Source organism: Streptomyces lucensis JCM 4490 (assembly GCF_014650035.1).
Classification (GTDB): domain Bacteria; phylum Actinomycetota; class Actinomycetes; order Streptomycetales; family Streptomycetaceae; genus Streptomyces; species Streptomyces lucensis.
In genome coordinates, this window is the sequence record NZ_BMUE01000014.1 from 1 (window position 1) to 57,671 (window position 57,671).

Consider the following 57,671-nt stretch of genomic DNA (forward strand, 5'->3'; position numbering starts at 1 on the left):
CCCCGAACAACTCCACACCGTCCTCCAACCCAAAATCGACGCAGCCTGGCACCTCCACAAACAAACCCAGCACCACGACCTCGCCGCATTCGTCCTCTACTCCTCCGCAGCCGGCACCCTCGGCAACCCCGGACAAGCCAACTACGCCGCCGCCAACACCTTCCTCGACGCCCTCGCCCACCACCGCCACACCCAAGGCCTCCCCGCCACCAGCCTCGCCTGGGGACCCTGGGCCGACACCAGCACCATCACCGCCACCCTCGACACCACCAACCGCGCCCGCATCACCCGCAGCGGCATGGTCCCGCTGGAGAGCGGTGAGGGATGTGCGCACCTCGACGCCGGGTGGGCCGGTGTCGAGGCGGTGGTGGTCGCGGCGCGGATCGACACCGCGGCGCTTCGTGGCATGGCTGAGGCGCAGGCGTTGCCGCCGATGGCGCGTGGCCTGCTGCGTGCGGCGCCGAGGCGGGCGCGGTCCGGTGCGGCGGGCGGTACTTCGCAGTTGCGGGCGAGGCTCGCCGGGCGGGACGAGGCGGAGCAGCGCCGGGTGCTGCTCGATCTGGTGCTCGGGCATGTCGGTGTCGTACTCGGGCACGGTGACGCCGGTTCGCTCGATCCCGAACTGCCGTTCCAGAGTCTGGGCTTCGACTCGCTGACCGCGGTCGAGCTGCGCAACCGGCTGAATGTGGCGACGGGTCTGCGACTGCCGGCGACGTTGATCTTCGACCATCCGACGGCGTCCGCCCTGGTCTCGCACCTGCACGAGCAGGTGGCGGTGACGGAGCCGGATTCCGGGCAGGTGTCGCGGAGGCCGGGGGCGGAGGCCGGCAGCGGGGTGGCGGACGAGCCGATCGCGATCGTGGGAATGGCGTGCCGGTATCCCGGTGGTGTGCGTTCCGCCGACGATCTGTGGCGGCTCGTCGCGGAGGCGCGGCACGGCATCCGCGGGCTGCCGACGGACCGCGGCTGGGATCTGGAACGGCTGGTCGACCCGGATCCCGAGCGGTCGGGGACGACGTACGTCGACAAGGGCGGATTCCTGGACGACGCTGACCTGTTCGACGCGGAGTTCTTCGGGATGAGTCCGCGGGAGGCGCTGGCCACGGATCCGCAGCAGCGGCTGCTGCTGGAGACCGCGTGGGAGACACTGGAGCAGGCCGGCCTGGCGCCCGCGCGGTTGCGGGGCAGCCGCACCGGGGTGTTCGTGGGCATGGCGTCCCAGCACTACGCGGTGGGGGCGGAACAGTCGTCGGGTGGGCTGGACGGTTATCTGCTGACGGGCACGACCACGAGTGTGGCCTCGGGCCGGGTGGCGTACACGCTGGGGTTCGAGGGTCCGGCGATCACGGTGGACACGGCGTGCTCCTCGTCGCTGGTGGCGCTGCATCTCGCGGCGCGCGCACTGCGCGACGGCGAGTGCGACCTGGCGCTGGCCGGGGGCGTCGCGGTGATGGCGCAGCCGGGCATCTTCATCGAGTTCAGCCGGCAGCGCGGGCTGGCGCCCGACGGGTTGTGCAAGCCGTTCGCGGCCTGTGCGGACGGGACCGGCTGGGGTGAGGGGGTCGGTCTGCTGCTGGTGGAGCGGCTGTCCGACGCGCGGCGCAACGGGCATCAGGTCCTGGCCGTGCTGCGGGGCAGCGCCGTCAACCAGGACGGTGCGAGCAACGGGCTGACGGCGCCGAACGGGCCGTCGCAGCAGCGGGTGATCCGCGCCGCGCTCGCCGACGCCCGGCTCACCGCGGACCAGGTGGACGCCGTGGAGGCGCACGGCACCGGGACGACGCTCGGTGATCCGATCGAGGCGCAGGCCGTGCTCGCCACGTACGGCCGGGACCGGGATCCGGAGCGGCCTGTGTGGCTGGGCTCGGTCAAGTCGAACATCGGCCACACGCAGGCCGCCGCCGGTGTCGCCGGTGTGATCAAGATGGTGGAGGCGATGCGGCACGGTGTGCTGCCGCGGACGCTCCATGTGGACGAGCCGACGCCGCACGTCGACTGGGGCGCCGGGGAGGTGGAGCTGCTCGCGGAGCAGCGGGCCTGGCCCGAGACCGGGCGGCCCCGGCGTGCCGCGGTGTCGTCCTTCGGTATCAGCGGCACCAACGCCCACGTCATTCTCGAGCAGGCTCCGGGCGGGGAGGGCGAAGCGATCCCCGAAGAGCGGGAGTCGCCGGGTGCGGGTGGCGGCGTCCTGGCGCTGCCGGTGTCGGGGGCCGGGGAGCGGGCCCTGCGTGCGCAGGCGCTGCGGCTGCGGGAACATGTGGAGGCGCGGCCGCGGCTCGCGCCCGCCGAGGTGGCGCACGCGCTGGTGACGACCCGGTCGGTGTTCGCGCACCGGGCCGTGGTGGTCGGCCGGGACCGTGCGGAGCTGCTGGACGGGCTGGCGGCGCTCGCCGCGGGTGAGGCTCGTGCGGGCCTGGTGCAGGGCGTGGCCCCACCCTCGCCGGGCAAGACGGTGTTCGTCTTCCCCGGGCAGGGCTCGCAGTGGACGGGCATGGCGCTGGACCTGCTGGCCGGTTCCGAGGTGTTCGGGCGGCGGCTGCGGGAGTGCGCCGACGCGGTGGGCCGGTACGTGGACTGGGACGTGGTGGAGGTGCTGCGGGGGGCGCCGGGCGCGCCGGATCCGGAGCGGGTCGACGTGGTGCAGCCGGTGCTGTTCGCGGTGATGGTGTCGCTGGCCGAGCTGTGGCGGTCCGCGGGTGTCGAGCCGGACGCGGTGATCGGGCACTCGCAGGGTGAGATCGCCGCGGCCCATGTGGCGGGCGCGCTGTCGCTCGACGACGCGGCGCGCGTGGTGACGCTGCGCAGCAGGGCCCTGCTGGCGCTCGCCGGGACGGGGGCGATGGCCGCGGTGCCGTTGCCCGCCGCCGACGTGGAGCGGGAGCTGGAGCGGTGGGGTGGCCGGGTGGGTGTCGCGACGGTCAACGGGCCGGCGGCGACGGTGGTCGCGGGTGATCCGGACGCGGTGCACGCGCTGGTCGACGCGTTGCGGGAGCGGGGTGTGCGGGCGCGTACCGTCCCGGTGGACTACGCCTCGCACTCGCCGCACGTCGAGGCGTTGCGGGCGGAGTTGCTGGACGTACTCGCCCCGATCGAGCCGCGCGTGTCGCGGGTGCCGTTCTATTCGACCGTCACGGGTGACCTGCTGGACACCACCGCGCTCGACGCGGAGTACTGGTACCGGAACCTGCGGCGGACGGTGCGGTTCGGGGAGACGGTCCAGGCGCTGCTGGGCAGTGGTCACCGGCTGTTCGTGGAGGCGAGTCCGCACCCGATCCTGACGGTGGGCGTGCAGCAGGGGGTGGACGAGGCGGGGGTCGCGGCGAGCGTGGTCGGCAGCCTGCGCCGGGAGCAGGACGGGCCGCGGGAGTTCCTCGCGGCGCTGGCCGCCGCGCATGTGCACGGCGCCCCGGTGGAGTGGTCGCGGGTGCTGCCCGCGGTGTCGGGGCGGCGGGTGCCGGTGCCGACGTACGCCTTCCAGCGCGAGCGGTACTGGCTGGAGCCCTCACCGGCCGCCGGCGACGTGGCGGCCGCGGGGCTGGTGGAGGGCGGGCACGCACTGCTGGGCGCGGCCGTCGAGCTGGCCGGTGACGACGGCTGGGTGCTGACCGGGCGGGTGTCTTCGCGGACGCATCCGTGGCTGGCCGATCACGCGGTGCTCGGTACGGTGCTGCTGCCCGGCACGGCCCTGGCGGATCTGGTGCTGCACGCCGGCCGGCACGCGGGCTGCGACCTGGTGGAGGATCTGACGCTGCTGGCGCCGCTGGTCCTCGGCGAGCAGGACGGGGTGCGGCTCCAGGTGGTGGTCGGGGCCGCCGACGAGGCCGGCCGGCGCCCGGTGGCCGTGCACTCGCGGTCCGGGTCCGCCGGTCGGCACGACGGGTGGACGCGGCACGCCACGGGCGTCCTGGGCGCTCCGGGGGCTTCCGTCCCGGGGTCGGGGCAACTGCGTGTGTGGCCGCCGGCGGGTGCGGAGCCGGTGCCGGTCGGCGAGGTGTACGACCGGTTCGCCGCCGTCGGGCTCGACTACGGTCCGGCGTTCCAGGGGCTGCGGGCCGCGTGGCGGCGGGGTGCCGAGGTCTTCGCCGAGGTGGATCTGCCCGCCGACGTGGACATCGAGGGGTTCGCGGTCCATCCGGCGCTGCTGGACGGTGCGTTGCACGCGATGCTGTTCGGCGCCGGTGAGGACGTGGCGCCGGAGGTGCGGCTGCCGTTCTCCTGGTCGGGTCTGTCGCTGCACGCGGTCGCGGCGCGGGCGCTACGGGTGCGTCTGGCACCCGCGGGCCCCGGGAGCCCCGAGGGCGCCGTGTCGGTGGAGGCGGCCGACGAGGCGGGCGAACCGGTCGTCTCCGTCGCGTCGCTGGGGTTGCGTCCGGTGACCGGCGAGCAGCTGGCGGCGCTGCGGACCGCGGCGCCCGGGGGTTCGCTGTTCCGGGTGGAGTGGCTGCCGCGGCCGCTGGGCGGTGCGGAGACCACCGGGTGGGTGGCGCTCGACGACGGCACGGGCGTGAGCAGGGACTGCGGGTACGCCTCCGTCACGCACGAGGGGATGGCCGCGCTGTGTGAGGCCCTGGACGCGGGCGGGGACGTCCCGCCGCTGGTGGTGGCGCCGTCCTGGCCGGACGGCACGGTCGGTCCGGCGGAGGCGGCGCACGCGGCGGCCGAGTACTACCTGCGGCTCGCGCAGGACTGGCTGGCCGACGAGCGGCTGGCCGGGAGCCGGCTGGTGGTTCTCACGCACGGCGCGATCGCCGTACCCGACGGCGAGGACACCGCGGCGCTGGCGGCGTCCGCGGTGTGGGGGCTCGTACGCAGTCTGCAGGCGGAGCATCCGGGGCAGTTCGGGCTTCTCGACATCGACGACGACGAGGCGTCGCAGGCCGTGCTGGGCCGGGCGATGGCTCTCGGTGAACCCCAGGGTGCGCTGCGCCGCGGGGAGTTGCTGGTGCCGTCGGTGAGCCGGGGGGCGCGGGGGCCCGGGGAGGCGGGGTCCGCGCCGGTGTTCGCGGCCGGCGGGACGGTGCTGATCACCGGCGGCACGGGCACGCTGGGCGCGGTCGTGGCCCGGCATCTGGCCGTCGAGCACGGCGTGCGGCATCTGCTGCTGCTCAGCAGGCGCGGTGAAGGCGCGGAAGGAGCACGGGAACTGCGGGCGGAACTCGCCGGGGCGGGGGCCGAGGTGACGTTCGCCGCCTGTGACGCGGCGGACCGGGAGCAGCTGGCCGAGGTGCTCGGCGCGATCCCCGCGGACCGGCCGCTGACCGGTGTGGTGCACGCGGCCGGCGTCATCGGCGACGCGACGATCGCCTCGCTGACCCCGCGGCTGCTGCACTCGGTGCTGCGTCCGAAGGCGGACGCGGCCTGGAACCTGCACGAGCTGACCCGGGAGCTGGATCTGGCCGCGTTCGTGCTGTTCTCGTCCACCACGGGCGTCCTGGGCAGCCCGGGCCAGGGCAACTACGCGGCCGCCAACGCCTTCCTGGACGCGCTGGCCGAGCACCGGCACGCGCTGGGCCTGCCCGCGACGGGCCTCGGGTGGGGTCTGTGGGCGGAGGCCAGCGGCATGACCGGGCACCTGGACGAGGCGGACCTGGGCCGGATGGCGCGCGGCGGTCTCGTGCCGCTGGCGACCGGTGAGGCGCTCGCCCTGTTCGACGCGGCGCTGGGCGCGAGCGGGGAGTATCCGGTGCTGCTGCCCGTCCGCCTCGATGTGCGGGGGTTGCGGGAGCGGGCGGCGGCGGGGCTGCTGCCGCCGGTGCTGCGCGGTCTCGTCCGGGCGCCGGCCCGGCGGGTCGACGCGTCGGGGCCGTCGCTGGCGCAGCGGCTCGCCGGGCTGGACGAGCAGGAGCAGTACCGCCTGGTGCTGGAGACGGTCCTCGGTCATGTCGCCGCGGTGCTCGGGCACGCCTCGCCCCGGCAGATCGACGCCGGGCGCCCCTTCCAGGAGCTGGGCTTCGACTCGCTGACCGCGGTCGAGTTGCGCAACCGGCTGGGGCTGGTCGCCGGGGTACGGCTGCCCGCCACGGTGGTTTTCGACCACCCGACCGCCGGTGCGCTGGCCGGTCATGTGCGCGAGCTGCTCGCCCCCGCCGAGGAGGGCTCCGTCCAGCGGCTGCTGGCGGAACTGGACCGGCTGGAGGAGGCCCTGGCGGCCCGGCCGGCGCAGGACGGCGACGGCGACGGTGACGCGGTCGTCGCGCAGCGGCTGCGCGCCCTGGCGGCGAAGTACGGCGCGAGCCCCGGGGCCGACGCGGTCACCGAGCGGTTCGAGGAGGCGTCCGCGGAGGAGGTCCTGGACTTCATCGACCGAGAGCTGCGGCGCTGAGCGGCGCCCGCGGCGGCAGACGGCGGTTCCCCGGGCAGCGGGGCGCAAGAGCTGATGACCGAGTTAGGGCTGATGCAGGCATGACGGACCAACAGAAACTGGTCGACTACCTGAAATGGGTCACCGCCGACCTCCACCGGACGCGGCTCCGTCTGGAGGAGCTGGAGTCCGGTGTGCGGGAACCCATCGCGATCGTGGGCATGAGCTGCCGCTACCCCGGCGGCGTGCGCAGCCCCGGCGACCTGTGGCGGCTGCTGGCCGAGGGCACCGACGCGGTGTCCTCCTTCCCCTCGGACCGTGGCTGGGACACCGCGCGGCTGTACCACCCCGACCCCGGGCACCCGGGCACCTCGTATGCGCGCGAGGGCGGATTCCTGTACGACGCCGCCGAGTTCGACGCCGATTTTTTCGGGATCAGCCCGCGTGAGGCGATGGCCGTCGATCCGCAGCAGCGGCTGCTGCTGGAGGCGTCCTGGGAGGTGCTGGAGGGGGCGCGGATCGATCCGGGCACGCTGCGCGGCAGCCGCACCGGTGTGTTCACGGGCGTGATGTACGGCGACTACGGGGCCCGGCTGATGGGCAGCGACGCCCAGGAGTACGAGGGCCTGGTCGGCAACGGCAGCGCGGGCAGCGTCGCCTCGGGCCGGGTGTCGTACACCTTCGGGTTCGAGGGGCCCGCCGTGACGGTGGACACCGCCTGTTCGTCGTCCCTGGTGGCGCTGCACCTGGCGTGCCAGGCGCTGGAGCGCGGCGAGTGCTCCCTGGCGCTGGCCGGGGGCGTGACGGTGATGGCCACGCCCATGCTGTTCGTGGAGTTCAGCCGGCAGCGCGCGATGGCCCCGGACGGGCGCTGCAAGTCGTTCGCGGCCTCCGCGGACGGTGCGGGCTGGGCCGAGGGGGTGGGCATGCTCGCCCTGGAACGGCTGTCGGACGCCCGGCGCAACGGACGTACCGTGCTGGCGGTGGTGCGTGGCAGCGCGGTCAACCAGGACGGCGCGAGCAACGGTCTGACGGCGCCCAACGGGCCCGCGCAGCAGCGGCTCATCCAGCAGGCCCTGGCCCGGGCGGGTCTGTCGGCCGCCGACGTCGACGTGGTGGAGGGACACGGCACCGGTACCACCCTCGGTGATCCGATCGAGGCGCAGGCGCTGCTGGCGACGTACGGGAGGAACCGGCCCGGGGGACGGCCGCTGTGGCTGGGCTCGGTGAAGTCCAACATCGGGCACACGCAGGCGGCCGCCGGAGTGGCGGGCGTCATCAAGATGGTCGAGGCCATGGGGCACGAGGAGCTGCCGCGGACCCTGCACGTGGACGCGCCGTCGCCGCACGTGGACTGGGAGGCGGGCGGTGTCCGGCTGCTGACCGAGCCGGTCGCGTGGCCGCGCGGCGATCGTCCCCGGCGGGCCGGGGTGTCCTCGTTCGGGATCGGCGGCACCAACGCGCACGTGATCCTGGAGGAGGCGCCCCGCGCGGAGGAGCGGGGGGAGCCGGAGGGCCGGGAGGGGCCCGTGCCCGCGCGGCGCGGGGGTGCCGTCCCCTGGATCCTGTCCGCGAGGAGCGCCGCCGCCCTGCGGGCCCAGGCCGGCCGGTTGCGGGCCTTCGTCGCCGGTGCGCCCGGCCTCTGCGTCACGGAGGTGGGGCGCTCCCTGGCCACCACCCGCGCCCTGCTCGACCACCGCGCGGTCGTGGTCGCCGAGGACCGTGAGGAGTTCGTGCGGCGTCTGGGCTTCCTCGCCGAGGGCGAACCCGCCGGCAACGTCGTCGAGGGCGTGGCCGCGGCGGGCGGCATCGGGTTCCTGTTCTCCGGGCAGGGCTCGCAGCGCCTCGGCATGGGGCGTCAGCTGCACCAGGCGTTCCCGGTGTTCGCCGACGCCCTCGACGAGGTGTGCCAGCGCCTGGAGCCGCTGCTGGGGCGGTCGTTGAAGCAGGTGATGTGGGCGGCCCGGGGAAGCGCGGAGGCCACGCTGCTGGACCAGACGGCGCACACCCAGGCCGCGTTGTTCGCGGTGGAGGTGGCGCTGTTCCGGCTGCTTCACCACTACGGGCTGCGGCCCGATGTGGTGATGGGTCACTCCGTCGGCGAGGTGGCGGCGGCGCACGTCGCCGGGGTGCTGTCGCTGACCGACGCGTGCACGCTGGTGGCGGCCCGCGGCCGGCTGATGCAGGAACTGCCCCCGGGCGGGGCCATGGTCGCGGTGGAGGCGGAGGAGGGCGAGGTCGCCGAGGCGCTCGACGGGCTCGGCGGCGGCGTGTCCGTCGCGGCGGTGAACGGGCCGCGGGCGGTCGTCGTCTCCGGTGACGAGGACGCTGTCCTGTCGGTGGCGGACGGGTTCTCCTCGCGGGGGCGCCGTACGAGCAGGCTGCGGGTGTCGCACGCCTTCCACTCGCCGCGCATGGACCCTGCGCTGCACGAGTTCGGGCAGGTGGCCCGGTCGCTGACCTATCACGCGCCGCGCATCCCCGTGGTGTCGAACGTGACCGGGGACCTCGCCACCGACGGCCAGTTGTGCGACCCCGGGTACTGGGTGGCGCACGCGCGGCATGCGGTGCGGTTCGCCGACGGCGTCGCCACCTTGTACGCCCAGGGGGTGAGCGTGTGCCTGGAGCTGGGCCCGGACTCGGTGCTCGCGCCGCTCGCCGCCGGATGCCTTGCGCCGGGCACGCCGGCTCCCGTGGCGGTGCTGAACGCGCGGCGGCCCGAACCGCAGACCCTGCTGGCCGCGCTGGGGCACGCCCATGTGCGCGGCGCGGACGTGGACTGGGCCGCCCACTACGCGGAGTACGGCACGGGCACGGTCGCCCTTCCCACGTACGCCTTCCAGCACCGGCGCCACTGGATCGACGCGGCCCCGCGCGGGGCGGGAGCGGGCTCCGGTACGGCGCCGGAGGCACGGTTCTGGACCGCCGTGGAGCGGCAGGACCTGGACGCGCTCGGTGCGGACCTGCACATCGGTGAGGACGGGCTCGCCGCGCTCAAGACCCTGCTGCCCGCCCTCGCGGGGTGGCGGCGCAGGCAGCGGCGCCACCTCAGGCTGGACTGGGAGCCGGTGGCCGATCCGGACGGCTCCGCCCGGGCGGGCACCTGGCTGGTCGCGGTGCCGGACGGCGCGGAGGCGGAACGTGTGGTGGGCGCGCTGAACGGTCCGTCCTTCCAGGCGGTGCCCGTGCCCGTCGACGTCGCCTCCGCCCGCGTAACGGATCTGGTGCGGTCCCTGGGCAGTGCGCTGGCGCAGGGGGAGGTGGACGGTGTGCTGTGCCTGTTCCCGCCGGCCGGCGGCGGGCGGGACGGCACTCCGGCGGCGGCGCTGGCCGCCACGCGGGCACTGGCGGACGCCCTGGACGAGCTGGGGCTGACGGTTCCCCTGTGGATCGGCACCCGGGGCGCGATGGCGGCGCACGAGCGGGATCCGGCGCCCGACCCCGCGCAGGCGATGTTCTGGGGTCTGGGCCAGACGCTGGCCGCCGAACGGGTGCAGCGCCGCTTCGGGCTGGTGGACCTGCCGGGCGGGGCGGGCGCGGCGGACGGTGACGTCCTGGCCGGGTCGGCTCCCCGGCTGGCCCGGCTGCTGGCGGCCGGTACGGAACACGACCAGGTGGCACTGCGCCCCTCGGGCACGCGGGTGCGGCGGCTCGTGCCGGGCGGGCACCAGGGCGGGCGGGACGCCGACGGCCGGCGGTGGCAGCCGGCCGGCACGGTGCTCGTGTGCGGGTCGCTGCGGTCGGGGCCGGGCGCGGAGGTCGCGCGCTGGGTGGCCGGGCACGAGGGCGCCCGCGTCCTGGCCGTCCCGCCCCCCGGGCAGGCCGCGGATCCCGTGCCGGCCGGACTGCGGGACGAGCTGGGCGACCGGCTGGTCGTCGCCGACGCCGACCTCACCGACCGGCCGGCCGTCGCCGCGCTGCTGGCCTCGGTCCCCGAAGAGCTGCCCGTGACGGCGGTGATCCACCTCGCCGCACCGCTGCCGGACGCGGAGCCGCGGCCTTCGCGGCCGCCGTCCCCGACCCAGGTGCCGGCCGACGTCGTGGCCGCGGTCCATCTGGACGAGCTCACCCGCGGCCTGGAGCTGACCGCGTTCGTCACGGTCTCTTCCCTGACCGGTGCCTTCGGGCTCCCCGGCTTCGGCGGCGAGGGTCCCGCCCACGCGGCGCTCGACGCCCTCGCCGCCGGCCGCAGGGCCCGGGCACTGCCCGCGCTGTCCCTGCTCGTGGCTCCCTGGGACGAGACCGTCACCGCGGGCGCGGGCGGCCCCGGCGTCACTGGCGCCGCCCCCGAGGACGTCACCGCGCTGCTGGCCCGCGCCCCGCAGCTGGGAGAACACACGCAGGTGGTGGCCGACTTCGACTGGGAGCGCCTCGTCCCACGCCTGGCGGGCGGTCGCGCCGGCGGACTGCTGCTCGGGGTGCCGGAGGCGCGCCGGGCCCTGGACGCCACCCCGCACGCGGACGGCCCGGTGCCGCGCGGGCTCGCCGACGTGCCCGCGCCGGAACGCCTCGGCTTCCTCCTGGACCTGATCCGCCGTCAGGTCGCCTCGGTGCTCGGCCACGCCGACCCCGGGGCGATCGCGGACGACAGCGACTTCATCGGTCTCGGCCTGTCGTCGTTCACCGCCCTGGAACTGAGCACCCGGCTGCGCACGGCGGGCATCGACGTGTCCACCGCCGACGTATACGACCACCCGAGCCCGGGCGCCCTCGCCGGGCACCTGCACGCCCGCATCGGTGACGCCGGCACCCCGTCGGCGTCCGCCCCTGTCCTGGAGGCCACATGAATCACCCCGTCGTCGTCGCAGGAGCGGGCCCCGTGGGCCTCATGCTCGCCGCCGAGCTGGCCCTGGCGGGCGTGCCGGCGCTGGTGCTGGAGCGGCAGACCGGGGCCGGGGAGGAGGCGCCCGGCATGGCGATCAACTCCGCCGTCGTCGAACTGCTCGCCCAGCGCGGGATCATGGACGGCCTGCTCGGCGACGGCATGGAGTTCCCCCGGGCGCACTTCGCCCACATCTGGCTCGACCCGGCGACGCTGGCCGGGGCCCACCCGTACACCTTCCTGGTGCCCCACCAGCGGGTGCGGCAGCGACTGGAGGAGCACGCGACCAAGGCGGGGGCGCGGGTGCGGCGCGGCGCCGAGGTGGTGGGCCTGCGCCAGGACGCCGGGGGCGTCGAGCTCGACGTGCGCCAGGGGGGCGGGACCGAGGTGATCCGTGCCGCGTACGTGGTGGGCTGCGACGGCGCGCACAGCGCGGTGCGGGACCTGGCCGGCATCGGCTTCCCCGGTGCCGACGAGGTCTTCCACGGGCTCGTCGGCGACCTGGACGTCGAGCCGGGCGACCCGCTGTGCGACCAGCTGGGCGTACACCAGCACGACGACGGGTTCTTCACGGTCGGCCCGGTGTCGCAGAGCGTCCTGCGGGTGACGACCGGAGAGTTCGACGCGGCGCCGGACGACCCCGCGGCCCCGGTGACGCGGGCGGAACTCGCCGCACACGTGAGGCGCCTGACCGGTGCGGAACTCGCCACCCGAGGTGCGCCGCGGTGGCTGTCGCGCTGGACCGCCGCCACCCGGCAGGCCGAACGTTACCGGCAGGGCCGGGTGTTCCTCGCCGGCGACGCGGCGCACGTCCACTTCCCGTTGGGCGGGCAGGCGCTGAGCACCGGCATCGAGGACGCCGTCGACCTCGGCTGGAAGCTGGCCGCCCGCGTCCGGGGGCGGGCCCGTGACGAACTCCTCGACACCTACCACCAGGAACGGCACCCGGTCGGCGCCCGTGCCTGTGCCACGACGCGGGCCCAGATGGCGCTGCTGCGCCCGGGCGGCGGCACCGGGCCCCTGCGACAGCTGCTGACCGAACTGGTGCGGCTCGGCGAGGTCAACGATCACCTCGTGGCGCTGGTGGGCGGCCTCGACATCCGCTACCCGTCGCTCGCCGGCGAGGACGGTCACGCCCTGGTGGGGCGCAGGCTGCCCCGCACCGAGCTGGTGACGGGCCGTGGACCGGTGACCGTCGGCGAGCTGCTGCACTCCGGGCACGGTGTCCTGCTCGACCTGTCGCCGGGCGGTGGGCTCCGGGAGCCGGTGGCCGGCCGGTGCGAGTGGATCGACGTCGTGGCCGCGGAACCCGTAGAGGGCCTGCCGGAGGGGGTCCTGCTGCGGCCGGACGGCCGGGTGGCATGGGCGGGAGCGGCCTCCGACCGGGCGGGGCTCACCGCGGCCGCCGCCCGCTGGTTCGGCCCGGAGTGCGACTGAACGTCCCGGCCCCGCGCACCGCACGGTGGCCCGTGACCAGGAGGTTCCTGGTCACGGGCCACCGTGCTGTCACCGCGCCGCCGCGGCCGCGTGGCCCGGCCGGCACGTTCACGCCATGGCGAACGACGTGCGGTAGCGGGGCGGCCGCTGCGTCGGGTCGTCGATGGTCAGCGTCATGAAGCCCACCTTCCCGCTGAACCTGCCGGACGTCCCGGTGAGCTGGAAGATCTGCGTGTAGCCGTGCAGGATCGCGGTGCCGTCGACGACTCCGTGCGTCTCGAAGGTGCCGCCGTCGAACTCCGTTCGGCTGCGGTGGTACTGCCACATGTGCGGCGCCATGGACAGGACGCGCGCGGAACCGGTCACCGTGCCGACCCGGTTGCCGTCGGCGTCGAAGAAGCCGTCCTGGTACTCGGCGAGCGCCGCGGCACCGTGGGTGCCCTCGTCGTGGATGGCCATCTTCTCGATCACCTCGGTCAGGTTCTCGACGATGATGCACCGTTCGAGGGCCTCTTCCGCCGAGTCGCGGGCGGGGTCGTAGACACCGGCCGCCGCCGCGGCGGCCAGTGCCAGGTCGCGGGGCTCGACCAGGCTGGACGCGGGCATCCGCCCCTGAAAGGCCAGCTGTCCCGAGTCCAGGGCCCGCTGGTCGAGTCCTTCCGGCGCCGTCGCACCGGCTTCCACGGTCGTCTCACTGTCAGGCACTCGGCCGCTCCCTCTTGTGCCGGCGCTCGTCGCCGCCGCTGGCTCCTGTCACGGGCCAGCATGGGATCCACGGCTAAAGCACCCCTAGGGCCCCGACGGGCTACGCGTGGGCCACGCTCGGGACGCTGAGGAAGGCCTCCCAGCCGCCGGCCGGGGCCTGGCCCACGCCGAGCGTGCGGAGCTTGCGCAGCACCGCCGGGTCCTGGACGTCCAGCCAGTCCACCAGTTGCCGGAAGGACACCAGTCGCACGTCCGCCTGACCGGCGATCTCCCCGATCACCTCCTCGACCGCGTCCATGTAGATCCCGCCGTTCCACTGCTCGAAGTGGTTGCCGACGAAGTACGGTGCCCGGTTGTTCTCGTAGGCGCGGCGGAACCCGGCCAGGAAGGCGCCCTTGGCCTCCTTCTTCCAGGCCGGGCGCTTCGCGGGGTCGCCCTGGAGGACTCCGCCGGTCTGCTTGAAGAGGATGTTGTAGTCCATCGACAGCACCTGGGAGGTGTGTCCGGGGAAGGGTATGGACTGCAGCGGCAGGTCCCACAGGCCGCTCAGCCTGCCCGGCCATACCTGCAGTCCGCCGGGGGAACTGGCGTCGTACCTCCAGCCCAGTTCGGCGGCGGTCGGCAGCAGGTTCTGCCGTCCCTCCAGACAGGGGGTGCGGCCGCCGACCAGTTCCTTGCGGTAGTCGAAGGGCAGTGGCGGCAGATCGGTGAAGCCGGTGTTGGTGCGCCAGTGCGTGACGAAGTCGACCGCCTGGTCGATCTCGCTGCGCCAGTCGGCCGGCGACCAGCGGCCGACACCGTCGGGGCCGCAGAAGTGACCGTTGAAGTGGGTGGCTATCTCATGGCCGTCCAGCCAGGCCAGGCGGAGTTGTTCGAGAGTGGAGCGGATGTGCGCGTCGGTCAGGAAGCTGATGTCGGACGCGCCCACCGGGTGCCGCGGGGGGTGGTAGAGGTTCCGCTTGCTCTCCGGCAGCGTGTAGATGCCGCTGAGGAAGAAGGTCATCGCGGCGCCGTGGTCGAGCGCGACCTTGCGGAAGCGTGAGAAGAGCTTGGTGTCCAACTGCGCCGACCCGTCCCAGGAGAAGACCACGAACTGCGGGGGCGGCCGGCCGGGGATCATCCGTTCCGGCTTCGGCTGTCCGGGCTGCGGGCCGGTGTCCGCCGTCGAGCCGTCGCCGATCGGGATGTTTCTCGGCCGGTCCTCGTAGGCGTTCGCGGACACAGGGGCGGAGCTGCTGCGTGCGGCGGCCTCCATGGTTCCTCCTCGGTTCGGACGCGGTTGACGAGGCTCGTCACCCCGGGGACCGGACGTCCGTGAGAAACCGGTGGAGCGCGGCGTCCGGCAGCGGCCGCATGCCGTGCGCGCTGGACCGGCGCTGGTCCACGCCGTAGGTCGGTGGGGGCCGCACGGACGCGGGGCGTGATGCGGGGCGCCGGGAAGGGCGACGCGGGGCGCCGGAGGTCCTGAATGCCGCACAGGCCGCCCGCCGGGCGAACTCCCGTCCCGCTGACAGGTGATTCCTCCTCTTCGAGCCTCGCACGAGCAGGCGGCACATGCATCCTCTGGGGGCTGTCCCGTCACCGCGTCCGCGAAAGACCAGCTTTAGCGGCGGCGCCGACGATGGGCGGCGTGCACGGCCGGCCACCGGCGTGCACAGCCGACGGCGGGCACGCACCACCGGCGGCGGGCGCGCACGACCACGGCAGGCGTGCGCGCCCCCGCGTGCGACGCCGTCCAAGCCGCCCGTGATCCAGGCCGCGCAGGGGCCGATGGAGGAACCGATGAGGGACGCACCCGACATCTATGTACGGTCGGCCGGCACCGCCCTGCCCGGCCCCGCCGTGGACAACGCCGCCCTGGCCCGGCGCTTCGGGATGCCCAGGGCCTGGGAGGAGTGGGTCGAGACGTTCGTCGGCACCCGCCGGCGGCACTTCGCCGTCGACCTCGCCACCGGTGACGTCCGCTTCAGTCTCGCCGACCTCGCGGAGAGCGCCGCCCGGCGCGCCCTGACGGCGTCACGGACCGAGGCGTCCGGTGTCGATCTGGTGGTGATGGGAACCTCGTCGCCCGATCTGCTCATGCCCGCGACGGTGAACACCGTCGCCGACCGTCTCGGCATCGACGGCGTGGCCACCTACCAGCTGCAGTCCGGGTGCGCGGGCGCGGTGCAGGCCCTGGACGTCGCCGTCCAGATGCTGCGGACCGGGCGGCACCGCACCGCCCTCGTCCTGGGCGCCGACTCCTGCGCGAAACACCTGGACGTCACCATGGACGCAGCGCGCCTGCCCCCGGCGGAACAGATCAACGGCGCCCTGTTCGGTGACGGCGCCGGCGCGCTGGTGCTGAGCACCGAGGCGTCCGCGCAGGCGGTGGCGGTGCGCCACGTGCACAACCGTCTCGTCGGCCTGGGCCGTGAGCCGGGGCAGGTCATCGACTGGTACGGGCGGGCCGACCGGGACCGCGAGCGGCCCCCGGTGGCCGAGGACTACAAGGCGATCGAGGAGTCCGTGCCCGTGCTGGCCGCCGAGGCGGCCCGTGCGGTGCTCGGCGCGCTGGACTGGAAGGAGACCGAGCTCGACTACCTGCTGCCGCCCCAGCTGTCCGGCCGGATGACCGACCGGATCGTCGCCCACCTGGGTCTGGACGGCGCCCACGAGGTGTCCTGCATCCGGGACACCGGCAACACGGGGAACGCGCTGCCTTTCTTCCAGCTGGAACAGCTGCTGCCCCGCATGGTCACCGGGGACCGGGCCCTCGCCGTCGCCGTCGAGTCGAGCAAGTGGATCCAGGCGGGCTTCGCGCTGGAGAAGGTCTGAGCCATGGCGGATCCCCGCACACCCGCCCCCGCCGCCTCGCCGGGCCCCACCCTGCTCGATCTGCACCGCGCCGGGCGGCTGGCCCAGGAGTACCCGCGGGTCCCGGCCCTGCTCGCCGGACTGGACGACGCCGGACTCACCCGGGCGGGACAGCTCCTCGCACGGCTCGACGCCGACGACGTCCTGGCGCTGCACCCCGCCACCCCCACGATGAACGTCGCCGTCACCGGACACGGCACCCTGGCCCCGCTGCTGGCCCCGCTCACCGCCGAACTGGCCCGTCACGGACTGCTGCTGCGCCCCCACCTGTCCGACTTCGACTCCTACGTCTTCGACCTGGCCGACCCGGGCAGCGACCTGTACCGGACCGAGCCCGACCTGGTGCTGTGCGTGCTCGATCCGCAGGTCGTGTTCGACTCCGTGCCCGTCCCCTGGACCTGCGACGACGTGGAGCGCCTGGCGTGCGAGAAGACCGAGACCGTGGCCGGGCTCTCGGCGGCGTGCGCGGCCACCTCCAAGGCGACCCTCGTCCTCAACACCCTGCCGCTGCCGAGGCGGTTCACCGCCCAGCTGGTCGACCACCGCTCCCGGGCCCGGCTCGGCGTGGTGTGGCGGGAGGCCAACAACCGCCTGCTGCGCCTGACCGAGACGCACCCGGACGTGGTCGTCCTGGACCTCGATCCGCTGGTCGCCGAGGGCCACGCGGCCAGCGAACCCCGCCTGAGCCTCTATACGAAGGCGCATCTGTCGGCCGCCCTGCTGGCCCGCTACGCGCGCGAGGTGGGGCACCTGGCCCGGCAGCGCGCGGGACGGACCAAGAAGGCCCTCGCCGTCGACCTCGACGGGACCCTGTGGGGCGGCATCCTGGGCGAGGACGGCGCCGACGGCATCGAGGCCGCGGGCGGTTACCGGGGCGAGGCCCACCGCGCCTTCCAGCGGGTCGTCAAACAGCTCGGCGCCCAGGGAGTGCTGCTGACGGCGGTCAGCAAGAACGACCCCGAGCCGGTGCGCGAGGTGCTGCGCCACCACCCCGACATGACGCTGCGCGACGACGACTTCGTCCGGGTGGTCGCCAACTGGCGGCCCAAGCACGACAATCTCACCGAGCTGGCCGCCTCGCTCAACCTGAGCGTGGACAGTTTCGTGTTCGTCGACGACAGCCCCTACGAGTGCGGGCTGGTACGGCACGAGCTGCCCTCGGTGGCCGTGGTGCCGGTGAACGAGGAACCGGCCCTGCACATCGAGGCGCTGCTGCGCGACGGCTGGTTCGACACCAGGGAACTGACCCGTGAGGACCTCACACGCGTCGCCAAGTACCGCGACGAACTGGTCCGCAAGGACTTCCTCGACAGCTTCGACTCCCTCGAGGAGTACCTGAGGCAGCTGCAGGTCCGCGTGCGGCTCTCCGAGGCCGGTACCGCGGACGTGGCCCGTGTCTCCCAGATGACCCTGCGCACCAACCAGTTCAACCAGACGACCCGGCGTCTGCAGCCCGCGGAGGTCGGCGCCCTCCTCGCCGACCCGGCGGCGCAGGTCCTGGTCGTCGGCTCCGCCGACCGGTTCGGCGACAACGGGACCGTCGGCGCGGTGTTCACCCGGCGGGACGGCTCCACACTGCACATCGACAACTTCCTGCTGAGCTGCCGGGTCTTCTCCCGCGGCATCGAGCAGGCCGTGCTGGCGGCGGTGCTGCGCCGGGCCCGGGCGCGGGGGGTCACGGAAACACTCGCCGCCTACCGGGCCACCCCGAAGAACGCCAAGGTCAAGGACTTCTACCCGCGCAACGGCTTCGCCCGGGTGTCGGGCGACGACGCGGCGGCGGTCTACCGGCACCGCATGACGGACCTGCCCGCCGTGCCCGGGCACGTCCGGCTCACCGACAGCAACGGAGACGGAGACGACAACTCGTGAAGACCATCGACGACTTCCTCGTCCTGCTCCAGGACGACCTGGGCCTGCCGGTGACGCGTACGGACGTCGGCGCGGGCTTCGACCAGGTCCCCGGCTGGGACTCCGTGCACCTGCTGTCTCTGCTGACGCTCCTGGAGCGCACCACCGGCCGGTCCCTACCACTGGCGGACGCCCTGGAGGCGGACAGCCTGGAGGAGATCTACCGGCTCGCGGTGGCGGCATGACCCCCGCCGGTGACAGGCCCGTTGCCGCGCGGCCGGTGGCCCGCGAGCGCCGCCACACCCTGAGCTTCCTCCAGGAGATACGGTCGTTCTCACCCGTGTTCCTCGGCACGTCCGTGGACATGACCGCCGTCCGGGAACACCGGGCCACCGCCCGCGCCGCCGGGCGCGGTTACTCCACCACCGCCTACGTCCTGCACACCGCCGCCCGCGTGCTGGCCCGGCACCCCGAGGCGAACGCGGCGATCAGGGGCAGGGTCAGACCGCGAGTGGCCCGGTACGACGCCGTGCACGGCAAGCTGGCCCTCGACCGGACGCTCGACGGCCACCGGGTGGTGCTCTCCACGGTGCTGCGGGACCTCGACCGGGCCGGCCTGCCCGACATCCAGGACCGCATCGAGCACTTCCGGGGCGGCGATCCGGCCGTCATGGCCGAGTTCGCCCCGACGCGCGCGCTGCAGCGGCTGCCCTGGCCGCTGCGCACCCTGGCGTTCCGAGCGGGCACCCGCCCGCTGCGCAGACGGCCCGCGGTCATGGGAACCTTCGCCGTCAGCTCGCTCGGCCACCGGCCGGTGGAGGGCTTCTACTCCGTGGGCGGGACGACGATCACCCTGGGCCTCGGCGCGACGGCCGACCGGCCCGTGGTGCGGGAGGGGCGGGTAGGGATCGCGCCGATGATGCGGCTCAGTCTCACCTTCGACCACCGGGTGATCGACGGCGCCGAGGCGGCCGACGTGCTCACCGAGGTGAAGGAAGGCCTCGAATCGTTCAAGGACGCCCCGGGGGGAGACATATGAACGACGTGGCCGAGCTCAAGCGGTACGTCGAGGTGCACGCGCGCGGCCAGCGCGTCGAGGGCTACCGTGACGTGCTGGCCCGGATCGTCTCGGACGACGGCGACGGGCCCGGGACCTGGGTGGCCGAGTGGTCGCGGGCCGGGGAGGGCTTCGCCGAGCAGGGCCGCTGGCTGGAGGCGTCCCGGCACTTCGCCATGGCGCGCTTCCCCTTCGTCGACGGCCCCGGACGCCGGCGTGCCGCGAAGCGGTGCGTGCGGACACTGGAGCAGTGGCGACGGCACAAGGCTCCCGGACTGGAGCGCCTGGACGTGGAGTTGCCGGGAGGGACGGTCCGCTGCTGGAGCGCTGGGCTGTCCACGGCGCGGCCCCTTCCCCTGCTGCTGATCACGGGCGGGATCGTCACCGTGAAGGAGCAGTGGGTGCCCGCCCTCCTCCGGTTCCGGCGGCTCGGGGTCGCGGCGGTCGTCACCGAGATGCCCGGCGTCGGGGAGAACACCCTGCCGTACGACGTGAAGAGCCCGAGCATGCTCTCCGGCATCATGGACGCGGTCGGCGACCGGGCCCGGACCGACCGGACGTACGCCATGGCGCTCAGCTTCAGCGGGCACATGGCCATGCGGTGCGCCCTGGACGACCCGCGTGTCCGGGGCGTCATCACGGTCGGGGCCCCGGTGCACGACTTCTTCACGGACGCGCGCTGGCAGGCCCGCGTGCCCCGGATCACCGTGGACACCCTGGCGCACCTCACCGGCAGCGCGCCGGGCCGGGTCCTGGGTGACATGGCCGACTTCGCTCTGGGCGACGACCAGCTGGCGGCGCTGGACATACCGGTCCACTATGCGGCGAGCCTCCGTGACGAGATCGTCCCGACGGGCGAGACGCGCCGGCTGCGTGACCACGTGCGCAGGCTCGACCTGCTGGAGCACGACGACGTGCACGGGGCGCCCTCGCACACCGCGGAGACGCAACTGTGGTGCGTGCGCTCCCTGTTGCGCATGGAACAGCCGCGCGGCCCGCGCGCCGCGCTCCTGGACGTGATGTGGCGCGCCGCCCGCGCCCGCCGCCGCCTCACCCCGGGCTGACGTCTGCCCGGTCCGCTCCCGGCGGCGCGATCCGGGCACCGGGTGGTCCGCGGGCAGGATGAGGGCGTGCATGATGAGGGCGTGGCTGCCGAGGCGGACAGGATCGAACTGACCGAGGACGAACTCCGTGCGATCGCGGGGTACGCGGCCGAGTGTGCCCGCCGGGTGCTGCCGCTCTTCGAACAGAGCCTCCCGGCCGACAGACGGCCTCGCGACGCGATCGACGCGGCCGGCGCCTTCGCCGGCGGTGGCCGGCGCACCGCGGCGCTGCGGCGAAGCGCGTGGGCGGCGTACAAGGCGGCGCAGGAGGCCGGCTCGCCGGCGGCGGCCGACGCGGCGCGGGCCGCGAGCCATGCGGCGGCCGCCGCGTTCCTCCACCCCCTGGCGAGCGCCCATCAGGTGCGCCACGTTCTCGGCGCGGCGGCGCACGCCGCACGGGCGAAGGAGCTGGCGTCCGGGGACCGGGGTGACACCGCGGGATTCCTGGACTGGGCGTCCGGTCACGCGCCCGCGGCGGTCACCGCGGTGCTCGGCCGGCTGCCCGCCGCGCCCGACGGCGGCGGACGTGTGGGAGAGCTGATCCGCCGGCTGGACGCCGCGCTGCGCGACTGAGGCGCCGACGCCTGAGGCCGGCGGAAGGTCGCCCGTCCGGGTGCTCCTCAGCCTGCGGCGAGGAGGCCCAGGGTGTCCACCACGCGGTTCGAGAAGCCCCACTCGTTGTCGTACCAGGCGACCACCTTGATGTGACGGCCGTCGACGCGGGTGAGGGCCGAGTCGAAGATCGACGAGGCCGGGTTGCCCGTGATGTCGGACGACACCAGCGCGTCGTCCGAGTACTCGAGGATTCCGGCCAGCGGCCCCGCTGCGGCGTCGCGGTAGGCCGCGAGCACCTCGTCGCGCGTCACGTCGCGGGCGACGGTCGTGTTCAGTTCGACGATCGAGCCGACCGGCACCGGTACGCGGATGGAGTCGCCCGACAGCCTGCCGTCGAGGTTCGGCAGCACCAGACCGATGGCCTTCGCCGCTCCGGTCGTGGTCGGCACGATGTTGACGGCGGCGGCGCGGGCCCGGCGGGCGTCGCGGTGCGGCCCGTCCTGGAGGTTCTGCTCCTGGGTGTACGCGTGCACCGTCGTCATGAAGCCGTGCTCGATGCCGGCGAGGTCGTCGAGCACCGAGGCCAGGGGCGCGAGCGCGTTGGTCGTGCAGGAGGCGTTGGAGACGATCGTGTGCAGGTCGCGGTCGTAGGCGTCGGTGTTGACCCCGTAGGCGAGGGTGACGTCGGCGCCGTCCGACGGCGCGCTGACGAGCACCTTCCGCGCGCCCGCGTCCAGGTGGGCGCGGGCGGCCTTGGCCGAGGTGAAGCGGCCGGTCGCCTCGAGCACGATGTCGACGCCGAGTTCGGCCCAGGGCAGCCGTGCCGGTTCGCGTTCGGCGAGGACCCGGATGCGGCGGCCGTCGACGACGAGGGTGTCGCCCTCGGCGGTCACCGGACGTCCCAGCCGGCCGGCCGTCGTGTCGTAGGCGAGCAGCCGGGCGAGGGTGGCGGGCTCCGTGAGGTCGTTCACGGCGACGACCTCGAGATCGGTGGTGCGTTCGAGCAGGGCGCGCAGCACGTTGCGTCCGATGCGGCCGAATCCGTTGACGGCGATGCGAGTCATGTGTGGTGTCCCTTCGTCCGTGATCAGCTTGGCGCGCCCGACCGGCGGGCAGCAGTGGCGTGGGCGCCACGGTTCGCAAGGATCGCGCCAGGCGGCTACTCGCCCCGGGTGAAGGTTCGCCGGTACTCGCTCGGTGTGGTGCCGAGGATGCGCTGGAAGTGCGCGCGCAGGTTCGCGCCGGTGCCGAGACCGACGTCGCCCGCTATCTGCTCGATGCTGCGTTCGGAGCGTTCCAGCAGTTCCCGGGCCCGGTCGATGCGCGCCCGCATGACCCATTGCATCGGTGTGTATCCGGTGTCCTCGGCGAAGCGCCGCGAGAAGGTGCGGGGCGAGACCGCCGCGTGCTCGGCCAGTGTCTGCAGGCCGAGGGGCTCGCCGAGCCGTCGCAGGGCCCACTCGCGGGTGGCGGCGAACCGCTCGCCGAGCGGTTCGGGCACGCTGCGCGGCACGTACTGGGCCTGGCCGCCGCTGCGATAGGGGGCCGCGACAAGGCGGCGGGCGGCGTGGTTGGACGCGGCCACGCCGAGATCGCGGCGCAGGATGTGCAGGCAGAGGTCGAGGCCGGAGGCGGCGCCGGCCGACGTCAGTACGCTGCCCTCGTCGACGAAGAGCACGTTCTCGTCGAGCCTGACGCGCGGATGCCTGGCGGCGAAGGCGCGGGTGTAGTGCCAGTGCGTCGTGGCCCGTCTGCCGTCCAGCAGTCCCGTCGCGGCGAGCGCGAAGGCGCCGGTCGAGATGGCCGCGAGCCGGGCGCCCCGGGTGTGGGCGGCGATCAGCGCGTCGACGACGGCGCGCGGCGGGTCGTCGCGGTCGGGGAACCGGTAGCCGGGGATGAAGACGATGTCGGCCCAGGCGAGCGCTTCGAGGCCGTGGGCGACGTGGTACGACAGACCGTCGCCGCCGGTCACCGGTCCTGGGGCCGCACCGCACACCCTGACCTCGTACGGCATGCTCGCACGCGTCGTGAACACCTGGGCCGGGATGCCGACATCGAGCGGTTTCGCCCCTTCGAGCACGACGACGGCGACGCGGTGGAGCGGGGAGGACGGCACCGGCACAGCGTACGTCCCCGGCGGTGGGGGACGTACGCCGTGCCGCGGTCACGCGGGTGCGCCGGGTACCACCCCGAGCTGCCGCAACTGCGCGTGGACGTCGACGACGCCCCAGATCTCGGCGATCCGGCCGCCGGCGAGGCGGAAGACGAAGATCTCGTCGTAGGTGACGGACGCGCCCGTCGGCGCGATGCCCCGGTACTCGCCGAGGTGGGTCCCGGTGACGGTGTTCCTGGAGACGACCCGGTCACCCTCGGCGATCACGTCCTGGACCGTGACGCGCAGGTCGGGGAACGCGTGCAGCAGCACCGTCCACACCTGCTTGAGCGCCTGCACGCCCGTCCCGCCCATCGGTACCGGGGCGTGGAACAGCACCTCCGGGTCGACGACCTCGTCGATGGTCTTCGCGACGGCCTCGGGGTCGCCGGTGCTCACGGCGTCGTGGAGGCGGTCGAGCGCGGCCCTGTCGCCGGCATTCATGGGTGGCTCCTTCGCTGTTGCCCGATGACTGCACACAGGACGTCGCGGCCCGCCCCGGTGTGACATGCGCGGCGGCACCCCGCGGCCGGTGCCCCGGTGCCCCGGTGCCCGAGATGCTGGGCGGTCGACGGGCGGCTAGCGTGTGATGAGGGCCGCGTTTCGGGGGGTACGTCCGCCGAGGCGGACGGCGAGCCCCCGGCGGGACCGACGGTGACGCCACGCAGACGTGCTTCCCGTCTCCCCCACGCGGCACCGTCCGTGGTCGCGCCGCACCTTCCCCAGTGCGGCCACGGCCATCCCCCTCGTCCCGGAACCCCGGAACCCCCGAGAGGTGGAAGGAAGGTAGGCCCATGAAAGCAGTACGAACCAGGCGTCTCCTCGCCGCATCCGCGATCGGCGTCCTCATGGCCGGTGGCGCCGTCGTCGGCACAGCGGGGACGGCCTCGGCGGCCACCCCGGCGAGCACCCTCACCAACCACGGCCGCTGCTTCGATCGATGGGGCTTCGGCGGCTACTGCGACCGAGGCGACTTCTTCCGCCCCGGCGTGCTCAACACCGGCGTCGTGGTCATCGTGCTGGGCTGATGACTGTCTCAGGGGGGACAGGAGGGACATGACCGTGCCGCCGTCCGAGGCCCGGGGCGTTCGCCCGACACCGGCCTCGGGGGTGGCGCGGTCGTCCTGTGCGCGGCCAGGACGTGTCCGCGAAGTCGCGTCGTCCGCCCGCAGGGCGGGCGACGCGGCGCAGGCGCGACTTTGCGGACACGGCCCAGGCGGCGGCTGGGCGAACATGCCGCCGGGTGGAGCAATCACGGTGTCCCGCGTTCCGGCGCAGCAGGCTGGAGCCCCGGGTTGGCGTCGTGTGACAGGAGTCCGGTGTGCGAAGGCCGCGTAAGCCGAACCGTCGGGCATGCCGCGCTCCCGCACGACACGCCCCGCACACCGCTCCGCCGGGTCCCGCGGTGTCCGGGCCTGGGAGCGGCGGGTGAGACACGGGCACACCCGCGGCGGACCCGAAGCCGGTACGGCGACGGGGATCCGGCTGTCGGCGCCCCCGGCGTGGATGCGCTGGCTCCCGGTCCTGTACGTCGCGGCGCTCCTGGTGATCGAGCCCGTGACGCCCGTGGACTGGCCGGTGAGCTTCGTCCTGGTGGCACTGCCGCTGGTGACCGCCTTCGCCCACGGGCCCGTGGCCGTCGCCTGCGCCACGGTCTTCGCCGTCCTCTTCGAGGGGGTGCTCGCCGGTACGCCGTGCTGCGCCGGGCGGCCCGTCGCCTACCTGTGGGACCGGCACTACGTGGCCGCCTACGTGTGCACCGCTCTGGTGGGCGCGCTCGGCACGATCGTGGCCGCGCACCGCACCCGTCGTGAGCGCACGCTCGCGGATCTGCGGTACGTGGCCGAGACGGCGCAGCGCGTCCTGCTCAGACCGGTTCCCCGGCGTATCGGGAACCTGGTGCTGGGCAGCCTCTATCTGTCCGCCGCGGCCGAGGCCCGCATCGGCGGCGACCTGTACGAGGCCGTGCGGACGGCCCACGGGGTGCGGCTGCTCATCGGTGACGTCCGGGGCAAGGGCCTGCTCGCGGTGGAGACCGCCGCCGCACTGCTCGGCGCGTTCCGCGAGGCGGCGCACGACGAGCCCGATCTCGCGGCCCTGGCGCGGCGGATGGAGCGGAGCATGAGCCGCAGGTCCGATCAGCTCGGCGGGAACGAGACGGGGGAACGGTTCGTCACCGCGGTGTTCGCGGAGATCCCCGCCGACGGGGGGCGTGTCCGTGTCGTCAACTGCGGTCACCCTCCTCCGCTGCTCGTAAGGCCCGGTGAGGTGCTCGAACTGGACCGGGGGCGGCCGGGGCCGCCGCTGAACCTGGGCATGCTCGTCGACGACCCGTACCACGTCGACGAATACGCCTTCCGGCCCGGTGACCTGCTCCTGCTGTACACGGACGGTGTCACGGAGACCCGGGACCCCGCCGGCGAGTTCTACCCGCTGCTCCAGCGGATGCGTTCGTGGGGCCGCCCGCCGCCCCACGAACTCCTGGAGAGGCTGCACCACGACCTGCTGCACCACAGCCGCGACCGCCTGCGGGACGACATCGCGGCGCTCGCCGTGTGGCTGCCGGCCGACGAGCCGTCCCGGACGCCCGCCCCCGCCCGCCAGGCACCGTGGTAGCGTCCCGCCGGCAGGCGCGAACGCGCCTGCCCCGGACGAGATGTGCGCCGTGCCCGGGCCGCCGGGACGACGCACGCGCGGAGGCATCGTGGACACCGGCAGCCACCTGACGGACTTCTCCCCCACCCCTCCGGTGCCGCGCCCGCTGCCCGCCAAGTGGATCCACGGATCGCCGTCGGCCAAGCACAACACCGACCCGGACATCCAGGTCCACGCCTACGACGAGCACACCTTCGTCCTCCGGCAGAACATGGCGGTCCACTACGAGGCGCCCTTCGTGTTCCTGCTGTGCGGCGACGAGCGGGCCGTTCTGATCGACACCGGCGCCACCGGGTCCGCCGGCTTCTTCCCGTTGCGCCGGGTCGTCGACGAACTCCTCGCCGACCGGCTAGCCCGGCGTCCCCGCGAGGACTACGGACTGCTCGTGCTGCACACCCACGGGCACGGCGACCACACGGCGGGCGACGGGCAGTTCGCGGACCGCCCCGGCACCACGGTGGTGGGAGCCGACCTCGCCGCCGCCTGGCGGTACTTCGGGTTCGACGCCGATCCGGACGCCGTCGCCCGTGTCGACCTCGGCGGCCGTGTCCTGGAGTGCCTGGCCACACCGGGTCACCACGAGGCGGCCGTCACCTACTACGACCCGGCCACCGGTCTCCTGCTCACCGGTGACACCGTCTACCCCGGGCGGCTCTACATCGAGGACCTCGCCGCCTTCACCCGCAGCATCGACCGCCTGATCGAGTTCGCCGGCCACCGCCCGGTCACCCATGTGCTCGGCTGCCACATCGAGATGACCACCGAGCCGGGAGTGGACTACCCGGTGCGCACCACCTACCAGCCCGACGAGCCACCGCTCGAGCTGACCCCGGCGCACCTGCGCCGGATCCGGGACGGGCTCGGCGAACTCGACGCAGACGGCACCTGGAGGGCTCACTCCGACTTCGTGCTCTGCCTCCACGCGTGAGTGACGGGGCGCCCCCGTACGGAGGGGGCGTCGCCGTCGCTCAGGCGGCCGACGCCCCGGTGTGTTCCCGGTCGCGGTGGATCGGCGCGCTGGAGCCCGTCAGGGGAACGCCCGTGCCGCCCCGCCGGGCGGCGACGATCTCCGCCGCGATCGACAGGGCGGTCTCCTCCGGGGTCCGGGCGCCGAGGTCCAGGCCGATCGGGGAGCGCAGCCGGGCCAGTTCCGGCTCGCTCACGCCCTCCTCCCGCAGCCGCCGGGTGCGGTCCTCGTGGGTGCGGCGTGAGCCCATGGCGCCGACGAACGCCACGGGCATGCCCAGGGCCGCCTTCAGCAGTGGCACGTCGAACTTGGCGTCGTGGGTGAGCACGCACAGCACGGTGCGGGCGTCGGTCCCGGTGCGCCGCAGGTAGCGGTGCGGCCAGTCGACGACGACCTCGTCGGCGTCGGGGAAGCGGGCCCGGGTGGCGAAGACGGGCCGGGCGTCGCACACGGTGACGTGGTAGCCGAGGAACCTGCCCGCCCGCGTCAGCGCTGCGGCGAAGTCGACCGCGCCGAAGACGATCATGCGCGGGGGCGGCGTGTGCGACTCGACCAGCAGGGTGAGGCCGCCGGGGCAGCGGGAGCCGTCCTCCGACAGGTCCACCGTGCCGGTGCGGCCCGCGTCCAGCAGGGCGCGGGCCTCGGCCGCCGCCGTCCGGTCCAGTTCCGCGTTGCCGCCCAGGCCACCCTCGTGCGCGCCGTCGCCGTCCACCAGCAGGACCCGGCCGAGGAGTTCGGCGGGACCGCGGGCGACGCGGACGAGGGCAGCCGGCCCGCCCCGGGCGGCGGCCGCCAGGGCCGCCGCGACGACCGGACGGGCGGGCGCCCGCCCGTCCACCGGCGTGATCAGCACGTCGATCGTGCCGCCGCAGGTCAGTCCGACGGCGAAGGCGTCCGCGTCGCTGTAGCCGAAGCTCTCCAGCACGGGCTGCCCGGTCCGCAGCGCCTGCAGGCACAGGTCGTAGACCGCGCCTTCCACGCAGCCGCCGGACACCGAGCCGACGACGGTGCCCGCGCTGTCGACGGCGAGGGCGGCGCCGGGACCGCGCGGCGCACTGCCGCCCACGGACACGACGGTGGCGACGGCGAAGTCCCGGCCCTCCTCGATCCAGCCGTTCAGCTCGCCGGCCAGGTCAAGCATCCGCCGCTCCCCCGGACGACGTGGCGTCCTGGGACGCCGCCAGGACGCGGTCGGGCCGGATGGGCAGATCGCGGTGGCGTACGCCGGTCGCGTGCCAGACCGCGTTGGCGACGGCCGCCGCGGCGCCCACTATGCCGATCTCGCCGATGCCCTTGATCCCCACCGGGTCGCCGGGGTCGGTGTCGTCGATCCAGTCGGCCTCGATGTGCGGTACGTCGGCGTGGGTGGCCACGTGGTAGCCGGCGAGGTCGGCGCCGACGTGGCCGCCGGTGGCGCGGTCCCGGACGGCCTCCTCGTGCAGGGCCATGGAGATGCCCCAGATCATGCCGCCCAGGAACTGGCCGCGTGCGGTGAGCGGGTTGACGATGCGGCCCGCCGCGAAGATGCCGAGCATGCGCCGCACCCGGACCTCGCCGGTGGTGACGTCGACGGCCACCTCGGCGAACTGTGCGCCGTAGGAGTGCCGTTCGGCGGGGGCGAGGGCGCCGATCGCGGCGGTGGTGTCCGACCGTACGGTGATGCCCTCCGGTGGGATGTCGCTGCCTAGGGCGAGCCGTTCGCGCAGTTCACCGGCCGCGGCCGTGATCGCCCAGGACCAGGACCGGGTGCCCATGGAGCCGCCCGCGATCATCGCCGGTCCGAAGTCGCTGTCGCCGATGCGGACCTGGACGCGCTCCGGGCGGACGCCGAGCGCGTCCGCGGCGACGAGGGTGAGTGCGGTACGGGCCCCGGTGCCGATGTCGGCGGCGGCGATCCGGACGGTGAAGGTGCCGTCCGGGTGCGCGGTCGCGGTGGCCGTGGACGGCGCGGCGCCCGCACCGAAGGACGCCGCCGCCATGCCGGTGCCGAGCAGCCAGCGGCCGTCGCGGCGCACGCCGGGGCGCGGGTCGCGGTCCGCCCAGCCGAACCTGCGGGCGCCCTCGCGGAGGCAGGCGGGCAGGTTGCGGCCGGCGAACGGCAGACCGGAGACGGGGCCCTTGGCGGGTTCGTTGCGCAGGCGCAGCTCGACCGGGTCGATCCCGCACTCCTCGGCGAGTTCGTCGAGCGCCGCCTCCAGCGCGAACGAGCCCGGTGCCTCACCGGGGGCGCGCATCCAGGTGGGGGTGGGGACGTCGAGCCGTACGACGCGGTTGGCGGTGTGGTGGGCGTCGGCGTCGTACATCACCCTCGCCACCCCGGCGCTCGACTCGATGAACTCGTGCACGGTGGAGGTCATGCTGAGCGAGCGGTGTTCCAGCGCGCGCAGCCGTCCGTCGGCGTCGGCGCCGAGCCTGACCCGCTGGGTGGTGGGGCTGCGGTAGCCGGCCAGCGAGAACATCTGACGGCGGGTCAGCACCACGCGCACGGGCCGCTGGAGGGTGGTCGCGGCCATCACGGCGGCCACCTGGTGGGCGCGCACGCCCTTGCTGCCGAAGCCGCCGCCGACGTGCTCGGAGCGCACGCGCACCGAGGCCGGGTCGAGCGAGAAGAGGTTGGCCAGTTCACCGACGACCCAGGTGGCGCCCTGGTTGGAGTCGATCACCTCCAGCCGGCCGTCTTCCCAGCGGGCGGTCGCCGCGTGGGGTTCCATCATGCTGTGGTGTTCTTCGGGGGTGGTGAACTCCCGGTCCACCACGTGGGCGGAGGCGGCCAGTTCGGCGTCGAGGTCGCCCTTCCCCGTCACCGCCGGCCCGTGGCTGTCCAGCGGGTAGGCGTCCGGGTGGTCGCCCTTGAAACCGACGTCGTGCGGCTCCTGGTCGTAGTGCACCACGAGCGCCTCGGCGGCCTCGCGGGCCTGTTCGGAGGTCTCGGCGACGACCAGGGCCACCGGCCAGCCCAGGTGCGGCACCCGGTCGTGCTGGAAGACGGCGCAGGTCGGGTCGGGCGGCGTGCCCAGCAGGCCGGTGTAGTCGGTGGTGACGCGCGGGGCGTTGCGATGGTCCAGGACGGCGAGGACGCCCGGCATGCCGAGGACGGTGTCGGTCTCCAGGGCGCGGATGCGGCCGCGGGCGACGGTGGACAGCGCCAGCCAGCCGTGCGCGAGGTTCTCGAAGGGGATCTCTCCCGCGTAGCGGGCGGCCCCGGTGACCTTGTCGCGGCCTTCCACACGGGTGTGCGCGGTGCCGACGGCCGACGTAGGTGCGGCTGTTCCGGTGGCGACGGTGGTCATCGGGCGGCCTCCTCGGCGAGTCGGGTCAGCTCGGCCACCATGAGGTTGCGCATGAGGGTCACCTTGTATCCGTTGTGCGGGAGCGGTCGTGCCGCGGCCAGTTCGGCGTCGGCCGCCGCAGTCCAGCTGTCCGTGGTGGCCGGGGCGCCGGCCAGGACGCGCTCGGCCGCGCCGGCCCGCCAGGGGCGGGAGGCGACGGCGCCGAGGGCCAGGCGCACGTCGTGGACGACGCCGTCACGGACGTCGAGCGCGGCGGCGACCGAGCCGATGGCGAACGCGTAGGAGGCGCGCTCGCGCACCTTGCGGTAGCGGGAGTGGGCGGCCACGGGTGCGGGCGGCAGGGTGACGCCGGTGATCAGGGCGCCCGGCGGCAGGGCGGTCTCGCGGTGCGGGGTGTCGCCGACGGGCAGGTAGAACTCGCCGAGCGGCGACTCGCCCGGTCCGTCGGCGGTCTCGTAGTGCACGACGGCGTCGAAGGCGGTGAGGGCGACGGCCATGTCGGAGGGGTGTACGGCCACGCAGTTCTCGCTCGCGCCGAGGATCGCGTGGTTGTGGTGGTCGCCCGTGACGGCGGGGCAGCCGCTGCCGGGGAGCCGCTTGTTGCACGGCTTGGTCACGTCGGTGAAGTAGCCGCAGCGGGTGCGCTGCAGCAGGTTGCCGCCGACGGTGGCCATGTTGCGCAGCTGCCCGGACGCCCCGGCCAGCACCGCCTGGGCCAGGGCCGGGTAGCGGCGCCGGACCTCGGGGTGGGCGGCCAGGTCGCCGTTGGTGACGGTGGCGCCGATGCGCAGGCCGCCGTCCGCTGTCGACTCGATCTCGCCGAGCGGGAGTTCGCGGATGTCGACGAGCCGGGCCGGGCGTTCGACGCCGGTCTTCATCAGGTCGACGAGGTTGGTGCCGCCGCCGAGGAAGCGGGTGTCCGGATCGGCGCCGAGCAGCGCGACGGCACCGGCGACGTCGGACGCCCGCTGATAGCCGAACTCCCTCATGCCACGGTCTCCTTGCTGTCGGTCACGCCGTGGACGGACGCCCCGGGCACGGGGTCCGTGCCCGAAGCGGCCCCGGCCGCCCGGGCCACCGCCTGGACGATCGAGTTGTACGCGCCGCACCGGCACAGGTTGCCGCTCATCCGCTCCCGGATCTCGTCGGCGCTCAGCGGCGGCGGTCCGGCCTCGGGCCTGACGTCGTCGGTGACGGCGCTCGGCCAGCCCGCCGCATGCTCCTCGATCGCCCCGATCGCCGAGCAGATCTGGCCCGGGGTGCAGTAGCCGCACTGGAAGCCGTCCAGGTCGAGGAAGGCCTGCTGCACGGGGTGCAGCCGCTCCCCGTCGGCCAGTCCTTCGACGGTGGTGATCTCGCGGCCCTCGGCCGCCACGGCCAGCTGCAGGCAGGCGACGCCGCGGCGGCCGTCCAGCAGGACGGTGCAGGCGCCGCACTGGCCCTGGTCGCAGCCCTTCTTGGTGCCGGTCAGATCGAGGCGCTCGCGCAGGGCGTCGAGCAGGGTGGTGCGGTGGTCGACGGGCAGTGTGTGCTTCTCGCCGTTGATCTTCAAGGTGATGACACTGGACGTCGATAGGGCCATGAGCAGCTTCTTTCGCGTTGCCAGGGCAGACATGGGGTGGTCCGGCGACCGGAGTGCCGGATGGTGCGGGGCGTGCGTGGTACGGGCCGGGACCGCACGGGGACCGATTGCGCGGTGTGCTGGGCCGAAATGCGGTACCGCCGACTGCCGCGGGGCCGCACCCGCGGCTATCGTGGGCGCAACCGGACGACTGTCCGCTATCCCTGGAAACGTAACGGACAGCTGTCCGGTTAGCAAGGGCGAGGTTCGGCCACGAACGCCCGAGGAGGACACGTGCCGCAGAAGAAGGAGGCACCCCTGCGCTCGGACGCGCAGCGCAACCGGGAACGCATCCTGGAAGTGGCACTCGTCGAGCTGACCCGCTGTGCCGACGCCCCGCTGAGCGCGATAGCCAGGAAGGCCGGCGTCGGGCAGGGCACGTTCTACCGCAACTTCCCCAACCGCGAGGCCCTGGTCCTCGAGATCTACCGCCACGAGATGCAGCAGGTCGCCGACAGCGCGCGGCGGCTGCTCGACACCCGGGCCCCCGACCAGGCGCTGCGCGCGTGGATGGACCGGCTGGCCACGTTCGCCATGGCCAAGGCCGGCCTGGCCGACGCGATACGGCAGGTCACCGGCGCCCCGGGCGGCCCGGCGAAGCCCTCCCCCACGCCGGTCGCCGCGGCGGCCGACCTGCTGCTGCGCGCCGGTGAGGAGGCCGGCACGATCCGTCCCGGCGTCACGGCGGACGACTTCCTCCTCGCCATCGCCGGCCTGTGGGGACTCTCCCCGCAGGAGGACTGGCAGCCGCGCGCGACCCGTCTGCTGGACCTCGTCATGGACGGCCTGCGCGCGGGGGCGCCCGGCAGGTGAGCGCCGGCCGGGCGGGTCGGGCCGCCCCGGCGCCCGCACGGGCCCCGGGTGATCGCAGGGCGTAACCTGCTCGTGAGGGCAGCCATGGGCGACGAGGTACGCATCCGGCTCCTCGGCGGGTTCGCCGTCGCGGTCGGGGACCGCCCGGTCGCCGCCGGGGCGTGGCGGCTGCGCAAGGCCCGGACCGTGCTGAAGCTGCTCTGCCTGGCGCCGGGCCGCCGGATGCACCGCGAACGGCTCTGCGACCTTCTCTGGCCGGATCTCGACGCCGTGGCCGCGGCCAACAACCTGCACCAGGTGCTGCACGCCGCGCGGCGCGCGCTGGCCGCCGCGGGCGCACCGGCCGATGTCGTCGTGCTCCGCGACGACATGGTGCTGCTCGGCGGCGGCACCGTGGTGTCGACCGACCTCGACGCGTTCGACGCGGCGGCCCGGCGGGCCGTGGACGGCGGCGGGACACCGGACTACCGTGCCGCGCTCGCCCTGGCCGGGGCCGGCCTGTTGCCGGAGGACCGGTACGAGCCGTGGGCGAGCGCGGCGGCCGAGGCCCTGGACCGGCGGTGCACCGCCCTGCGGCTGGGGCTGGGCGAGGCGCTGGAGCGGGAGCACCGCCTGGCCGAGGCCACCGAGGTGCTGGAGGCGCTGGTCGCCGGGGACCCCCTGAACGAGCCGGGCCACCGGGCGCTGATGCGGGTCCTGGCCGGCGCCGGACGCCGCCGGGAGGCGCTGGGCGTCTACGAGCGTCTGCGGGAGGCACTGGGGCGCGACACCGGCACCGACCCGGACCCGCGGACGCGCCGCCTGTACCGCACGCTGCTGGCGGACTCGGTCGAGGCACGGACGGAGGCGCCGCGCCCACGGCGGCACGCGCTGCCGGAGCCGGCCACTGACCTGATCGGCAGGGAACGCGAGATGACCGAGGTGGCGGAGCTGCTCGGGCGGAACAGGCTGCTCACCCTCACCGGGACCGGCGGCTGCGGCAAGACCCGGCTCGCGCTCGCCGTGGCGGCCCGCCGGGGCGGCTCCTTCCGGGACGGGGCGTGGTTCGTGGACCTCGCCGGGCTGACCGAACCGGACCTCGTGCCCGAGACGGTCGCCGCGGCGATGGGAGTGCGCCTGCCGCCGTCCGGCGCTTCCCGGGACGCGCTGGTCGCGCAGCTCGGCGACCGGGAGACGCTGCTGGTGCTGGACAACTGCGAGCACCTGGTCGACGCGTGCGCGGCCCTGGCCTCGCAGCTCATCGCCCACTGCCCGGGCGTGTCCGTCCTCGCGACCAGCCGCGAGGCGCTGCGCTCCTACGGCGAACGCACCTTCCGGGTGCCCTCGCTGGGCCTGCCGGACCCGTGCCGCCTGCCGTCCGTCGCGGAACTGGGCCGCTTCGCCTCCGTACGGCTGTTCGTGGAGCGGGCCGCGGACGCGGCCCCCGGGTTCGAACTGACCGACCGCAACGCGGCCGCCGTGGCGCGGATCTGCTTCCGGCTCGACGGCATGCCGCTGGCCCTGGAGCTGGCGGCGGCCCGGGTGCCCGTGCTGGCCCCGGGGCAGATCGCCGAACGCCTCGACGACGCCCTGACGCTGCTCGGCCGGGGCAGCCGGCGCGGCGCCACGCGCCAGGAGACGCTGCTGGCCACGCTGGAGTGGAGCCACCGGCTGCTGGACGACGGGGAACGGCGGCTGCTGCGCCGCCTGGCGGTGTTCGCGGGCGGGTTCTCCCTCGCCGCGGCGGAGGAGATCTGCGCGGACGGCGCGCCCGGCGCGCCGGTGCTGGACCTGATCGGCAGGCTGGCCGACAAGTCACTGGTGGTGGCGGAGCCGAAGCCGGACGAGGTCCGCTACCGGCTGCTGGAGACGATCCGGCAGTACGCGGCGGACCGCCTGCGGGCCGCCGGGGAGACGGCCGCCGTCGAGGCCGCGCACCGGCGTTTCTACCTGGGGCTCGCCGAGGCCCGCGACCGCGAACCGCCCACCGGGGTCTCGGGGGCGGCATCCCTGGAACTGGAGGCCGACTACGGCAATCTGCGGGCCGCCTGGCGCTCACTGCTGTGCCACGAGCCGGACCGGGCGCTGCGGCTGGCCGTCGCCCTGCGTTCGTTCTGGCCCGAGCGGGGCCGTCTCGCCGAGGGCCGGCGCTGGCTGGACGACACCCTGGCCGCCGCGCCGGAGCCCTCCCCGGAGCGGGCGCGGGCGCTGATGGCGCGGGCCGTGCTGGCGATCCGCCTCGGCGACGGCTCCCCGCTGCGGGACATCGCCGGGCAGATCGTCGGCGTCCACCGGCGGCGGGCCGACCCGGCGGCACTGGCCCACGCGCACTTCCAGCAGGCGGTCCTGCTCTGGATGCGCGGTGCCTGGGACAGCGCCGGCGCCGCCCTCGACCTGGCGCGCGGCCTGGGCCGGGAGGCGGGCGAGCCCTCGGTGCTCGCCGCCGCGGCCCACCTCGACGGCGTCCGGGCCGCCGGCCGCGGCGACGGCCGGGTGGCGTGTGCGGCCTGCCGGGAGACGCTGCGGCTGCTCGACGACGTCGCCGCTGGGACCGGACCGTTCCTCCCGGTCATGACACCGGGATACACGGCCGAGGTGGACGGGGTGGGGCAGGTGTCGCTGTTCTTCGAGGAGACGGTGCTGGCCGGCCGTACGGTCGGCCCGTCCCGGGCCGTGGGCTACGCGCTGGCGAACCTCGCCTGGGCGAGCCGTCTCGACGGCGACACCGGTGCCGCCGTCGATGCGGGCGAACGCGCCGTCGACCGGTTCCGGACGCTCGACGACCCGCACGGCGAGTCCCTGGCGCTCAACGTCCTCGGCAACGTCCACCGCGGCCGGGGCGACCTCGGCCGGGCGCGCGAGTGCCTGGACGCGGCGCTGTCGCTGCGGCGCCGGCTCGGCGACCGCCGGGAGGAGGGCATCACGCTCGGCTGCCTGGGCCTGCTCCGGCTGGCCGCCGGCGACAATGGCGGCGCGCGGACGGCCCTCGCCCGGGTCCTGGCCGGCTTCGAGGAGACCGACGACGTCCCCGGCATCACCAACGGCCTGCTGCACCTCGGGCTCGTCGCCCGGGCCGCCGGTGACCCGGCGCGGGCCCGTGCCCTGCTGGTCCGGGCACTGGATCTGGAGCGGGTCGCGGGCTCGCGCTCCGCCGCCGGATGGGTCGCCGTCATGCTGGCACGGCTGCTGCGGCAGGAGGGCGAGGACGAGGCCGCGCGGGCGGCCGAGGCCCGGGCCGGCGCCCTCTTCGCCGGCCTCGGCGACAGCCGTGGACCGGACGTCCCGCGGCGCACGGCGCCCGGTGCGCGAGGACGCAAAGTGTCTGCTGAGTGAGTGCTGAGCGGCGCCGCCTACCGTCCTTCGTGTCGGTGCAAGCACTCACACCAAGGAGCCGATCATGTCGATCGACACGGCCAAGGGAATCCTGGGGGACGCCACCGTCGCCGAGCTGGAGGCAGACCTGCGCGGCACCGTCGTCCGGGCCGGCGACCCCGGCTACGACCGGGCCCGTGCGGTCTGGAACGCCGCTCACGACAAGCACCCGGCGCTCGTCGTGCGGTGCGCCGGGACCGCGGACGTCGTCCGCGCCGTCGAGTTCGCCCGCAGCCAGGACCTGCTGGTCGCGGTGCGCGGCGGCGCCCACAGCATCGCCGGGTTCTCCACCTGCGACGACGGCATCGTCATCGACCTGTCGCCCATGAAGGGCGCCGTCGTCGATCCCGCGGGTCGCCGGGTGGTCGCCCAGCCCGGCCTGACCTGGGGGGAACTCGACCGCGAGACGCAGGCCTCCGGCCTCGCCGTGACCGGCGGCCTGGTCTCCACGACCGGGATCTCCGGCTTCACGCTCGGCGGCGGTGTGGGCTGGCTGCTGCGCCGCCACGGTCTGGCCTCCGACAATCTCACGGCGGCCGAGGTCGTCACCGCCGACGGCCGCGTGGTGCGCGCGGACGCGCACGAGAACTCCGAGCTGTTCTGGGCGCTGCGCGGCGGCGGCGGCAACTTCGGGGTCGTGACCTCGCTGGAGTACCGGCTGCACCCGGTCGGGCCGCAGGTGCTGGCCGGTCTGATCGTCTACCCCGTGGAGCAGGCCCGTCGGGTGCTCGAGGGCTGGCGTGAGCTGATCGCGGGCATGCCCGACGAGCTGACGACACTGGTCGACCTGACCACGGCGCCCCCGCTGCCCTTCCTGCCGCCGGAGGTCCACGGCACCCGCGTCGTGGTCCTGGCCGGGATGTACGCGGGCGACCCCGCGGCGGGAGAGGCGGCCGTCGGCCCGCTGCGCAGGCTGGGGACGCCGATCGCCGACCTCATGGCCCCCATGCCGTACACGGCGATGCAGTCCCTGCTCGACCCCCTGTGGACGGCCGGGGCCCACAACTACTTCACGTCCGCGTTCATCGAGCCGTCCGACGCCGCCCTCGACGCCGTGCTACGGCGCCACCTGACGACGCCCACGCCCTTCAGCGAGGTGCACCTGCACCAGCTGGGCGGCGCCTTCGCCCGCGTACCCGCCGACGCCACGGCCTTCAGCCAGCGGGAGCCGGGCGTGCTGTGCAACGTGATCGCCCGGTCCCCCGGCGCGACGGACTTCGGCGCGCACGTCTCCTGGGCCCGCGAGACCCGCGCGGAGATCGCACGCCACGGCCACGGAGCCATGTACGTCAACTTCACCGGCGACGCCGCCGAGGACAAGGTGCGGGCCTCCTACCCCGACGCGGTGCGCGAACGGCTCGTCCGGGTCAAGGACGACTTCGACCCGACGAACATGTTCCGCCTCAACCAGAACATCCGCCCCTCGGCCGCGGCGTCGTGAGGCGTGCCGGCCGCGGCCCGGGATCAGAACGCGATGTCGTCGAAGAGCACGGACATGTCGGGCTCCCGGACGCGGCCCAGGGTCTGTTCGGCCCAGATCACCTTGCCCCGCGCCGCGTACCGGGTGCCCCAGCCGTCCGCGAACTGGGAGACGAGGAACAGTCCGCGGCCGCCTTCGTCGGTGGTGGCCGCGCGCCGCAGGCGCGGTGAGGTGCTGCTGCCGTCCGACACCTCGCAGACGAGGGTGCGGCCCAGCAGCAGTCTGACGCGCACGGGCGGGGCGCCGTAGCGGATCGCGTTGGTGAGGAGTTCGCTGAGGATGAGTTCCGTGCTGAACGCCTGCTCCTCCAGCCCCCAGTCGGTGAGCCGCCGGTTCACCTCGGCGCGGGTGCGGGAGACGGCCGACACGTCGAACGGCACGTCCCAGGCCGCGACCCGGGACGGGTCGAGCAGCCGGGTCCGGGCCACCAGCAGCGCCACGTCGTCGCTGGGGTGGTCGGGCAGCATCGCGTCCATCAGGGCCCGGCAGGTCTCCTCCGGCGTCCCGCCGGCCCGGGCGACGGTGGAGCGGAGCAGCTCCAGTCCCTCGTCGATGTCCCGCCCCCGGTTCTCCACGAGGCCGTCGGTGAACAGCACGAGGCGGCTGCCCTCGGGCAGGTCCAGCTCGCCGGCCTCGAAGGGATGCCCGCCCACGCCCAGGGGCGGCGCCAGCGGGAGGTCGGGAAAGGTCACCCGGCCGCCGGCGTCCACGACGGCGGGGGCCAGGTGCCCGGCGCGGGAGAGGGTGCAATGCCCGCCCGCCGGGTCGTAGATGGCGTAGATGCAGGTGGCGCCGGTGAGCGGGGCGCGGTCGTCCGCGTCGTGCGCCGTGTGGGTGTCCAGCCGGGCCACCATCTCGTCGAGATGCCCGAGCAGCTCGTCCGGGGCCAGGTCGAGCGAGGAGAAGTTGAGCACGGCGGTCCGCAGCCGTCCCATGGTCACCGCGGCCTGCAGGCCGTGCCCCACGATGTCCCCGACGACCAGGGCGACCCGGAAGCCGGGCAGCGGGATGACGTCGAACCAGTCCCCGCCCACACCGGACCGGGCCGGCAGATAGCGTGAGGCGATCTCCAGCGCGTCCTGTTCCGGCAGGCCCGGGGGCAGCAGGCTGCGCTGCAGGGTCTCGGCCATCTCGTGTTCGCGGGAGTACCGGCGGGCGTTGTCGATCGCGACGGCGGCCCGGGCCACCAGTTCCTCGGCCACGGCGACGTCCTCGTCCTCGAACCGGGGGAAGTCCGCCGCGCGCCAGAAGTTGACCATGCCGAGGACCACCCCGCGGGCCCGCAGCGGCACCGAGACCAGGGAGTGGATGCCGTACTCGAGCGCCTCCAGGGCGCCCTCCGGGTCCTGGGCCCGCCAGTCCTGCGCGTCGTGCAGGTCCGGCACCAGGACGGCCTTGCCCCGCTGCAGCGCCGCCACCATCGGGGTGTCGGCCACCACGAAGCGGATCAGTTCCCCCACCGGCTGCAGGGGGTGCCCGGTCCGTGACGCCCGCAGCGCGGTGCGCCGCATCCGGTACACGGCGCCCGTGGGCTCGTCGCCGCGCAGTACGGCCTCGAGGAGTTCCACGGTGACGATGTCGGCCAGCCGGGGGACCGCCACCTCGGCCAGCTCCTGCGCGGTACGCCGCACGTCGAGCGTGGTGCCGATGCGCGTGCCCGCCTCGTACAGGAAGGACAGCCGGCCCCGTGCCACCTGGGCCTGGCCGGAGAGGGCCCTGAGTTCCGTGGTGTCGCGGAAGGTGGCGACCAGCCCCTGGCCGCCGCCGTACGGCGCGGTGAGCCGGACGTTCACCGCCAGCAGCCGGTCGCCGGCCCGGACCACCTCGTCGGACACGGCCTCGCCGGCGACGAGCAGCCGGGTCGGACCGGGCCCCAGCCCCAGTTCGGTGACCTGCCGACGGTCGGCGTCCTCGGGGAGGCCGAGCAGCCGGCGTGCCTCGTCGTTGGCGAGCAGGACGCGCCCGTCGCCGCCGACGATCAGGACTCCCTCGCGCACCGCGTGCAGCACGGCGTCGTGGTGCTCGTACATCCGGGTCATCTCGGCCGGACCGAGTCCGTGGGTCTGCCGCAGCAGCCGGCGGCTGACGAGAGCCGTGCCGGCGGTCGACAGCAGCAGCGCCCCCGCGGCCGCGCCGAGCAGCATCGGGAGCTGCTGGTTGAGCACGTGGGTGAGGTTGGCGTACCGGATGCCGGCGCTGACGATGCCGACGACGCGTCTGCTGGCGTCCGTCACGGGTACGACCGCGCGGACGGCGTCGCCCGGACGGCCGTGGAAGGTCTCCGTGTACGCCTCCCCCGCGGTGGCCGGGCCGACGCCCGGAGCCTTCTTGCCGATGAGGGCCGGGTCGGAGGAGTCGGCGACCCTGACACCGTGTTCGTCCATGAGGGTCATGAAGTCGACGCCGGCCGCCTTTCCGGCCTGCTCCACGGAGGTCTGCAGCCGTGCCGTCGGGTCCGCCGACCGCAGCGCGAGTGCCGTGCCGGGGGCGTGCGCGTAGGCCTCCGCCGCGGCCAGCGACCGGTCCCGTGCGCTGCGCTCGGCGTCGTAGCGGCCCTGCAGCACCAGGGCGGTGGCGGCCACCGCGACCAGCACCAGCACGATGAGCGCCTGGAGCAGGAACACCTGGGCGGCGAGGGTGCGGACGCTCAGGGACGGCGAGAGGCGGCGCCCGGGTGACCACCGGAAGCCTTTACGACGGGACGGACCGGACGACCGCCGTGTGCCGGGTGGCGGCGCCGCTCTCGCCCAGGGCCGGCGGGAACGTCCGCGCATGTCCCTTTTCTAGCACTGGGCCCGCGTGTCCGGCGACCGCTGCCCGTTCCCTCCGGCGCGCCACGCAGCGGGTCTTACGGACCGGTGACGTGCGGCTCGGCCGCGCGGGTCCGCGGCGCGGCCGGCTCTAGCGTGGCCGTATGCGCGTACTGGTCACCGGCGGTGCCGGCTTCATCGGGTCCCATGTCGTCACGGCGTTGCGGGAGGGAGGGCACGAGCCGCTGGTGTACGACGTCCGGGAGGACCCTGGTGCGGACGTCCGCGACGCGGCGGCCCTCGCCCGGGCGCTGGCCGGTGCGGACGCCGTCTGCCATCAGGCGGCCATGGTCGGGCTCGGCGACGGGGTCGCCGACGCGGCGGAGTACGTCTCGCGCAACGACCTGGGTACGGCCGTGCTGCTCGCCGCCATGGCGCGGGCGGGGGTGCGGCACCTGGTGCTGGCCGGCTCGATGGTCGTGTACGGGGAGGGCCGGTACACGTGCCCGCGGCACGGTGCCGTACGGCCCGGTCCGCGCGCCGTGGCCGATCTCGACGCGGGCTCCTTCGAGCCCCGCTGCCCGGAGTGCGGCGCGGACCTCGCACCGGGCCTGGTCGGTGAGGACGCCCCGGCCGATCCCCGGAACGTGTACGCGGCCACCAAGCTCGCCCAGGAGCACCTGGCCGCCGCCTGGGCCCGCTGCACGGGCGGGTCGGCGGTGTCGCTGCGGTACCACAACGTGTACGGCCCGCGCATGCCGCGCGACACCCCGTACGCCGGGGTCGCGTCCTTCTTCCGCTCGGCGCTCGCCCGCGGGCAGGCGCCCCGGGTGTTCGAGGACGGGCGGCAGCGGCGGGACTTCGTGCACGTGCGGGACGTGGCCGCGGCGAACGTCGCGGCGCTGGAGGCGCGGGCCGCGCCGGGAGTCCTCACGGCGTACAACACCGGCAGCGGCGAGCCGCACACCGTGGGCGAGATGGCGCGGGCGCTGTCCGCCGCGTGCGGTGGCCCGCTGCCGGTGGTCACCGGGGAGTACCGGTTGGGCGACGTCCGGCACATCACCGCGGACTCCTCGCGGCTGCGGGCCGCGCTGGGCTGGCGGCCGCGGGTGGGGTTCGCGGACGGCATGAAGGAGTTCGCGCGGGCCGGACTGCGGGAGGAGTGAGTCAGGGTGCGGCCGGGAGGGTCACCTCGAAGCGGCAGCCGCCCGGGATGTTGCGGACGGTCGCCCGGCCCCGGTGGGCCTCCACGATGCCGCGCACGATGGCGAGGCCGAGGCCCGCGCCCGCAGGGGGCGTGCGGGCGTCGGTGCCGCGCCAGCCGGTGTCGAAGACGCGCGGCAGGTCCTCCTCGGGGATGCCGCCGCACCCGTCGGTGACGGACAGCACCACCCCCTCTCCGGTGCGCTCGGCGGCGACCGCCACCGTGCCGTCGGCCGGCGTCCGGCGGATGGCGTTCACCAGCAGGTTGCCGAGCACCCGGCTCATCTCCCTGCCGTCCACCTCCACCGGCAGCGGTTCGACGCGGTCGCCGACCAGCCGTACCCCGTGTTCCCGGGCGAGCGGATCGGCTCCCGCCAGGGCGTCGCCGACCAGGTCGTACAGCGAGATGCGCGAGGGGGTCAGCGGGAGGGTGCCCGCATGGATGCGGGAGAGTTCGAACAGGTCGCCGACCATGTCGTTGAGCCGTTCGACCTCGGTGCGCATCTGCCTCAGGTAGCGGCCGGGGTCGGCCGCTACGCCGTCCTCCAGCGCCTCGGACATGGCCCGCAGTCCGGCCAGCGGGGTGCGCAGGTCGTGCGAGATCCAGGCGACCAGCTCGCGCCGGGAGGTCTCCAGCGCCCGCTCACGGGCCCGCGACTCGGCGAGCCTGGCGCTGGTCGCGGCCAGCTCACGGCTGAGCGCGTCCAGTTCGGCGGTGCCCGGGACCGCGGGGGCGGCGAACTCGCCGCCGTCGCCGAAGTGGCGGGCGGCTTCGGCGAGTTCGCGGCTGCGGGCGACGACCCAGCGGCCGAGCAGCAGCGCGGTGGCCAGCGAGACGACGGCGGCCATCGCGACGACGGTGGTGACGACGGTCAGGTCGTGCGGGGAGAGGAACATCGCCCAAGCGACGGCGAGCGTGCCGGCGAGCATCGCGACGACGCCGACCGCCGCGACCACGGTGAGCGAGGCGGTGAGCGAGCGTCGCCGGATCAGGCGCAGCACGCCGGCTCCGGCGAGTCCGGCGGCCGCTGCGGCGGCGAAGGCGTACAGGGCTATGAGGAGGGTGTCGCGCATGGTCAGAGCCCTGCCTCACCGGGCTCGAAACGGTAGCCCACGCCCCACACCGTCCGGATCAGCCGCGGCCTTGCCGGGTCTTCCTCGACCTTGCCGCGCAGCCGGCGGACGTGCACGGTGACGGTCGACAGGTCACCGAAGTCCCAGCCCCAGACCTCGCGCATCAGGTCCTCGCGGCCGAAGGCGCGGCCCGGATGCCTCAGGAAGAAGGCGAGCAGGTCGAACTCCCTCAGGGTGAGGGCGAGTTCCCGGCCGTCCTTGGTGGCCGTGCGGGCCTCGGTGTCGACCGACAGTCCCGCCGCGGCCAGCCGGGAGCCGGCCGTGACGGGGCGGCTGCGGCGCAGCACCGACTCCACGCGCAGCACGAGTTCGCGGGGGCTGAAGGGCTTGGTGACGTAGTCGTCCGCGCCGACCTCCAGACCGAGGATGCGGTCGTCCTCGTCGCCCCGCGCGGTGAGCATGATGACCGGCACCGGTCCGCGGTCCCGCATCCGGCGGCACACCTCCAGTCCGTCCATGCCGGGCAGCATCAGGTCCAGCACCACGAGGTCGGGCCGGTGTGCCGCGGCGCGGGTGAGGGCGGTGGGGCCGTCGCCGGCGCGGTCGACCACGTAGCCGGCGCGGTGGAGGTATCCGGTGACGACTTCGGCGACGGTCGGGTCGTCGTCGACGACCAGGACCCGGGCCGCCCCGTCGGCGGCCGCTGTCCCGGGGAACTCGTACGGCGGTTGCATGCCCCCAGCCTCGCACCACGCGTCTTCCGGCGGCGGGGCGGCGGGTACGGCGTCCGCGTTTCGTAAGGAGCTCGCGCCCGGTATGTCCGGTCGCCGTTCGTAGGGTGAAGGACGTGACGACCACTCCATCGGACATCGACGTGGTGCTGCCCTGTCTGAACGAGGCCGAGGCCCTGCCCTGGGTGCTCGCCCGGATCCCGGCCGGCTGGCGCGCCCTCGTCGTCGACAACGGTTCCACCGACGGCTCCGCCGACATCGCCCGCGCGCTGGGCGCGACGGTGGTGCACGAGCCGCGGCGCGGCTTCGGCGCCGCCTGCCACGCCGGGCTGACCGCGGCCACCGGCGACATCGTCTGCTTCTGCGACTGCGACGCCTCCCTCGACCCCTCGCTGCTGGAGGCGTTCGTGCGCGAGGTCCGGCGGGACGCGGCCGACCTGGTGCTCGGCCGGCGGCGCCCGCGCGGCCGGGGCGCCTGGCCGGTGCACGCCCTGGCCGGCAATCTCGTGCTCGCCCGGATGCTGCGCCGGCGCACCGGGCTGCGCCTGCACGACCTGGGCCCGCTGCGCGCCGCCCGCCGCGAGGCGCTGCTCGGACTGGGCCTGACCGACCGGCGCAGCGGCTACCCGCTGCAGATGGTCGTGCGCGCGGCCGACGCCGGCTGGCGCGTCACCGAGCACGACGTGCCCTACCTGCCGCGCGCCGGAGCGTCCAAGGTGACCGGCACCTGGCGGGGCACCTGGCAGGCGGTGCGGGACATGGGCCGGGTCCTGTCGGAACCGCCCGCGCCGCACGCGCCGGCCGTACGGAGGCCCGTACGGTGACCACGCTGCTCGTCATCGCCAAGGAACCGCGCCCGGGACGGGTCAAGACCCGGCTCACCCCGCCGTTCAGCCCGCGGGAGGCGGCGGAACTGGCCGAGGCGGCGCTGGCCGACACGCTGTGCGCCGTGGCGGCCGCGCCCGCGTCCCGGCGCGTGCTCGTCCTCGACGGTGCACCCGGGCCGTGGCTGCCGCCGGGCTTCGAGGTGCTGCCGCAGTGCGGGGGCGGGCTGGACGAGCGGCTGGCGGACGCCTTCGCGCACTGCCGCGGTCCCGCCCTCCTCATCGGCATGGACACCCCGCAGGTGACGCCCGACCTCCTCACCGTCGACCTCGCGGACTCCGAAGCGTGCCTCGGCCCGGCGGAGGACGGCGGGTTCTGGGCCCTGGGGCTGGCCGAGGCCGACCCGGCGCTGCTGCTGGGCGTTCCCATGTCGACCCCCCTGACCGGGGCCGTGCAGCGGGAGCGGCTGGTCGCCGCCGGGCTGCGGGTACGGGACCTGCCCCGGCTGCGGGACGTGGACGTGGCGGCCGACGCCCGTGCCGTGGCCGCTCTCGCCCCGCACAGCCGGTTCGCCGCGCGCCTCGCGCGCTGCGCGCCGGCCGCCGGGCGATGAGCAGCCCGCCCGCCGCCCGCCTGGCCTGGGCGGCCGCCGACCCGTACGCGACCGCACTGCGCAGCGGCCGGGGCCCGCTGTTCCTGCGCCGCACGGACGGCTGGCTGCTGCCGCTGGAGGTGGAGCGCTGGTGCGCCCGGGCGGACGCGGTGGACCGGCAGGTCCTGGACCGCTGCGAGGGCGCAGTCCTGGACGTCGGCTGCGGGCCGGGTCGGCTGGTGGCGGAGCTGGCCGCCCGGGGCCGTACCGTGCTGGGCGTCGACGTCAGCGACGCCGCCGTGGAGCACACCGCGCGGCGCCTCGGGTCCGCCTCGATGCGGCGGGCACGGGAGGCCGGGGGCGGGCAGGCGCTGCGCCGCTCCGTCTTCGACCCGCTGCCGGGCGAGGGACGCTGGGACACCGTCCTGCTGATGGACGGCAACGTCGGCATAGGCGGCGATCCGGCCGTCCTGCTGGAGCGGGTGGCCGGGCTGCTGCGCCCCGGCGGTCTGCTGATCGCCGAGACCGCCGGGGCCGACGTCGACGAACGCGCCCGGGTCCAGGTGGTCGACGTCGTCGGCGCCTTCGGGGCCGGCGGTGACCCGTTCCTCTGGGCGCGCCTCGGCACTCCGGCCCTGGTGCGGTACGCGCGCGGGGCCGGTCTGCGGGCCGTGGGTCAGTGGGAGGCCGGCGGGCGGTGTTTCGCCGCCCTGCGCACCCGCAGCGCCAGCAGCAGCGCCGAGCCGCCGAAGAGTACGGCGGTGATCAGCAGCCAGCGGGCGAGGAAGCCGTCCGGGGACAGTCCGGTGGCCGACCGGTAACGCCGGCCGGCCATGCCGCTGATCAGCGGGAACCAGACCAGCAGGAGCAGCCCGGACAGCGCGGCGGGCACCCGGGCGTACGGCGCCCAGTCACGCCGCCCGGCCGCCCCCAGCCCGTGGGTCACCGCCCGGTCCGCCACCGAGTACAGCGGCAGCAGCACGAGATCGTGCAGCAGCGCGGCGCCCACGATCCACAGCGCGACCCCGAACCAGTCGCCGGCGAACAGCCGTACGCCCGCGTACGCGGCGAGTGCGAAGGAGCAGCCGAGCAGCAGCAGGTGGAGCGGACTGCCGAGGGGAGGAGGGCGGCGTCGCATCACAGGTCTCCGAAGGTCAGCCGGGACACCCACTTGGTGTTGAGCACGCCCGGTGCGGCGGGCACGATGATCCGTGCCGGGTAGCCGTGGTCGGGGGACAGGCCCTCGCCGTTGACCTGGAACGCGAGCAGGGAGCGCGGGTCGGCCACCTGGTTGGCGCGCAGGGCCGCGTGCCGGAACGCGCCGTGCCGTTGCAGGGACTCGACGAACAGGTCGGGCGGGGCACCGTCGTACCCGGCGAGCGCGGCGAGGTCGCGCAGCCGCACCCCGCGCCACCACTGGTCGGCGGTGGACCAGCCCTCCACGCAGGCGATGGGCAGGGACGCGCTGTGCTGCGGCAGCCGGAGCAGCTCGGCCCTGCTGAGCCGGACGGCGCCGGTGCGGCCGGTGACGACGAGGCGCCAGGCGTCCTCGTGGGTGTCGGCCGCCGTGATACCGGCGTATCCGGCCGTCTTGTTGATCTGGAAGCCGTTCGGGCCGCCGCCCGGGTCGGCGGTGCCGTGGGGTGCGAGCAGGGCCGTGCGGCGGAAGGGCCCGCCCAGGCTCTGCCCGACCGTGGTCACCAGCAGCAGCAGCGAGGCGCCCCCGACCTGCCCCAGCGGGCCGCGCCGGGAGACCGTCGGCGGATCGGGCCGTGGTGCGACCAGCGTGCCGGCGTCCGCGGCGGCGGGACGCTCCGCCGTCCCCGCCCTCCCCGCCGTCCGCCGCCGCACGGTGCGCACGGCGGCCGGAGCCTTCAGCGCCGCGTGCGCCACGAACGCGGCGAAGAACACCCACGCGCCGTAGAAGTGCAGGGGGTAGAAGGAGCCGGGGAAGACGTAGTCCAGCTGCACGTTGAGCACGCCGGTGGTGAACTCGAACAGCCCGCCCCCGACCAGCAGCACCAGTGACACGCGCTCCAGCGCGTGCGCGACGGAGCGGGCCGGCGGCAGCTCGAACAGTCTGGGCACCACCGACCAGAGTTTGGCCAGCAGGACGGGGATCAGGGTGATGCCGAGCGTGACGTGCGTGCCCTGGGTGAGCCGGTAGAGCCACACCGGGTCGGTCGGCCAGGCGAAGAGGTAGAAGCCGAGGAGCCCCTTGTCCGGTGTCTGGTCGTTCACCGGGGACAGGCCCGGGTTGTAGGCGGCGTAGGACACCAGGCCGGTCACGAACAGCACGGTGATGCCGGTGAGCAGGACGAGGCCGAGTACCGAGGTGAGCCACGGTCCGCGCAGGGGGCTGCGCCAGAAGCCGGGCGACGTGGGGAGCCGGGGGTGGTCGCGCATGTTCCGACCGTAGGCCGGGGGACCCCCGGAAGGGCGCGTGCCGCTCATGACGAAACGCTGACGTCCGGCCCCGGCCCGCGGTCCGTCGCCGCCGGCCCGCCTAGCGTGTGGCCGTGACCCGACTCTGCCGCCGTGACCTGTACGCCGCCGGTGCCGCCGCCCTCCTCGTGACGGTGGCCGTACTCGTCGGCCGCCGCATCCAGGACACCCGCCACACGCTGTTCGTGCACTGGCCGCCGGTGCTGGCCGAGTGGGATCCGCATGTCGGCCCCGGCACCCCGGCCGCCCTGGCCGTGGCGGTGGCCACGGTGGCCTGGGGTCCCGCCCTGGCGGACCGCCTCCGGTGGCGGACGCTGCTCGCGTCCGCCTGGGCGGTCGCCGTGGCGTGGATCGTCTCCCTCGCGCTGGTCGACGGCTGGCAGCGGGGCCTCGCGGGCCGGCTCACCACCCGGAACGAGTACCTGCGCGTCATCGGCCGCTTCCACGACATCCCGGCCGCCCTGCGCGACTTCGACCACCACATCCTCATCGGCTCGCCCGGCCACTGGCCCGCGCACGTCGCCGGCCACCCCCCGGCGGCCACGCTGACCTTCGTCCTGCTCGACCGGATGGGGCTGCGGGGCGGCGGCTGGGCCGGGATGTGGTGCGTCGTCGCCGGCGCGACGGGATGTGTGGCCGTGCTGGTCGCGATCCGGCTCCTCGCCGCGGAGGCCCTCGCGCGGCGGGCCGCGCCGTTCCTGGTGCTGGCGCCCGCCGCCGTGTGGCAGGGCGCGTCCGCCGACGCCTACTTCGCGGCGGTCGCCGCGTGGGCCGTGGCCCTGCTCGCCCTCGCGCTCACCCGCCGGTCCCCGTGGTGGGCGGCCGGCTCCGGGCTCCTGTTCGGCCTGACCTGCTACCTCTCCTACGGCCTCACGCTGTTCGCGCTGCCCGGAGCCGCGGTGCTCGTCCTCGGCCGGCGCGAGCTACGGGAGCGGCCCCTGGTGCTGCTGCCGCTGCTCGCCGGACTGGCCGTCGTGCCCACGCTGTCGGCCCTCGCCGGCTTCGACTGGTGGGAGGCCTACCGCCTGCTCGTCACCCGGTACTACCAGGGCGTGGGCGGCACCCGCCCCTACGGTTACTGGGTGTGGGCCAACCTCGCGTGCACGGTGCTCATCACCGGCCTGGCCACGGCGGCCGGTCTGCGGCGGGCGGCGGGCGAACTGCTCCGCCGGCGCGTGGCCCGTGAGCCGGACCCGGGCGGGCCGGCCGGCGGGTCGGCGGCACGCGTCCGCCTGGCGGTCCTCGTGTGGACCGCCCTGCTGGCCCTGCTCGTCGCCGACGTGTCCGGGATGAGCAAGGCGGAGACGGAACGCATCTGGCTGCCGTTCGCCCTGTGGCTGCTGCCGGCCTGCGCGCTGCTCCCCCACCGCCGCGTCTGGCTCGCCGCGCAGGCGGTGCTCGCGCTGCTGCTCAACCATCTGCTGCTGACCGGCTGGTGACGGAGCGCGACGCACCGGCCGTGGGCCCGAGCCGCGCTCCCCCCGTCACAGCCTGGCGCCGAAGTCCTGCGTCCACCAGGGGCCGCCGGTGCCCTTGTGGACGCCCACGCCGATGTCCTTGAAGGAGCAGTTGAGTATGTTCGCCCGGTGTCCGGGGCTGTTCATCCAGGAGTTCATCACGTCCTGGGCGGTCTGCTGGCCCTGCGCGATGTTCTCCCCTTCCGTGGACCAGCGGTAGCCCGTCGCGGTGATGCGCTGACCCGGGTCGGCGCCGTCCGGGTTGGTGTGGTCGAAGAAGCCGCGCGCGGCCATGTCGTCGGAGTGGCTCTGCGCCGCCTTCTGCAGCTGCGGGTCCGCGGTGAGCGGACCGCATCCGGCCGTCGCCCGTTCCCTGTTCACCAGCGCCACCACCTGTCCGACGGTGTCCGAGGGGGCGGGCTGCGTCCGTGGGGTGCCGGCCGGGGCCGGGGCCTGCGGCGTGGAGCGCCGGGGAGCCGGCGTGCTCTTCTTCGCCGGGCTCGGGGTCTTCGAAGCGGTCGTCCTTTTCTTCTTCTTGGGCTTCGAGGGGGACGGCGAGGCGGTCGGCCGAGCCGACCGCGACGTCTCGGCGGCGCTGGGTGCCGAGAGGTCCACGACGGGCGCGTCCGATCGCTCGGCGGCCGCGGTCCCGCTGCCGCTCCCGGACTCCGTGCCGAAGTACCAGAGGCCGCCCCCGACGACACAGGCCGCGACGACGGCGCCGGCGACGGCCCGCCGCCGGACGCGCCGCAGCCGGCGGGACTCGCCGCGGGAGGCGGTCCGGCCCCGCGCGGCACGCCGGCCGGTGCGCGGGGCCGGCCCGGTCCCGGAGGTGTCGATCCGGGTCGCGGAACCGGCCGGGGCCATCGGGCCGGAGGCGGAGCGCACGCCCTCGAGCAGCGCCGGCGCGGCCGCGACCAGCGCCAGACCGGCCAGCAGCCCCTCCGCGGGCATCAGCCCGCTCCACAGTCCGGAGCAGCGGGCGCAGCCGCGGGCGTGCCGGGCTATTCGCTTGCGCCACAGCGCCGAGGGTATGCCGTCCCAGGAGGCCAGCACGGCGCGGAGCTCCTCGCACGACGGCCGCGCGTCGAGCGCCCGCACCACCACGCGGGCCGCCTCCAGCTGGGCCTTCATCCGCTGCACCCGGACCGCCGTGTGCTGGGGCGACAGGTCCAGGGCGGCGGCGACCTCGGCCCGGGTCAGTTCGCCGGCGCACTCCAGCCACCACAGCGACAGCAGGCCCCGGTCGTCCGGCTCCAGCCAGCGGGTCGCGCGCGCCGTCTCCTGGCGCTGCCCGGACAGCTGCAGCTGCACCACCGTCAGGTCGACGAAGTCGGCTCCCGGATCGGCCAGGTCCCCGGCCTCCTCGACCGCGCCCGGGGCGGAGCTGCGGGCCTGCCAGTGGGCGCGGACCTGGTTCATCGCGATCGCCACCAGCCAGGAGCGGAAGCGCTCGGGAGACCGCAGGCCGCCCAGCCCGTCCAGAGCGCGCAGCATGGTCTCCTGCACGACGTCGTCCACGTCCACCGAGCCGTTCAGGGCCCGCCCCACGATGTTGTAGACCAGCGGAAGGTACGCGCTGACCAGGGCGTCCTGAGCCTGCGCGTCCCCCTCTCGGGCAGCGGTCACCAGTGCCGCCGTCTCCGCCGCGTGCTGTGTGCTCATCAAATGCTTCCTGTCCTCGACGCCGAACGATTGTGTCCGATGCCTGGGAGACCGCTCGGGGCGCCTCGGATAACACTTGTTGCGAAAACCGTCACCCGGTGGGCCGGGAACAGGTGAGGTCACCGGCCGGCGGGTGCCCGCCGGCCGGAGCGGCGCGGACCGCGTCGTGGCGTGCGCCGGCCGAGATCCGCGGTCAGTGGTGGGCCGGTCTGGGTGCGGGGCGGGTCCCGGTCGCGGGGGCGGCGTGCGCGATCCGGGTCAGGTCGTCCAGCAGGGAGTCCAGCCAGGACACGGCCGCGTAGTACAGCCGTGGGGCGCCGGGCGGCTGTGCGGCGCGGGCCGGGCCGGTCAGCGGCAGCGGCGGGGCCGGGGTGTCGTCCGCCGGGTCCAGCGCCGCCGGCACCAGCAGCAGCCGGCCGGCGACCCGCTCCCCCAGCTCGCGGAGCGGCTCGGCCGCCGACGCGTCCAGTGCGGCGGACGGCGGCTCCAGCAGCCGGTCGGATCCCCACAGCGTGTGGTGGCCTGCGATGAGCGCGGCCTGCCAGTCCACGCCGGCCGGCACCGGTGTGCGGCTCCTGCCGCCGAAGGGCGCCGGCTCGCTCTGGTACTGCGCGTACGCCGACTCGGCGAGGACGACCGCGTGCTGCAGCGACCGGTGCCGCGAACCGCCCGGGGGAGCGCCCGCCCCGGTGCCGGCCGCCACCGAGGCCGCGGTGGCCACCACGGTCTCGGCCGCCCTGCGCAGCAGTTCCGCCCCGGCGTGGGCCAGTTCGGCGTGCGCCCCGCGGGGCCAGGCCAGCAGCCCGAAGACGGCGCCGATCGCGCTGCCGATCAGCACGTCGAGCATCCTGACCTCCGCCAGCCGCCACGTCGGCGGCGCCAGCTGGGCGAAGACCAGTGCCACGAGCACGGTGAACAGGCCCTGCGCCCAGCCGACGCCGCGCACCGGTCCCACCGTGAAGGTGAACAGCATCCACACCGGCAGCACGGCGGCGTACACGGCGGTGTCGGTCCCCACCAGGGTCAGGGTCCCGGCGGTGACCAGGGCTCCGGCCAGCGTGCCCGTGAGCGCCAGGCGGATGGTGCTCCAGGTCGCGTCCATGGTGGTCCGGGTGAGGGTGAGCGTCGCCAGCATGGCCCAGAATCCGTGCGGCAGTGTGTCCACGCCGGCCACGAGCCGGGCCGCCGTCAGGGCCAGGGCGATGCGCACCGCGTTCTGGAAGAACACCGACCGCCGTCCGGCGTTTCCGTGCGCCCGGTGCCACCACAGGAGCGGGGCCCGTGTGGTGGCGTACCAGAAGCGGCCCGGCGGCAACTCGACCCGGGCGTGCCGGCCCCGGACCGCGAGGTCGGCCGCGGCGCCCATGGCCAGGGCGGCGTCGGCGATCTCCAGCACGGCGGCGTCGCGGCGCAGAACGGCGGGCGGGAAGCCGGCCGGCGGGCCGCCGCCGTCAGCGGGGGCGGTGCCCGCCGACGACGCCGACAGCCGGGCGCGGGCCGCGACCAGGTCGGCGTACGCCGCCGACGGCGACGGGCCGGTCCGCAGGCAGGCCGCGGTCGCCGTGGCCAGGCGTGCCACCGCGTGCAGCACGGCGGTCACGGCGGGCCCCGAAGGCTCTCCCGGCACGGCGGGCGGCCGCTCCAGCCTGTTGAGCAGGGTGCGGGTGGCGAGGCCGGTGTGGGAGAGGGCGCGGTCGTGCACCCCCGGCCCGGCCGGGCGGTCGGCCTCGGGCACGTTCAGCGGCCGCAGCGCCTGGCCGGCCGCCCGGGCCGCCCGGACGTCGGTGGCGGGCAGTTCGTACGGGGGTGCGGCGAGGAGGGGTGCGCAGTGCGCGGCTGTGCGGGCCGCCCGCGCGGCCCGCTCCGGGTACGACATGGGCCGGGGCTCGGAGAGGATCAGCGCCTCGGCGGCGGCGAGCAGAGCCAGTCCGGCGGTGGCGCCGATCAGCCGGTCGCCGAGCGAGCCGGGATCGTACGGGGGAAACGACGGCAGGATGTACAGGAGTTGCAGACCCGGTGCCGCGCCGGCCGGACGGGGGCCGCCGACGGCGCTGAAGGCCAGGGTGAAGCCGACGACCAGCATGCCGGCGACCGCGCTCCACGTGCGCACCGACAGGTAGGTGCCCACGACCACCAGCACCCAGCACACCGGCAGCACACGCGACACCACCGCGGCGCGCTGCGGCCCGGTGCCGGGGATCCGGGAGAGTCCGCCGAGCGCCACCGTGGAGAAGAGGGCGTAGGTCGCGGCGACGCGGTTGTCCAGGCCGTAGCGGAAGAGGTAGAAGACGGCCGCGGCGACCAGCGTCACGCGTACCGCCCGGCGGCCCGCGGCGGCGTAGGCCGCGGGTATCCGGCCGGCCGGGACACCCCACACCCCTACAGAATCGCCCACCCGGGCACGCTCGGCACCTCGCCGCCGGACGTCCGGCGGGCGTTCAGGGCTCGCGGTGCTCGTGTGCCGCCTGCTCCAGGTCCCGTGCCTCCGCCAGGGCCAGGCGTTCCTCGGCCGCGACGTCGATCGAGCGCGTCAGCCACCAGTACAGCAGCGCGGACACCGGAAGCCCGACGAACAGGGAGATGTCGGCCCCGCCGAGCGCCTTCGCGGCCGGGCCGACGAACAGGGTCCCGACGGAGAAGAACGGGATCATGACGACGAAGCCGACCAGGTAGGCGATGATCCCGTGCCAGCCCCAGCGACCGTAGATGCCGTTCGGGTTGAAGATCTCGGCGACGGCGTAGTGCCCGCGGCGCACGATGTAGTAGTCCATCAGGTTCACCGCGGTCCACGGGATGAACAGGTAGAGCACCAGCAGCAAGAAGTTGTTGAAGTTCGCAAGGAAGTTGGAGGTGGCGGCCAGCGCGCCGACCAGGGAGAGCGCCGCGGTCAGCCCGATGGTGAACAGGCGCACGCCCAGTGTCGGGCGGACCCGCTTGAACGAGTCGATCGCGCTGATGAGGGTCAGTGAGCCGCCGTACATGTTCAGCGCGGTGACGGACACCAGCCCGAGGGTGGCGAAGAGCAGCACGATCGCGCCGAACCCGTCGAACACCCTGTCTCCGGCGGCGTTGATCGAACGGATGGTGTCGAAGTCCTTGCCGGCCCACGCGGCCAGCATCGCGCCGAGCGCCATCAGCCAGATGCCGCCGAGCGCGGAGCCGAAGTAGGTCCAGTAGAAGGTCTTGCGGACCGTCACGTCCGGCGGCAGGTAGCGCGAGTAGTCCGAGACGTAGATGGCCCAGCTGATCTGGTAGCCGGCGACCACGCCGAACTGGGCGAGGAACGGCGTCAGCTCGAACGCGCCGAGGTCGAAGGAGCCCGCGGGGTAGTGCAGGGTGACGAGGACGCCGACCGTGAAGATCCCGAAGACGACCAGGAACGTGTAGGTCAGCAGCCGCTCCGCCTTGTGGATGATGTCGTAGCCCACCAGCGCGATGACGAGCGCGACCGCGGTGACCACCACCACCCACAGTTTGACGCCGCCGTGCAGCGTGGTGTGCAGGGACTCGGCCGCGAGGACGCTGTTGAAGACGTTGAACCCGGCGTACTGCACATAGGCGAAGAGCCACACCAGCAGGGCGCCCACATAGCCGAACTGGGGCCGCGACTGGATCATCTGCGGCAGCCCCAGCTGGGGGCCCTGGGCCGAGTGGAAGGCCATGAAGAAGGTGCCGATGAGGGTACCGGTGGCGATGGCCAGCAGTGACCATATGAGGTTGCCGCCCTCGGTGATGCTGATCAGCCCCACCGCGAGGGTGGCGATCTGGGCGTTGGACATGAACCACAGGGGACCCAGATGCCAGAGCTTGCCGTGCCGCTCGTCCAGGGGGACGTAGTCGATCGACCGGACCTCCAGGCCCGACACCCTCGGCTCTGCTGAAGTGCTCATGACGCCTCCGGAGTGCGGTGCCCCCGCGCCTCATTCTTCTCCCCCGCGGCCACGGTGACGAGCGTGGCGGGCCGCCCCGGCACGGGTCAGCGTGCGGGGCCCCGCGCCGCCGCTGTCAGGAGGCCGCGGCGCGCAGGTGCGGCGGCACCGCCCACCACTGGTCGGGGCGGTCCACCACCGAAGCCCCGGGACCGCTCTCCACGAACCGGCCGAGGCGCAGCAGATACGCCGCGATGCCCGCCGCGCCTTGCATCCACGCCGTGTTCGGGGGCAGGAGCGGTGGGTCCTCGCGGTGTTCCAGGAAGCGCCAGCGGGCGCCCGCCTCGTCCTCGACGGCCCGCGCCACCAAGGCGTCGCCCATCGTGCGCGCCGCCCGCAGGAGGGTCTGCGCCCTCGATTCCCCGGCGAGGTCCTGCGCCGCGTCCAGGAGTACGTCCCCCACGCCCGCGGTGCCGCAGCAGCGGCCGTCGTTGTCCCAGAAGCCCGGGCGCAGGCGCTCCGGGATCCCCGAGGTCAGCAGCGACGTCAGGCAGCGGTCGCGCAGCTCGCCGACGGCGAGGCCCGACACCTCGTGGACTCCCGCGTGGGCCAGCGCCGCGAACAGGTGCGAGGTGCCGGCCGGGCCGTGGCACCAGGTGAACGTCACGGGCTCCCGGTCCTCCGGCGGCGGGATCATCAGCGGGGCGGCGAAACCGCCGTCCGCCAGGGAACCCACCGACAGGACGTGCCGGGCCCCCTGGACCGCGGCTTCGACGAAGTCGGCCCGGCCGAGCGCCGCGCCCGCCACGGCCAGCGCCGCGGCCACACCCGCGGTGCCGTGCGAGTAGTTCGGCATCCGCCGCTCCGTGCGCGGCGTCATCCCCCAGTCCAGTCCGGCCGGTGTCCGGTCCGCCGCACGCAGCAGGGCCTCGCCGCCCGTCGCCGCGATCGGCTCCGCGAACTCTCCGCCCGCCCAGACGGCCGTCATCACGATGCCCGCGGTGCCCGCGATGACGTCGCTGAGGGGCGCGTCGGAGCCCGGCTCGAACTCGATCGTGGTCCGCCAGCCCTCGGGGGTCGCCAGATCGGCCAGCCGTCGCAGCGCGACCGACTCCGAGCCCGGGGCGAGCAGTCTCAGCGCCATGGCGTCGCCCGCCAGTCCGTCGTACAGCGAGGCCTCGACGCGGTTCTCCGCCTGCGCCGACAGTCTCGTCACGATGCCGGCCGCCAGGGTCCGCTCGGCGCCGGTCAGTTCCCGGTACTGCGCGATCTCCGCCAGCACCGGGGCGAGGCCGGCGATGCCCGCGTACAGCGAGTCGCGGTCCTTCGCCGGTGCCGCCTCCTCGCCGCCCTCCGCCACCGTCTCCGGCAGCCACGGGCCGCCGTCGTCGTCACGGACCTGGCCCAGCACCCACGACCAGGCGGCCTCGCCCAGTTCCCGATACATGTCGTCCCCCGCCATGGGGCCACCCTAGCGGTGCGTGCTTCCCCCGGCGTCCCGGGCCCCGGCCACGCCCGAGGCGTCCATGTAGTCGCGGACCCGCGTGAGGAGTCCGCCGTCCACACGGAGGATCAGCAGGCCGGGCACGGTGAAGCGGGCGTTCCGGGGCGGCACGGTGCCGACCACCACGTGCTCGGCGACGATCACCCCGGGTTCGGCGGTCTCGTAGGCCGCGACCCTCCTGATCTCCTCCACCCGGGCGGGACCGGCGCCCCAGGCCGCCCGGTAGCCCGCGCGCACGGCCTCGCGCCCCTCGAAGCGCGGCGGGAAACCGGGTGAGGCGAACGGGAACTCGTGCACCGCGTCCTCGGCGTACAGATCGGCGAGATCGTCCGCGGACTTGTCGAGCAGGGCCTGGTAGTAGCGCTCCAGCACCTCGAGTGGGGTGGGGACAGCGGAGGTTCCGGGAGCCGGCACGGCGATCACTCCATTCGCTCAACAACCGTTGACCCAATCACCGTAGGCCCGGTCGGCACTTTCGGTCAACGGCCGTAGAGTTAAACGGTGACGACGCCCCACCAGTCCCGCGCCGACCGCCGCCGAGCCACCGAGGCCCGCATCCTCGCCGGCGCCCGGGAGCTGTTCGCCGAGCGGGGATTCGACCGCACCACCATTCGCGCCGTGGCCACCGCGGCCGGCGTCGATCCCGCTCTGGTCATGCAGTACTTCGGCTCCAAGCGCGAGCTGTTCACCCGGGCCGTGCAGGCCTTCCCCGCGCCGCCGGCTCCCGGCGGCGCCGACGCGCTGGTGGATCAGCTGCTGGCCACGCTCGGCCTGAAACTCGGCGGCCTGCCCGAGGGCACGCTCGCGATGATGCGCTCCATGCTCACGGACCCGGCGGCGGCCGAGCAGGCCCGCGAAGCCCTCGGCAGGCAGATCGACGGCATCGGCGCCGCCCTGTCCGCCGCCGACGACCCCGAGCTGCGCGCCGCACTGGTCATCACCACCTTGCTGGGCGTCACCATCGGCCACCAGCTCCTCGGCCTGCCCGCGCTCCGGGACGCCCCGGCCGACCGCATCGCCGCCCTGCTGCGGCCGGCCGTCGAGGCCCTGACGGAACCGGGCCCGTCATGCGGCCCGCGGCGGCCGACCGCATGATGGGAACGGAGGGACGGTCCCGGCATCCCGGCTTCCGGCATCCCGGGTTCCGGCATCCGAGGGGAGAGCTGCCATGGCGCAGCAATCGGCGACGAAGGCCCCGGCCACGAAGACGGTCGGCAAGGGCAGCGTGTTCCTGTCGTTCACGCCGTGGATCATCTTCGGCGTGGTCGCCAGCCCAAGCACCTGGGAGTACGCGGCCCTCGCCGCGCTGATCGCCTCGATCGCGCTGTCGGGCCAGGACCTCCTGCGGGGGAAGCTGCGCGTGCTGGACCTGACCGGCATCGCCTTCTTCGCCGTCGTCTGCGTCCTCGCCCTGGTCCTGGACCGCGGCCAGCTCCTCTGGCTCGAGACCTACGCCCAGGTCATCTCCAACGGGCTGGTGGCCGTGGTGGCCCTCGGATCACTGCTGTTCGAGCCGTTCACCGCCCCGTACGCCCGGGAGTCGACCCCGGCGGAGTACTGGGACTCCCCCGTCTTCAAGCACATCAACAGGGTGCTCACGGTGGTGTGGGGGGCCGCCTTCGCCGTCATGACGGTCTCGACCTGGCTGGCCATCCGCTATCCGTCCCAGGACGACTGGTTCAACTGGGTCGTCCCGATCGCGGTGGTGGTGTGGGCCATCAAGCTCACGGAGAGTTATCCGGAGTCGTACAAGGCGCGTATCGGCGCCTGACGAGCCGGCGGGCCCGGCCCGTCACGGTTCGAGTCCGCCGGACGGCCGGTCACCCGGGATCCGTGCGCAGGACCACGCGCAGCCCGTGCAGTTCACCCCTCTCCAGCCGCGCGTGGACGTCGGCCGCCGCGCTCAGCGGGAGCACCTCGGTCCTCCGCGGGCGCAGGACGCCCCGGCCGAGCAGGTCGTTGACGCACCCGGCGGCTGCGGCGAGTTCGTCGGGTGTCGCGTTCGAGATGGCGAATCCCACGACCGAGCGGTCGTCCATGTAGAGGGAGCCGGCCGGCAGCACGGGGCGGCTGCGGGCCCCGGCCAGCAGCACCACGCGGCCGCGCCGGGCGAGCAGACCGACCGAGGTCTCCAGGTCGTTGACGCCGGAGGTGTCCACGTACAGGTCGAGGCCGTGCGGCGCCGCCCGGCGGATCCTCCCGGCCAGGTCAGGGTCCCGGTAGTCGAACACCTCCGCCGCGTTGGACTCCCGGCAGTACGCGGCGTCCCGCGCGCCGGCCGTGGCGAGGACGCGGGCGCCGGCCCGGGCCGCCAGCGTCACCAGGGCGCTGCCCACGTTGCCGGCCGCCCCCGCGACCAGCACGGTCTCGCCCACACGGAACCGTCCGTGGACGAACAGCGCGAGATAGGCGGTGGCGGCCGGGTGGAGCACCGCCACCGCGGCGTACGGGTCGACGCCCTCGGGCAGGTGGTACAGCCGGTCGGCGGCCGCCACCGCCTGTTCCGCCGCGGCGCCCTGCCGTCCCCCGTGGCCGAGGCT

The 57,671-nt window shown here is 74.8% G+C and carries 41 protein-coding genes (1 of these 41 running past the window's edge); 22 read left to right on the forward strand and 19 right to left on the reverse strand.

From position 1 onward, the window contains the following. From IE177_RS26735 to IE177_RS26745, 3 genes are all read left to right on the forward strand, one after another. Positions 1–6,322 (forward strand): type I polyketide synthase (locus IE177_RS26735; protein ID WP_190018000.1); only part of this gene is annotated, 6,322 nt, incomplete at its 5' end. Between the two features lie 80 nt (positions 6,323–6,402). Beyond that, positions 6,403–11,088, forward strand: a complete 4,686-nt coding sequence (locus IE177_RS35635) for a type I polyketide synthase (protein WP_190018001.1) — start codon at positions 6,403–6,405, stop codon at positions 11,086–11,088. After that, the gene (locus IE177_RS26745; RefSeq protein ID WP_190018002.1) at positions 11,085–12,560 is read left to right on the forward strand and encodes an FAD-dependent monooxygenase; all 1,476 of its coding nucleotides are present in this window, start codon (positions 11,085–11,087) and stop codon (positions 12,558–12,560) included. Before IE177_RS35635 ends, IE177_RS26745 begins: the two co-directional genes overlap by 4 nt. A 108-nt stretch (positions 12,561–12,668) precedes the next feature. Here the strand turns inward: IE177_RS26745 and IE177_RS26750 are convergent, their stop codons facing one another. Both IE177_RS26750 and IE177_RS26755 read right to left on the reverse strand, forming a co-directional pair. Further along, complete coding sequence (locus tag IE177_RS26750) at positions 12,669–13,265, reverse strand: allene oxide cyclase barrel-like domain-containing protein (protein ID WP_190018003.1); 597 nt, start codon at positions 13,263–13,265, stop codon at positions 12,669–12,671. Between the two features lie 100 nt (positions 13,266–13,365). After that, positions 13,366–14,520, reverse strand: coding sequence for a polysaccharide deacetylase family protein (locus IE177_RS26755; protein WP_229816282.1), 1,155 nt, complete (start codon positions 14,518–14,520; stop codon positions 13,366–13,368). A gap of 527 nt (positions 14,521–15,047) precedes the next feature. Here IE177_RS26755 and IE177_RS26760 point away from each other — a divergent pair. The 6 genes from IE177_RS26760 to IE177_RS26785 all read left to right on the forward strand — a co-directional run bounded on the left by IE177_RS26760 (position 15,048) and on the right by IE177_RS26785 (position 20,705). Next, positions 15,048–16,082, forward strand: a complete 1,035-nt coding sequence (locus tag IE177_RS26760) for a 3-oxoacyl-ACP synthase III family protein (RefSeq protein ID WP_229816283.1) — start codon at positions 15,048–15,050, stop codon at positions 16,080–16,082. Positions 16,083–16,085: 3 nt separating this feature from the next. Beyond that, positions 16,086–17,993 (forward strand): HAD-IIIC family phosphatase, encoded by a 1,908-nt coding sequence (locus IE177_RS26765; RefSeq protein WP_190018005.1) that lies wholly within the window; start codon positions 16,086–16,088, stop codon positions 17,991–17,993. After that, positions 17,990–18,217: a phosphopantetheine-binding protein gene (locus IE177_RS26770; RefSeq protein WP_190018006.1), complete on the forward strand. Its 228-nt coding sequence runs from the start codon at positions 17,990–17,992 to the stop codon at positions 18,215–18,217. Before IE177_RS26765 ends, IE177_RS26770 begins: the two co-directional genes overlap by 4 nt. Continuing rightward, positions 18,214–19,011, forward strand: coding sequence for a 2-oxo acid dehydrogenase subunit E2 (locus IE177_RS26775; RefSeq protein WP_190018007.1), 798 nt, complete (start codon positions 18,214–18,216; stop codon positions 19,009–19,011). Before IE177_RS26770 ends, IE177_RS26775 begins: the two co-directional genes overlap by 4 nt. Next, positions 19,008–20,093: an alpha/beta hydrolase gene (locus tag IE177_RS26780; protein ID WP_190018008.1), complete on the forward strand. Its 1,086-nt coding sequence runs from the start codon at positions 19,008–19,010 to the stop codon at positions 20,091–20,093. Before IE177_RS26775 ends, IE177_RS26780 begins: the two co-directional genes overlap by 4 nt. 81 nt (positions 20,094–20,174) lie before the next feature. After that, entirely contained in the window at positions 20,175–20,705 is a 531-nt protein-coding gene (locus IE177_RS26785; protein ID WP_190018009.1) for a putative immunity protein, read from the forward strand. A 47-nt stretch (positions 20,706–20,752) separates the two neighbouring features. Here the strand turns inward: IE177_RS26785 and gap are convergent, their stop codons facing one another. From gap to IE177_RS26800, 3 genes are all read right to left on the reverse strand, one after another. Beyond that, the gene (gene gap / locus IE177_RS26790) at positions 20,753–21,751 is read right to left on the reverse strand and encodes a type I glyceraldehyde-3-phosphate dehydrogenase (protein WP_190018010.1); all 999 of its coding nucleotides are present in this window, start codon (positions 21,749–21,751) and stop codon (positions 20,753–20,755) included. A 95-nt stretch (positions 21,752–21,846) separates the two neighbouring features. Then, the gene (locus IE177_RS26795) at positions 21,847–22,803 is read right to left on the reverse strand and encodes a GlxA family transcriptional regulator (RefSeq protein ID WP_190018011.1); all 957 of its coding nucleotides are present in this window, start codon (positions 22,801–22,803) and stop codon (positions 21,847–21,849) included. A 48-nt stretch (positions 22,804–22,851) separates the two neighbouring features. After that, positions 22,852–23,283: an ester cyclase gene (locus IE177_RS26800; RefSeq protein WP_190018012.1), complete on the reverse strand. Its 432-nt coding sequence runs from the start codon at positions 23,281–23,283 to the stop codon at positions 22,852–22,854. Between the two features lie 350 nt (positions 23,284–23,633). Here IE177_RS26800 and IE177_RS26805 point away from each other — a divergent pair, with 350 nt between their 5' ends. The 3 genes from IE177_RS26805 (at position 23,634) to IE177_RS26815 (ending at position 26,422) form a co-directional block, all read left to right on the forward strand. Then, the gene (locus IE177_RS26805; RefSeq protein ID WP_190018171.1) at positions 23,634–23,867 is read left to right on the forward strand and encodes a hypothetical protein; all 234 of its coding nucleotides are present in this window, start codon (positions 23,634–23,636) and stop codon (positions 23,865–23,867) included. Positions 23,868–24,345: 478 nt separating this feature from the next. Next, positions 24,346–25,455, forward strand: coding sequence for a PP2C family protein-serine/threonine phosphatase (locus IE177_RS26810; RefSeq protein WP_190018157.1), 1,110 nt, complete (start codon positions 24,346–24,348; stop codon positions 25,453–25,455). 88 nt (positions 25,456–25,543) lie between these two features. Next, positions 25,544–26,422: an MBL fold metallo-hydrolase gene (locus IE177_RS26815; protein ID WP_229816285.1), complete on the forward strand. Its 879-nt coding sequence runs from the start codon at positions 25,544–25,546 to the stop codon at positions 26,420–26,422. A gap of 40 nt (positions 26,423–26,462) precedes the next feature. Here the strand turns inward: IE177_RS26815 and IE177_RS26820 are convergent, their stop codons facing one another. From IE177_RS26820 to IE177_RS26835, 4 genes are read right to left on the reverse strand one after another with little or no spacing between them, the layout of a single operon-like run. Then, on the reverse strand, positions 26,463–27,602 hold the full coding sequence (locus IE177_RS26820) for an XdhC family protein (RefSeq protein ID WP_190018014.1): 1,140 nt from the start codon (positions 27,600–27,602) through the stop codon (positions 26,463–26,465). After that, positions 27,595–29,751, reverse strand: a complete 2,157-nt coding sequence (locus tag IE177_RS26825) for a xanthine dehydrogenase family protein molybdopterin-binding subunit (RefSeq protein ID WP_190018015.1) — start codon at positions 29,749–29,751, stop codon at positions 27,595–27,597. The genes IE177_RS26820 and IE177_RS26825 overlap by 8 nt, the downstream gene beginning before the upstream one ends. Continuing rightward, entirely contained in the window at positions 29,748–30,740 is a 993-nt protein-coding gene (locus IE177_RS26830; RefSeq protein ID WP_190018016.1) for an FAD binding domain-containing protein, read from the reverse strand. Before IE177_RS26830 ends, IE177_RS26825 begins: the two co-directional genes overlap by 4 nt. Further along, positions 30,737–31,333 carry a (2Fe-2S)-binding protein gene (locus IE177_RS26835; RefSeq protein ID WP_190018017.1) on the reverse strand — a complete coding sequence of 199 codons (597 nt, stop codon included), beginning with the start codon at positions 31,331–31,333 and terminating at the stop codon, positions 30,737–30,739. The genes IE177_RS26830 and IE177_RS26835 overlap by 4 nt, the downstream gene beginning before the upstream one ends. Before the next feature lie 273 nt (positions 31,334–31,606). Between IE177_RS26835 and IE177_RS26840 the strand changes: the two genes are divergently transcribed. The 3 genes from IE177_RS26840 (at position 31,607) to IE177_RS26850 (ending at position 36,977) form a co-directional block, all read left to right on the forward strand. After that, positions 31,607–32,185, forward strand: a complete 579-nt coding sequence (locus IE177_RS26840) for a TetR/AcrR family transcriptional regulator (RefSeq protein ID WP_190018018.1) — start codon at positions 31,607–31,609, stop codon at positions 32,183–32,185. An 84-nt stretch (positions 32,186–32,269) separates the two neighbouring features. Beyond that, positions 32,270–35,497, forward strand: a complete 3,228-nt coding sequence (locus IE177_RS26845; protein WP_190018019.1) for an AfsR/SARP family transcriptional regulator — start codon at positions 32,270–32,272, stop codon at positions 35,495–35,497. Between the two features lie 64 nt (positions 35,498–35,561). Then, the gene (locus IE177_RS26850) at positions 35,562–36,977 is read left to right on the forward strand and encodes an FAD-binding oxidoreductase (protein WP_190018020.1); all 1,416 of its coding nucleotides are present in this window, start codon (positions 35,562–35,564) and stop codon (positions 36,975–36,977) included. 23 nt (positions 36,978–37,000) lie between these two features. On the opposite strand, the gene IE177_RS26855 is transcribed toward IE177_RS26850, so the two are convergent. Next, on the reverse strand, positions 37,001–39,790 hold the full coding sequence (locus tag IE177_RS26855) for a SpoIIE family protein phosphatase (RefSeq protein WP_190018021.1): 2,790 nt from the start codon (positions 39,788–39,790) through the stop codon (positions 37,001–37,003). A 140-nt stretch (positions 39,791–39,930) separates the two neighbouring features. Here IE177_RS26855 and IE177_RS26860 point away from each other — a divergent pair, with 140 nt between their 5' ends. Continuing rightward, positions 39,931–40,932, forward strand: a complete 1,002-nt coding sequence (locus IE177_RS26860) for an NAD-dependent epimerase/dehydratase family protein (RefSeq protein ID WP_190018022.1) — start codon at positions 39,931–39,933, stop codon at positions 40,930–40,932. A gap of 1 nt (position 40,933) precedes the next feature. On the opposite strand, the gene IE177_RS26865 is transcribed toward IE177_RS26860, so the two are convergent. Together IE177_RS26865 and IE177_RS26870 are read right to left on the reverse strand one after the other, a co-directional pair. Beyond that, complete coding sequence (locus IE177_RS26865) at positions 40,934–42,043, reverse strand: sensor histidine kinase (protein WP_190018023.1); 1,110 nt, start codon at positions 42,041–42,043, stop codon at positions 40,934–40,936. Positions 42,044–42,045: 2 nt separating this feature from the next. Further along, positions 42,046–42,777, reverse strand: a complete 732-nt coding sequence (locus IE177_RS26870; protein WP_190018024.1) for a response regulator transcription factor — start codon at positions 42,775–42,777, stop codon at positions 42,046–42,048. Between the two features lie 104 nt (positions 42,778–42,881). Between IE177_RS26870 and IE177_RS26875 the strand changes: the two genes are divergently transcribed. Genes IE177_RS26875 through IE177_RS26885 form a run of 3 tightly spaced genes read left to right on the forward strand, consistent with a single transcriptional unit; the run spans position 42,882 to position 45,012 of the window. Further along, positions 42,882–43,598 (forward strand): glycosyltransferase family 2 protein, encoded by a 717-nt coding sequence (locus IE177_RS26875; protein ID WP_190018025.1) that lies wholly within the window; start codon positions 42,882–42,884, stop codon positions 43,596–43,598. Further along, complete coding sequence (locus IE177_RS26880) at positions 43,595–44,212, forward strand: TIGR04282 family arsenosugar biosynthesis glycosyltransferase (protein ID WP_190018026.1); 618 nt, start codon at positions 43,595–43,597, stop codon at positions 44,210–44,212. The genes IE177_RS26875 and IE177_RS26880 overlap by 4 nt, the downstream gene beginning before the upstream one ends. Further along, the gene (locus IE177_RS26885) at positions 44,209–45,012 is read left to right on the forward strand and encodes a class I SAM-dependent methyltransferase (protein ID WP_190018027.1); all 804 of its coding nucleotides are present in this window, start codon (positions 44,209–44,211) and stop codon (positions 45,010–45,012) included. The genes IE177_RS26880 and IE177_RS26885 overlap by 4 nt, the downstream gene beginning before the upstream one ends. A gap of 316 nt (positions 45,013–45,328) precedes the next feature. Here IE177_RS26885 and IE177_RS26890 read toward each other — a convergent pair whose 3' ends face one another. After that, positions 45,329–46,597 carry a molybdopterin-dependent oxidoreductase gene (locus IE177_RS26890; protein WP_190018028.1) on the reverse strand — a complete coding sequence of 423 codons (1,269 nt, stop codon included), beginning with the start codon at positions 46,595–46,597 and terminating at the stop codon, positions 45,329–45,331. 113 nt (positions 46,598–46,710) lie between these two features. Between IE177_RS26890 and IE177_RS26895 the strand changes: the two genes are divergently transcribed. Then, a complete protein-coding gene (locus IE177_RS26895) occupies positions 46,711–48,075 on the forward strand; it encodes a hypothetical protein (protein ID WP_190018029.1) in 1,365 nt (454 codons plus the stop codon). 45 nt (positions 48,076–48,120) lie between these two features. Here the strand turns inward: IE177_RS26895 and IE177_RS26900 are convergent, their stop codons facing one another. From IE177_RS26900 to IE177_RS26920, 5 genes are all read right to left on the reverse strand, one after another. Next, positions 48,121–49,758, reverse strand: coding sequence for a sigma-70 family RNA polymerase sigma factor (locus IE177_RS26900; RefSeq protein ID WP_190018030.1), 1,638 nt, complete (start codon positions 49,756–49,758; stop codon positions 48,121–48,123). Between the two features lie 193 nt (positions 49,759–49,951). Further along, positions 49,952–52,153: an FUSC family protein gene (locus IE177_RS26905; RefSeq protein WP_229816286.1), complete on the reverse strand. Its 2,202-nt coding sequence runs from the start codon at positions 52,151–52,153 to the stop codon at positions 49,952–49,954. A 43-nt stretch (positions 52,154–52,196) separates the two neighbouring features. Beyond that, positions 52,197–53,648, reverse strand: a complete 1,452-nt coding sequence (locus tag IE177_RS26910; protein WP_190018031.1) for a purine-cytosine permease family protein — start codon at positions 53,646–53,648, stop codon at positions 52,197–52,199. Positions 53,649–53,763: 115 nt separating this feature from the next. Then, a complete protein-coding gene (locus tag IE177_RS26915; protein ID WP_190018032.1) occupies positions 53,764–55,089 on the reverse strand; it encodes a lanthionine synthetase LanC family protein in 1,326 nt (441 codons plus the stop codon). 9 nt (positions 55,090–55,098) lie between these two features. Then, the gene (locus IE177_RS26920; RefSeq protein WP_190018033.1) at positions 55,099–55,545 is read right to left on the reverse strand and encodes a nuclear transport factor 2 family protein; all 447 of its coding nucleotides are present in this window, start codon (positions 55,543–55,545) and stop codon (positions 55,099–55,101) included. A gap of 87 nt (positions 55,546–55,632) precedes the next feature. On the opposite strand from IE177_RS26920, the gene IE177_RS26925 reads away from it, so the two are divergent. Beyond that, complete coding sequence (locus IE177_RS26925) at positions 55,633–56,226, forward strand: TetR/AcrR family transcriptional regulator (RefSeq protein WP_190018034.1); 594 nt, start codon at positions 55,633–55,635, stop codon at positions 56,224–56,226. 73 nt (positions 56,227–56,299) lie between these two features. Next, on the forward strand, positions 56,300–56,902 hold the full coding sequence (locus tag IE177_RS26930) for a DUF3159 domain-containing protein (RefSeq protein ID WP_190018035.1): 603 nt from the start codon (positions 56,300–56,302) through the stop codon (positions 56,900–56,902). A gap of 49 nt (positions 56,903–56,951) precedes the next feature. Here IE177_RS26930 and IE177_RS26935 read toward each other — a convergent pair whose 3' ends face one another. Beyond that, positions 56,952–57,671: the 3' portion of an NADPH:quinone reductase gene (locus IE177_RS26935; protein ID WP_190018036.1), read on the reverse strand. Its footprint extends 264 nt past the window's final position; 720 of the gene's 984 nt are visible here — the last part of the coding sequence; the start codon falls outside the window, past its right edge; its stop codon occupies positions 56,952–56,954.

Bases quoted from the DNA above. Each gene is read 5' to 3' on its own strand.
- IE177_RS26885 (WP_190018027.1), top strand. From the start codon at position 44,209: ATGAGCAGCCCGCCCGCCGCCCGCCTGGCCTGGGCGGCCGCCGACCCG.
- IE177_RS35635 (WP_190018001.1), top strand. From the start codon at position 6,403: ATGACGGACCAACAGAAACTGGTCGACTACCTGAAATGGGTCACCGCC.
- IE177_RS26835 (WP_190018017.1), bottom strand. From the start codon at position 31,333: ATGGCCCTATCGACGTCCAGTGTCATCACCTTGAAGATCAACGGCGAG.
- IE177_RS26890 (WP_190018028.1), bottom strand. From the start codon at position 46,597: ATGCGCGACCACCCCCGGCTCCCCACGTCGCCCGGCTTCTGGCGCAGC.
- IE177_RS26860 (WP_190018022.1), top strand. From the start codon at position 39,931: ATGCGCGTACTGGTCACCGGCGGTGCCGGCTTCATCGGGTCCCATGTC.
- IE177_RS26780 (WP_190018008.1), top strand. From the start codon at position 19,008: ATGAACGACGTGGCCGAGCTCAAGCGGTACGTCGAGGTGCACGCGCGC.
- IE177_RS26810 (WP_190018157.1), top strand. From the start codon at position 24,346: ATGCGCTGGCTCCCGGTCCTGTACGTCGCGGCGCTCCTGGTGATCGAG.
- IE177_RS26805 (WP_190018171.1), top strand. From the start codon at position 23,634: ATGAAAGCAGTACGAACCAGGCGTCTCCTCGCCGCATCCGCGATCGGC.
- IE177_RS26820 (WP_190018014.1), bottom strand. From the start codon at position 27,602: ATGCTTGACCTGGCCGGCGAGCTGAACGGCTGGATCGAGGAGGGCCGG.
- IE177_RS26760 (WP_229816283.1), top strand. From the start codon at position 15,048: ATGAGGGACGCACCCGACATCTATGTACGGTCGGCCGGCACCGCCCTG.
- IE177_RS26800 (WP_190018012.1), bottom strand. From the start codon at position 23,283: ATGAATGCCGGCGACAGGGCCGCGCTCGACCGCCTCCACGACGCCGTG.
- IE177_RS26850 (WP_190018020.1), top strand. From the start codon at position 35,562: ATGTCGATCGACACGGCCAAGGGAATCCTGGGGGACGCCACCGTCGCC.
- IE177_RS26825 (WP_190018015.1), bottom strand. From the start codon at position 29,751: ATGACCACCGTCGCCACCGGAACAGCCGCACCTACGTCGGCCGTCGGC.
- IE177_RS26745 (WP_190018002.1), top strand. From the start codon at position 11,085: ATGAATCACCCCGTCGTCGTCGCAGGAGCGGGCCCCGTGGGCCTCATG.
- IE177_RS26765 (WP_190018005.1), top strand. From the start codon at position 16,086: ATGGCGGATCCCCGCACACCCGCCCCCGCCGCCTCGCCGGGCCCCACC.
- IE177_RS26900 (WP_190018030.1), bottom strand. From the start codon at position 49,758: ATGAGCACACAGCACGCGGCGGAGACGGCGGCACTGGTGACCGCTGCC.
- IE177_RS26870 (WP_190018024.1), bottom strand. From the start codon at position 42,777: ATGCAACCGCCGTACGAGTTCCCCGGGACAGCGGCCGCCGACGGGGCG.
- IE177_RS26830 (WP_190018016.1), bottom strand. From the start codon at position 30,740: ATGAGGGAGTTCGGCTATCAGCGGGCGTCCGACGTCGCCGGTGCCGTC.
- IE177_RS26855 (WP_190018021.1), bottom strand. From the start codon at position 39,790: ATGCGCGGACGTTCCCGCCGGCCCTGGGCGAGAGCGGCGCCGCCACCC.
- IE177_RS26910 (WP_190018031.1), bottom strand. From the start codon at position 53,648: ATGAGCACTTCAGCAGAGCCGAGGGTGTCGGGCCTGGAGGTCCGGTCG.
- IE177_RS26755 (WP_229816282.1), bottom strand. From the start codon at position 14,520: ATGGAGGCCGCCGCACGCAGCAGCTCCGCCCCTGTGTCCGCGAACGCC.
- IE177_RS26865 (WP_190018023.1), bottom strand. From the start codon at position 42,043: ATGCGCGACACCCTCCTCATAGCCCTGTACGCCTTCGCCGCCGCAGCG.
- IE177_RS26845 (WP_190018019.1), top strand. From the start codon at position 32,270: ATGGGCGACGAGGTACGCATCCGGCTCCTCGGCGGGTTCGCCGTCGCG.
- IE177_RS26915 (WP_190018032.1), bottom strand. From the start codon at position 55,089: ATGGCGGGGGACGACATGTATCGGGAACTGGGCGAGGCCGCCTGGTCG.
- IE177_RS26930 (WP_190018035.1), top strand. From the start codon at position 56,300: ATGGCGCAGCAATCGGCGACGAAGGCCCCGGCCACGAAGACGGTCGGC.
- IE177_RS26775 (WP_190018007.1), top strand. From the start codon at position 18,214: ATGACCCCCGCCGGTGACAGGCCCGTTGCCGCGCGGCCGGTGGCCCGC.
- gap (WP_190018010.1), bottom strand. From the start codon at position 21,751: ATGACTCGCATCGCCGTCAACGGATTCGGCCGCATCGGACGCAACGTG.